This window comes from Kribbella kalugense, assembly GCF_004365875.1.
In the GTDB taxonomy this organism is placed as follows: domain Bacteria; phylum Actinomycetota; class Actinomycetes; order Propionibacteriales; family Kribbellaceae; genus Kribbella; species Kribbella kalugense.
On record NZ_SODF01000002.1, the window covers coordinates 1 to 56,803 of the forward strand.

57 protein-coding genes (1 of these 57 cut by a window edge) are annotated in these 56,803 nt (G+C 68.0%); 14 read left to right on the plus strand and 43 right to left on the minus strand.

Annotation, left to right across the window (positions count from 1 at the left end):
- Nucleotides 1-357: 357 nt before the first annotated feature.
- The 7 genes from EV650_RS17485 to EV650_RS17515 form a co-directional block, all read right to left on the minus strand.
- Nucleotides 358-549, minus strand: a complete 192-nt coding sequence (locus EV650_RS17485; RefSeq protein WP_134120129.1) for a hypothetical protein — start codon at nucleotides 547-549, stop codon at nucleotides 358-360.
- Nucleotides 550-583: 34 nt separating this feature from the next.
- Nucleotides 584-1,648, minus strand: a complete 1,065-nt coding sequence (locus EV650_RS17490; protein ID WP_202874739.1) for a cytochrome P450 family protein — start codon at nucleotides 1,646-1,648, stop codon at nucleotides 584-586.
- Complete coding sequence (gene bioD / locus EV650_RS17495; RefSeq protein WP_238174290.1) at nucleotides 1,645-2,301, minus strand: dethiobiotin synthase; 657 nt, start codon at nucleotides 2,299-2,301, stop codon at nucleotides 1,645-1,647. Before bioD ends, EV650_RS17490 begins: the two co-directional genes overlap by 4 nt.
- Complete coding sequence (locus tag EV650_RS17500; RefSeq protein WP_134120131.1) at nucleotides 2,298-3,419, minus strand: 8-amino-7-oxononanoate synthase; 1,122 nt, start codon at nucleotides 3,417-3,419, stop codon at nucleotides 2,298-2,300. Before EV650_RS17500 ends, bioD begins: the two co-directional genes overlap by 4 nt.
- Nucleotides 3,419-4,690, minus strand: coding sequence for an adenosylmethionine--8-amino-7-oxononanoate transaminase (gene bioA / locus EV650_RS17505; RefSeq protein ID WP_439648813.1), 1,272 nt, complete (start codon nucleotides 4,688-4,690; stop codon nucleotides 3,419-3,421). The genes EV650_RS17500 and bioA overlap by 1 nt, the downstream gene beginning before the upstream one ends.
- A gap of 132 nt (nucleotides 4,691-4,822) precedes the next feature.
- The gene (locus EV650_RS17510; protein WP_134120133.1) at nucleotides 4,823-5,779 is read right to left on the minus strand and encodes a zeta toxin family protein; all 957 of its coding nucleotides are present in this window, start codon (nucleotides 5,777-5,779) and stop codon (nucleotides 4,823-4,825) included.
- Nucleotides 5,780-5,781: 2 nt separating this feature from the next.
- A complete protein-coding gene (locus EV650_RS17515; RefSeq protein ID WP_166678209.1) occupies nucleotides 5,782-6,192 on the minus strand; it encodes a hypothetical protein in 411 nt (136 codons plus the stop codon).
- Nucleotides 6,193-6,306: 114 nt separating this feature from the next.
- Here EV650_RS17515 and EV650_RS17520 point away from each other — a divergent pair, with 114 nt between their 5' ends.
- Nucleotides 6,307-6,501 carry a hypothetical protein gene (locus EV650_RS17520; RefSeq protein WP_134120135.1) on the plus strand — a complete coding sequence of 65 codons (195 nt, stop codon included), beginning with the start codon at nucleotides 6,307-6,309 and terminating at the stop codon, nucleotides 6,499-6,501.
- A 106-nt stretch (nucleotides 6,502-6,607) separates the two neighbouring features.
- The gene (locus EV650_RS17525; protein ID WP_134120136.1) at nucleotides 6,608-6,796 is read left to right on the plus strand and encodes a hypothetical protein; all 189 of its coding nucleotides are present in this window, start codon (nucleotides 6,608-6,610) and stop codon (nucleotides 6,794-6,796) included.
- Between the two features lie 73 nt (nucleotides 6,797-6,869).
- On the opposite strand, the gene EV650_RS17530 is transcribed toward EV650_RS17525, so the two are convergent.
- The 5 genes from EV650_RS17530 to EV650_RS17550 all read right to left on the minus strand — a co-directional run bounded on the left by EV650_RS17530 (nucleotide 6,870) and on the right by EV650_RS17550 (nucleotide 13,024).
- Nucleotides 6,870-7,958, minus strand: coding sequence for a tRNA (adenosine(37)-N6)-dimethylallyltransferase (locus EV650_RS17530; RefSeq protein WP_134120137.1), 1,089 nt, complete (start codon nucleotides 7,956-7,958; stop codon nucleotides 6,870-6,872).
- A 19-nt stretch (nucleotides 7,959-7,977) separates the two neighbouring features.
- Nucleotides 7,978-8,166, minus strand: a complete 189-nt coding sequence (gene bsaP / locus EV650_RS17535; RefSeq protein ID WP_134120138.1) for a biotin synthase auxiliary protein BsaP — start codon at nucleotides 8,164-8,166, stop codon at nucleotides 7,978-7,980.
- Nucleotides 8,163-9,158, minus strand: coding sequence for a biotin synthase BioB (gene bioB / locus EV650_RS17540; protein ID WP_134120139.1), 996 nt, complete (start codon nucleotides 9,156-9,158; stop codon nucleotides 8,163-8,165). The genes bsaP and bioB overlap by 4 nt, the downstream gene beginning before the upstream one ends.
- Nucleotides 9,159-9,734: 576 nt before the next feature.
- Complete coding sequence (locus EV650_RS17545) at nucleotides 9,735-11,435, minus strand: GMC oxidoreductase (protein WP_134120140.1); 1,701 nt, start codon at nucleotides 11,433-11,435, stop codon at nucleotides 9,735-9,737.
- Entirely contained in the window at nucleotides 11,432-13,024 is a 1,593-nt protein-coding gene (locus EV650_RS17550; RefSeq protein WP_134120141.1) for a succinic semialdehyde dehydrogenase, read from the minus strand. Before EV650_RS17550 ends, EV650_RS17545 begins: the two co-directional genes overlap by 4 nt.
- 92 nt (nucleotides 13,025-13,116) lie before the next feature.
- Here EV650_RS17550 and EV650_RS17555 point away from each other — a divergent pair, with 92 nt between their 5' ends.
- Entirely contained in the window at nucleotides 13,117-14,568 is a 1,452-nt protein-coding gene (locus tag EV650_RS17555; protein ID WP_134120142.1) for a hypothetical protein, read from the plus strand.
- A 59-nt stretch (nucleotides 14,569-14,627) separates the two neighbouring features.
- Nucleotides 14,628-15,536 (plus strand): TIGR03086 family metal-binding protein, encoded by a 909-nt coding sequence (locus EV650_RS17560; protein ID WP_134120143.1) that lies wholly within the window; start codon nucleotides 14,628-14,630, stop codon nucleotides 15,534-15,536.
- On the opposite strand, the gene EV650_RS17565 is transcribed toward EV650_RS17560, so the two are convergent.
- Nucleotides 15,533-15,937 carry a hypothetical protein gene (locus tag EV650_RS17565; RefSeq protein ID WP_134120144.1) on the minus strand — a complete coding sequence of 135 codons (405 nt, stop codon included), beginning with the start codon at nucleotides 15,935-15,937 and terminating at the stop codon, nucleotides 15,533-15,535. The two genes, EV650_RS17560 and EV650_RS17565, sit on opposite strands and share 4 nt — an antisense overlap.
- A 19-nt stretch (nucleotides 15,938-15,956) precedes the next feature.
- The gene (locus tag EV650_RS17570; protein WP_134120145.1) at nucleotides 15,957-16,586 is read right to left on the minus strand and encodes a TetR/AcrR family transcriptional regulator; all 630 of its coding nucleotides are present in this window, start codon (nucleotides 16,584-16,586) and stop codon (nucleotides 15,957-15,959) included.
- 76 nt (nucleotides 16,587-16,662) lie between these two features.
- Between EV650_RS17570 and EV650_RS17575 the strand changes: the two genes are divergently transcribed.
- Complete coding sequence (locus EV650_RS17575; RefSeq protein WP_134120146.1) at nucleotides 16,663-16,968, plus strand: putative quinol monooxygenase; 306 nt, start codon at nucleotides 16,663-16,665, stop codon at nucleotides 16,966-16,968.
- Between the two features lie 3 nt (nucleotides 16,969-16,971).
- Here the strand turns inward: EV650_RS17575 and EV650_RS17580 are convergent, their stop codons facing one another.
- The 8 genes from EV650_RS17580 to groES form a co-directional block, all read right to left on the minus strand.
- Nucleotides 16,972-17,694, minus strand: a complete 723-nt coding sequence (locus tag EV650_RS17580) for an acyl-CoA thioester hydrolase/BAAT C-terminal domain-containing protein (protein ID WP_134120147.1) — start codon at nucleotides 17,692-17,694, stop codon at nucleotides 16,972-16,974.
- Nucleotides 17,691-18,797 (minus strand): GuaB3 family IMP dehydrogenase-related protein, encoded by a 1,107-nt coding sequence (locus EV650_RS17585; protein ID WP_134120148.1) that lies wholly within the window; start codon nucleotides 18,795-18,797, stop codon nucleotides 17,691-17,693. The genes EV650_RS17580 and EV650_RS17585 overlap by 4 nt, the downstream gene beginning before the upstream one ends.
- 29 nt (nucleotides 18,798-18,826) lie before the next feature.
- Complete coding sequence (gene guaB / locus EV650_RS17590) at nucleotides 18,827-20,338, minus strand: IMP dehydrogenase (protein WP_134120149.1); 1,512 nt, start codon at nucleotides 20,336-20,338, stop codon at nucleotides 18,827-18,829.
- A gap of 128 nt (nucleotides 20,339-20,466) precedes the next feature.
- On the minus strand, nucleotides 20,467-21,840 hold the full coding sequence (locus EV650_RS17595) for a hypothetical protein (protein WP_134120150.1): 1,374 nt from the start codon (nucleotides 21,838-21,840) through the stop codon (nucleotides 20,467-20,469).
- Entirely contained in the window at nucleotides 21,833-22,456 is a 624-nt protein-coding gene (gene shbA / locus EV650_RS17600; protein ID WP_134120151.1) for an RNA polymerase sigma factor ShbA, read from the minus strand. Before shbA ends, EV650_RS17595 begins: the two co-directional genes overlap by 8 nt.
- 111 nt (nucleotides 22,457-22,567) lie before the next feature.
- Nucleotides 22,568-23,041, minus strand: coding sequence for a GNAT family N-acetyltransferase (locus EV650_RS17605; protein WP_238174291.1), 474 nt, complete (start codon nucleotides 23,039-23,041; stop codon nucleotides 22,568-22,570).
- A gap of 80 nt (nucleotides 23,042-23,121) precedes the next feature.
- Nucleotides 23,122-24,741: a chaperonin GroEL gene (groL, locus tag EV650_RS17610; protein ID WP_134120152.1), complete on the minus strand. Its 1,620-nt coding sequence runs from the start codon at nucleotides 24,739-24,741 to the stop codon at nucleotides 23,122-23,124.
- Between the two features lie 128 nt (nucleotides 24,742-24,869).
- Nucleotides 24,870-25,166: a co-chaperone GroES gene (groES, locus tag EV650_RS17615; RefSeq protein WP_130384566.1), complete on the minus strand. Its 297-nt coding sequence runs from the start codon at nucleotides 25,164-25,166 to the stop codon at nucleotides 24,870-24,872.
- A gap of 281 nt (nucleotides 25,167-25,447) precedes the next feature.
- Between groES and EV650_RS17620 the strand changes: the two genes are divergently transcribed.
- Genes EV650_RS17620 through EV650_RS17630 form a run of 3 tightly spaced genes read left to right on the plus strand, consistent with a single transcriptional unit; the run spans nucleotide 25,448 to nucleotide 28,031 of the window.
- A complete protein-coding gene (locus EV650_RS17620; RefSeq protein ID WP_134120153.1) occupies nucleotides 25,448-26,044 on the plus strand; it encodes a peptidoglycan-binding domain-containing protein in 597 nt (198 codons plus the stop codon).
- A gap of 9 nt (nucleotides 26,045-26,053) precedes the next feature.
- Nucleotides 26,054-27,205, plus strand: coding sequence for a class I SAM-dependent methyltransferase (locus EV650_RS17625; protein ID WP_134120154.1), 1,152 nt, complete (start codon nucleotides 26,054-26,056; stop codon nucleotides 27,203-27,205).
- Nucleotides 27,206-27,230: 25 nt separating this feature from the next.
- On the plus strand, nucleotides 27,231-28,031 hold the full coding sequence (locus EV650_RS17630) for an AraC family transcriptional regulator (protein WP_134120155.1): 801 nt from the start codon (nucleotides 27,231-27,233) through the stop codon (nucleotides 28,029-28,031).
- 168 nt (nucleotides 28,032-28,199) lie between these two features.
- Here the strand turns inward: EV650_RS17630 and EV650_RS17635 are convergent, their stop codons facing one another.
- From EV650_RS17635 to EV650_RS17680, 10 genes are all read right to left on the minus strand, one after another.
- The gene (locus tag EV650_RS17635; RefSeq protein WP_134120156.1) at nucleotides 28,200-28,961 is read right to left on the minus strand and encodes a dienelactone hydrolase family protein; all 762 of its coding nucleotides are present in this window, start codon (nucleotides 28,959-28,961) and stop codon (nucleotides 28,200-28,202) included.
- Nucleotides 28,958-29,407, minus strand: a complete 450-nt coding sequence (locus EV650_RS17640; RefSeq protein WP_134120157.1) for a GNAT family N-acetyltransferase — start codon at nucleotides 29,405-29,407, stop codon at nucleotides 28,958-28,960. Before EV650_RS17640 ends, EV650_RS17635 begins: the two co-directional genes overlap by 4 nt.
- A complete protein-coding gene (gene tsaD / locus EV650_RS17645) occupies nucleotides 29,404-30,453 on the minus strand; it encodes a tRNA (adenosine(37)-N6)-threonylcarbamoyltransferase complex transferase subunit TsaD (protein ID WP_134120158.1) in 1,050 nt (349 codons plus the stop codon). Before tsaD ends, EV650_RS17640 begins: the two co-directional genes overlap by 4 nt.
- Entirely contained in the window at nucleotides 30,450-30,899 is a 450-nt protein-coding gene (locus tag EV650_RS17650) for a GNAT family N-acetyltransferase (RefSeq protein WP_134120159.1), read from the minus strand. The genes tsaD and EV650_RS17650 overlap by 4 nt, the downstream gene beginning before the upstream one ends.
- Nucleotides 30,896-31,561 (minus strand): tRNA (adenosine(37)-N6)-threonylcarbamoyltransferase complex dimerization subunit type 1 TsaB, encoded by a 666-nt coding sequence (tsaB, locus tag EV650_RS17655; RefSeq protein ID WP_134120160.1) that lies wholly within the window; start codon nucleotides 31,559-31,561, stop codon nucleotides 30,896-30,898. The genes EV650_RS17650 and tsaB overlap by 4 nt, the downstream gene beginning before the upstream one ends.
- A 1-nt stretch (nucleotide 31,562) precedes the next feature.
- Nucleotides 31,563-32,489: a tRNA (adenosine(37)-N6)-threonylcarbamoyltransferase complex ATPase subunit type 1 TsaE gene (tsaE, locus tag EV650_RS17660; protein WP_134120161.1), complete on the minus strand. Its 927-nt coding sequence runs from the start codon at nucleotides 32,487-32,489 to the stop codon at nucleotides 31,563-31,565.
- Entirely contained in the window at nucleotides 32,486-33,604 is a 1,119-nt protein-coding gene (locus tag EV650_RS17665) for an alpha/beta fold hydrolase (protein WP_134120162.1), read from the minus strand. The genes tsaE and EV650_RS17665 overlap by 4 nt, the downstream gene beginning before the upstream one ends.
- A 7-nt stretch (nucleotides 33,605-33,611) precedes the next feature.
- Nucleotides 33,612-34,757, minus strand: a complete 1,146-nt coding sequence (gene alr / locus EV650_RS17670; protein ID WP_134120163.1) for an alanine racemase — start codon at nucleotides 34,755-34,757, stop codon at nucleotides 33,612-33,614.
- Between the two features lie 15 nt (nucleotides 34,758-34,772).
- On the minus strand, nucleotides 34,773-35,414 hold the full coding sequence (locus EV650_RS17675; RefSeq protein ID WP_238174292.1) for an HAD family hydrolase: 642 nt from the start codon (nucleotides 35,412-35,414) through the stop codon (nucleotides 34,773-34,775).
- A gap of 66 nt (nucleotides 35,415-35,480) precedes the next feature.
- Nucleotides 35,481-36,770, minus strand: coding sequence for a GH12 family glycosyl hydrolase domain-containing protein (locus EV650_RS17680; RefSeq protein WP_134120165.1), 1,290 nt, complete (start codon nucleotides 36,768-36,770; stop codon nucleotides 35,481-35,483).
- A 220-nt stretch (nucleotides 36,771-36,990) separates the two neighbouring features.
- Here EV650_RS17680 and EV650_RS17685 point away from each other — a divergent pair, with 220 nt between their 5' ends.
- The gene (locus EV650_RS17685) at nucleotides 36,991-37,791 is read left to right on the plus strand and encodes an META domain-containing protein (RefSeq protein ID WP_238174293.1); all 801 of its coding nucleotides are present in this window, start codon (nucleotides 36,991-36,993) and stop codon (nucleotides 37,789-37,791) included.
- Here EV650_RS17685 and EV650_RS17690 read toward each other — a convergent pair.
- Nucleotides 37,775-40,696, minus strand: coding sequence for a PIG-L family deacetylase (locus EV650_RS17690; RefSeq protein WP_238174294.1), 2,922 nt, complete (start codon nucleotides 40,694-40,696; stop codon nucleotides 37,775-37,777). The genes EV650_RS17685 and EV650_RS17690 overlap by 17 nt on opposite strands.
- Nucleotides 40,697-41,173: 477 nt before the next feature.
- Between EV650_RS17690 and EV650_RS17695 the strand changes: the two genes are divergently transcribed.
- Nucleotides 41,174-41,632 carry a helix-turn-helix domain-containing protein gene (locus EV650_RS17695; protein WP_134120166.1) on the plus strand — a complete coding sequence of 153 codons (459 nt, stop codon included), beginning with the start codon at nucleotides 41,174-41,176 and terminating at the stop codon, nucleotides 41,630-41,632.
- A gap of 83 nt (nucleotides 41,633-41,715) precedes the next feature.
- Nucleotides 41,716-42,054, plus strand: coding sequence for a VapC50 family PIN domain-containing toxin (locus EV650_RS17700; protein WP_202874742.1), 339 nt, complete (start codon nucleotides 41,716-41,718; stop codon nucleotides 42,052-42,054).
- Between the two features lie 100 nt (nucleotides 42,055-42,154).
- Here the strand turns inward: EV650_RS17700 and EV650_RS17705 are convergent, their stop codons facing one another.
- From EV650_RS17705 to EV650_RS17720, 4 genes are read right to left on the minus strand one after another with little or no spacing between them, the layout of a single operon-like run.
- Nucleotides 42,155-43,552, minus strand: coding sequence for an NAD(P)H-hydrate dehydratase (locus tag EV650_RS17705; RefSeq protein ID WP_134120167.1), 1,398 nt, complete (start codon nucleotides 43,550-43,552; stop codon nucleotides 42,155-42,157).
- Between the two features lie 2 nt (nucleotides 43,553-43,554).
- On the minus strand, nucleotides 43,555-43,905 hold the full coding sequence (locus EV650_RS17710) for a holo-ACP synthase (RefSeq protein ID WP_134120168.1): 351 nt from the start codon (nucleotides 43,903-43,905) through the stop codon (nucleotides 43,555-43,557).
- 10 nt (nucleotides 43,906-43,915) lie between these two features.
- A complete protein-coding gene (locus EV650_RS17715; RefSeq protein ID WP_238174295.1) occupies nucleotides 43,916-44,920 on the minus strand; it encodes a LacI family DNA-binding transcriptional regulator in 1,005 nt (334 codons plus the stop codon).
- Nucleotides 44,921-44,951: 31 nt separating this feature from the next.
- Entirely contained in the window at nucleotides 44,952-46,793 is a 1,842-nt protein-coding gene (locus EV650_RS17720) for an alpha-glucuronidase (RefSeq protein ID WP_134120170.1), read from the minus strand.
- Nucleotides 46,794-46,912: 119 nt separating this feature from the next.
- On the opposite strand from EV650_RS17720, the gene coaA reads away from it, so the two are divergent.
- The gene (gene coaA / locus EV650_RS17725) at nucleotides 46,913-47,866 is read left to right on the plus strand and encodes a type I pantothenate kinase (RefSeq protein ID WP_134120171.1); all 954 of its coding nucleotides are present in this window, start codon (nucleotides 46,913-46,915) and stop codon (nucleotides 47,864-47,866) included.
- Here the strand turns inward: coaA and EV650_RS17730 are convergent.
- The 6 genes from EV650_RS17730 to EV650_RS17755 are packed head-to-tail and all read right to left on the minus strand — an operon-like array spanning nucleotide 47,847 to nucleotide 54,692.
- On the minus strand, nucleotides 47,847-49,004 hold the full coding sequence (locus tag EV650_RS17730; protein WP_134120172.1) for an MFS transporter: 1,158 nt from the start codon (nucleotides 49,002-49,004) through the stop codon (nucleotides 47,847-47,849). The genes coaA and EV650_RS17730 overlap by 20 nt on opposite strands.
- 31 nt (nucleotides 49,005-49,035) lie before the next feature.
- Nucleotides 49,036-50,316 carry an aminotransferase-like domain-containing protein gene (locus EV650_RS17735; protein ID WP_134120173.1) on the minus strand — a complete coding sequence of 427 codons (1,281 nt, stop codon included), beginning with the start codon at nucleotides 50,314-50,316 and terminating at the stop codon, nucleotides 49,036-49,038.
- Nucleotides 50,303-51,325, minus strand: a complete 1,023-nt coding sequence (locus EV650_RS17740) for an alpha-hydroxy acid oxidase (protein ID WP_134120174.1) — start codon at nucleotides 51,323-51,325, stop codon at nucleotides 50,303-50,305. Before EV650_RS17740 ends, EV650_RS17735 begins: the two co-directional genes overlap by 14 nt.
- Complete coding sequence (locus EV650_RS17745; RefSeq protein WP_134120175.1) at nucleotides 51,318-52,229, minus strand: alpha/beta hydrolase; 912 nt, start codon at nucleotides 52,227-52,229, stop codon at nucleotides 51,318-51,320. The genes EV650_RS17740 and EV650_RS17745 overlap by 8 nt, the downstream gene beginning before the upstream one ends.
- Before the next feature lie 3 nt (nucleotides 52,230-52,232).
- Nucleotides 52,233-53,408, minus strand: a complete 1,176-nt coding sequence (locus tag EV650_RS17750) for a cytochrome P450 (RefSeq protein WP_134120176.1) — start codon at nucleotides 53,406-53,408, stop codon at nucleotides 52,233-52,235.
- Nucleotides 53,409-53,411: 3 nt separating this feature from the next.
- Complete coding sequence (locus tag EV650_RS17755; protein WP_134120177.1) at nucleotides 53,412-54,692, minus strand: SGNH/GDSL hydrolase family protein; 1,281 nt, start codon at nucleotides 54,690-54,692, stop codon at nucleotides 53,412-53,414.
- A gap of 222 nt (nucleotides 54,693-54,914) precedes the next feature.
- Here EV650_RS17755 and EV650_RS17760 point away from each other — a divergent pair, with 222 nt between their 5' ends.
- Together EV650_RS17760 and EV650_RS17765 are read left to right on the plus strand one after the other, a co-directional pair.
- Entirely contained in the window at nucleotides 54,915-56,423 is a 1,509-nt protein-coding gene (locus EV650_RS17760; protein WP_134120178.1) for a class I adenylate-forming enzyme family protein, read from the plus strand.
- Nucleotides 56,420-56,803, plus strand: partial view of an MFS transporter gene (locus tag EV650_RS17765; RefSeq protein ID WP_134120179.1) — the 5' end (the start) only. Its footprint extends 834 nt past the window's final position; 384 of the gene's 1,218 nt are visible here — the first part of the coding sequence; its start codon is at nucleotides 56,420-56,422; its stop codon lies beyond the right edge, outside the window. Before EV650_RS17760 ends, EV650_RS17765 begins: the two co-directional genes overlap by 4 nt.

Genomic DNA, 56,803 nt, shown 5'->3' on the forward strand with positions numbered 1-56,803 from the left:
GTGTGTGTCAAGTGTCGAAGATCCCGCAGGGACGCCGAAGGCGCACTTGACTCACACCGCCACGACTAGCACCCTCACGCAGCCCGGAGACGCAACCACACCCCATCCGAAGGCCCCACCGAACCTCAGCACCCCCGAAGGCCCCACCGCCGCACGCCCGGCCCGAAAGCCCACCGCGGTACGCCGCACCGAACGCCGCCGCCGCACGCCCGGCCCGAAGGCCCCACCGCCGCACGCCCGGCCCGAAGGCCCCACCGCCGCACGCCCGGCCCGAAGGCCTACGCCGTACCCCGGCCCGAAGGCCACCGCCATGCCCCCGATCCGAAGGCCCCACCGCCGTACGCCGGTCCGGAGGGCTCAGCGCCGTACGCCGGGGCTTGGTGCGATCGAGACCGGGTCATTAGTCGTGTCGAGGCCCGGGAACCGGCGGCGCATGGCGGCTTCGTAGCGGGTGGCTGCGGGTGGGTCGCCGATGTACTCGGCGATCTGATGTGGGCCGAACCACAGCCGGACCCGCCGGCGCGGCGGAAAGCTCCCTGGCGCATGCACAGGTGGACGCTAGCGACGGCAGTTGTCGCCCCTGTTACTCCTCGTTACGAATCGAAGTCACCAGCAGACGCTTCGGCGCCCGGAACGAAAGCAGATCGATCATCGGCGGCCGCTCGACGAGTCGTACGCCGCCCAACAGATCGCCCGCGGCTTCGAGAGCAACTCGAGCCTCCATCCGAGCCAACCCGGCACCCAAGCACCGATGCACCCCGATCCCGAAGGCCAGATCCGCCGATCCCCCATGCCCAGACAACCCGAGGAGCACAGGCGCACCCGCCGGCAACTCCACCTCACCAACGACCGCAGGCCGAGCGGCAACACGCCGCCAAGTAGGCACCGACGACGCCTCGCGGAGCACCTCTTCGACGAGCTCAGCAGACTCAACCCGCTGGCCGAGGGACCGATGAAACAAGGTGGAGATGAGCTGAGTGGTGGTTTCCTGACCAGCGATCAGAAGGAAGTACCCGACCGCGCAGACCTCTTCATCGGTCAGCCCCAGCTCGACCAGTACCCCGAACAGGTCGTCAGCCGGCGCCTCGCGAGCAGCCGCCGTCCGCGACCGCAGCCAGCCGTAGAACTCGGCCGCGCTATAAGCCAACTCCAACTGCCGGTCCTCCCCAGGCCACCCCCAGAACAGCTCCAACGAGTCCAGACTCCACGCCTTCAACGCAGGTACGTCGACCTCCCTCAACCCGAGCAGATCGAGTACCACGAAAGCCGGCGGCTCAGCAGCCACCGCCTGAACCAAATCAACCTGCTGCCCAACTGCAAGAGCTGCAGCGGCCGACCCGACCCGCGCACTCACCAGCTCCCGCGCCAACACCTCAGCCGCAGCCACCCGAGCCGGACTAAAGAACCGCGCCACAGCAGCGCGAATCGGCCGATGCGACTCCCCCGCGTTGTTGGCCAACGTCGGCGGCAGCGCGAACCCGACCCCCGACAACACCCGCAACGCCTTCACCGACAGCGGAGTATGCGCGAGTACGGCGTTATCCGGCCGGAAAGTCTCCGGGTCCAGCAGCACCTCTCGCGCCAGAGCCGGATCATCAACGACCCAGTAGCCCAGCTCCTCGTCGTACCGGGCCGGACATCCGCTCACTCAAACCATCCCGGCACCGCCGCCGTGAACTCCGCCCGACCCCACTCCCCAACCCCGGCCGGGATCCGCCCGATCACCGGGACTCCAGTCGTCGCCGGGAGGTCCTCCAGGTTGCATCGCTCGGCCAGGTCGGGCGAAACCGGCCAGGCGCCGATCACCAGGCCCTCGACCGGCAGCCCGCGCGCCCGGAGCGCCTCCACGGTCAGCCCGGTGTGGTTCAACGTGCCGAGCCCGGCGCGAGTCACCACCACGAACCGGAACGGCGTGGTCAGGTGCTCAGCGAGATCCGCGAGATTGTTGCCGTCAGCATCGAGCCCGACCAGCAGTCCGCCGGCGCCTTCGACCAGCACTGTGTCGTAGGTCCGCGCGAACTCGTCGATCGACTTCGCGTACTCCTCAACCGACGGAAGGTCGATCCCGGCTCGCCGTGCCGCGGTAGTAGGCGCGAGCGGTTCAGGCAGCCGAACGCCTTCGTGGAGCGCGGTCAGCCCGGTGAGCCGCTCGACCTCGGCAAGATCGCCCGGCTCGTCAGGTCCCACGCCGGTCTGCGCGGGTTTGACCACGACTACGGATTCGCCCGCCCGCACAGCGAGAGCGGCAGTGGTGATCGTCTTGCCGATATCGGTGTCGGTGCCGGTGACAAGAATGATCACGAGACCTGGCCGATCGCGTCGACGATCACCGCGCACGCGCGATCGAGGTCCGCCGCGGACAACCCGGCGTTCGCGGTGAGCCGCAACCGAGAGATGCCATCGGGGACGGACGGCGGACGGAAGCTTCCGACCCGTACGCCGTTGTCCAGGCACAACTCGGCCGCCCGGACGGTCTCTCGCGGACCAGGCATCGGAACCGACACAACCGCACCGGATGACGGCGGTACCCCACAAGCAGCCGCAAGCCGGGCCGCCGCCGCGTGGACGGCTGCCGGGCGATCAGGCTCGGCCTGCAGAACCCGCAAGGCGGCGAGGGCGGCAGCGCACGCGGCCGGGTTGAGGCCGGTGTCGTAGATGAACGGCCGCGCTCGGTTGATGAGGTGATCACGCAACAATCGCGGCCCGAGCACGGCCCCGCCCTGCGATGCCATCGACTTGGACATCGTCATCGTGACGACGACATGGTCCAGACCTGCCAGCCCCGACGCATGAACCGAACCATGACCGCCACCGGTCACGCCAAGGCCGTGGGCCTCATCCACGAGGAGCAGAGCGTCGTTGTCGAGGGCAACGGCAGCTAGATCGACCAACGGCGCTTTGTCGCTGAGCACGCTGAACACCGACTCGGTCATCACCACCGCATGCGGTTCGTTGCGCTCAGCAAGTACCTTCTCGACGGCCTCGAGATCGTTGTGCGGGACAACCTCCACCCGCGACCGGGACAGGCGGCAAGCGTCCACCAGCGAGGCATGAATGTGCTCGTCGGAAACCAGCAGCGTCCCGGGTCCGCCGAGGGCGGTGACGACACCGAGGTTGGCCAGGTAGCCCGACGAGAACACCAGCGCGGATTCCTGCCCCGCATAGGCGGCCAGCTCGGATTCGAGTTCTTCGTGCAACGCCGTCGTACCCGTAACCAGGCGGGACGCTGTCGATCCGGTGCCCCACCTTTGAATAGCCTCGGCGGCCGCGGCGATGACTCGCGAGTCTGTGGACAGGCCGAGGTAATCGTTGCCAGCAAGGTCGATCAGGTCGTCGTCCGCGGCCCGCGCATGCAGCCGCCGGGTGAGACCACGTGCTTCCAATGCAGCCGCCTTCGGCGCGAGCCAGTCCTCCAGCATCAGCCGGCCTCCTCGACCGCACCCGTGATCGCCGCCGCGATCGTGGCGATGTCCTCGTCGGTGCACACGTACGGCGGCATGGTGTAAACGAGATCGCGGAACGGCCGCACCCACACCCCACGCCGCAACGCCGCCTCCGTCAGCCGCGGCAGATCCACCGGCCCACCGAGCTGTACGACGCCAACCGCGCCGAGCACCCGTACGTCCTTCACCGCCGGCAACATTCGGGCAGCATCCAGACCCGACGAGAGCCCTGCAGAAATCGCGGCTACCCGAGCAGACCAGTCCTGAGACAGCAGCAGGTCGATCGAGGCGAGCGCGACCGAACAGGCAAGTGGATTGGCCATGAACGTCGGGCCGTGCATCAACGCACCGCCCGGCCCATCAGAGACCGTCTGCGCGACTTCCGTCGTACACAGCATCGCCGCCAGCGACAGGTAGCCGCCGGTCAACGCCTTGCCGACACACAGGATGTCCGGATCGACGCCCGCGTGTTCGGAGGCGAAGAGCGTGCCGGTGCGCCCGAAGCCGGTGGCGATCTCGTCCAGGATCAGCAGGAACCCGTGGCGATCGGCGAGCTCACGCAGTACCCGCAGGCAGGCGGGACTGTACGGATACATGCCGCCGGCGCCCTGCAGCACCGGCTCGACGATGATCCCCGCGATCTCCCCGGCATGCTGGTCGGCGAGCGCCCCAACAGCATCACTCCAAGCCTGCAGCTCCGGATCGTCAGCCGGCCGGTCGAACCCGGCCGGCGGCTGGGGCCCGAACACCTGTTCCTGCAGCGCGCCGGTGAACAGCGAATGCATCCCGTTCACCGGGTCGCAGACGCTCATCGGCGCGAAGGTGTCCCCGTGGTACCCGCCCCGGACGGTCAGCATCCGGGTCCGGCCGTTGTTGCCTCGGGCAACCTGGTACTGCAGCGAGAGCTTGATCGCGACCTCGACCGAGACTGACCCCGAGTCGCAGAAGAAGACATGTTGCAGCGGTGCAGGCGTGATCTCCACCAGCCGCTCGGCCAGCCGGATCGCCGGTTCGTGGGTCAGCCCACCGAACATCACGTGACTGAAGTCGTCGACCTGGCTCTTCACCGCCGCGTCCAGCACCGGGTTCCGGTAGCCGTGGATCATGCACCACCACGACGCCATCGCGTCGATTGCCTCGACGGTCCCACCGGCGCCGTCGTCCAGCCGCAGCCGTACGCCGGACGCGCCCCGAACCATCCGCACCGGCGACGGCTCGGTCAGCGACGAGTACGGATGCCAGAGCAACTCCGCGTCCCGCTGTAGCCGCGCATCAACCGACTGTGACACCGTCCCCTGCCTTCATCCCGAGGATTCACCACGGTAATCGCTGGCCGCCGGTACCGACGGCCCGGGTGGTCAGGATGTGGGCGACGTCTCCTACTGCTGCTGCCCAGCCGTTGCGATATGCAACGTCACGGCGTCGGGATGCAACCGCGACCGCGCCATCGCGGTCACCATCTTTCCGCCCTCCACCGACTCGTCCCGAATCCACTGCACCGGCGCCGCCAGCCCGATCCGGGCGGTCTGGGAGGCGGTCTCCAGGAAGTTCCGCGACTCCACGACCGTCCAGGGACGGTCGCGCTCGTAGGTGATCGCCTCGGCGGTCCGCACCGGTCCCTGCCACTGGCCGTCGGCCGTGCGCTGATTGCCGTACAGCAGTTGCCCGTCCGGACGCAGTACGGCGACCCGGTCGGCCCACTCGCCCGCATCGATCAGCTCGGCGGCCCGCAGTACACCTGCACAGCCGGCGTCGTGGACACCCGGCGGCACCAGCCGGGCGAAACCGTAGGCCTCCAGTCCGCGCAGGTGCCGCTCGAGGACACCGAGGCGACTGAGGACCTCGGTCACCGCGAGGATCGCAACCTCGACCTGGAAGCCGGCCGCCTGGAAGCGCCGTCCCGAGTCGGCGAAGGCGTCGACGTCGAGGAACTCGGTCTCGACGATCGCGTCGTACCGCTGCTCGATCACGTAAGCCTCGGCCATCGCGTACCAGCGCTGGCCATCGGCTTCGACGCCCTGGTCGGGCGTTGGCGCTACGTCCGCGATCGGCCGGTAGAAGCGTGGATGGTACGGCTCGTAGGCGGCCGGGTTGAGGACGACGGGACAGCTCCGGCGGCGCAGGATCGCGGCAACGAGAGCGGTCATCGTGGCCTTGCCGTCGCCGGGCTGACCACCGACGAACACCACGACCGGCTGCTCCTGCCGGGTCCCGGCGAGCTGGTCGGGCACGATCAGCTCGCGGAAGATCCGAGCGCTCTCCCCCGCGTCCAGCAACTCCCGATCCAGCAACTCCCGGTCAGCGGCTTCCGCCCCGGTCCCCCACGGACTCGTCACGACTACTCCAGCGTCCCGTCGTCTTCTTCCTCGTCTTCGTCGAGGTCGTCGGCTTCATCATCAGTGTCGTCATCAGCGTCTTCGTCGTCGTCTTCGTCATCGATGATGAGGAGGTCGTCGGCTTCTTTGCGGATCCGCTTGACCGCGCGGGTGTCCAGCGGGGTGAGCTCCTGCCCGCGCGCCGCCCAGGCCTGCTGTTCGGCCCGTCGGCTCTCGGCGACATCGGGTTCGGCAGCGGCTTCGTCGGTCGTGATCGGCCGGGCGTAGAAGCCGATCGCCTGCCGCACGCCCTCCTGCGCGATCTCGTACGCCATTGCCTCAGGTGACGACCAGCTCGCCGTACCGAGGCCGGTCAGCACGTTGACGGCCATGACGTTAACCACGCCGAAACGATAGCCGACGAGCCAGGTCAATTGCTCGCGCGACCACCTCGGTGTGAACGCAGAGTGAACCCTGGTCGTGGTTAATCTTCCGATGCTTCGAAGCAGTGGGGAACCGGCCGGCGGCATCCGACGTCTGCTGGAGACATGACCGATCACGAGCCGCACAGCTCGCGTCGAGAGGAGCATCAGATGGCGTTCGGCGCCAAGGACAACAAGAGCACCGCCAAGGATCAGGGCAAGACCGAGAAGGGCGGGAAGGGCGGGAAGGGAACGACCCCGCGCGATCTGCCGATCCTGACCCCGGCCCGCCCGCCCAAGCGAGAGGGACAGGGCCGCTAGCCTGCCCCGCCATCCACCGGCAGGCGACCGGTCCGCGCTTCGGACCGCCTGCTGGAACCGACCGATCATCTGCCGCGGCTCGCGGCTTCGACAGAAGGAACCGGATATGCCGTTCAGCAAAAAGGGCAAAGACCAGAACCACGACACCAATCAGCGGGAGAGCAACCGGAACCGGCACGAGCAGGGCGCGTCCCGGAAGCAGGCCGACCAGGGCCGGTCCACCAACATCAACACTGAACGCGGCCGCAAGGCAGCTGCCGCGAAGAAGGCCGAAGGGAAGAAGAAAGGCAAGTAACTGCCGCTCGGGCACCGTGGACGGCAGCAGCGGCCGGGGCGGCCGCGGTGTGGTTTGCCCCGGCGCGCTGTTGCTAGCGGCGGCGGGAGCCGCGTTGGGGGTTGGGCCGGCCGGACTGGCCGGCGCGGCCCGGGCGACCGCCGGTGCGCTTGCCGCCGGAGTTGGCGGGCTTGCCTGCCGGGGCGCGGTCGGCCGGGGCGGCTTCGAGGGCGGACCTGACCACGTTGAAGGCATCGTTGGCGTTGCGGGCTGGGCGGACGCCGGTGAGTTTGGGGATGGCCGAGCGTTGGCGGCGGGTGTGGGTCTGGATGCGCTCGACGACGCGGGTTCGGACCTCGTCGAGGTCGGGGCCGGCCAGGTTCTCGACCGACTTGCCGCGGTCGATGGCGACGTCGAACCACTCGGTGTAGCCGTGGGTGTGGACGACCTGGTTCGGGGACTTCTGGCCGAGGCGGCGGTACTGCGTGAGTACGTCGTACCGCTCGTCGAGGCCGAGGACCTCGTCGCGGAGGCCGAGGTCGACCTGGTGGTCGTACGTCGCGGCGACGCGCTGGTCGATCTCGGTGGGCGAACGGTCGACCGAGAACACGACCTGCCGGGTGGCCGGCGCGACCGCCCGTTCCGGATCGTTGCCCATGGCACGCGCCAGTGCGTTGACGACCGCGTCGTAGTTGTTCTCGTGGATCTTCGCGGCGGCCTTCGGGTCGAGCCGGCTGAGCACCGCGTATGCGTCCTCAGCCATGCTCCGCGGGAAGTCACGGCGTACGGCGTTCCTCGCCTCGGCGACCGCGTCGACCTCCCAGCCCTCCAGCAGCGAGCGGACGTAGACACTCGTCCCGCCGACGATCACGGGGACTCCCCCGGACGCCCAGCACGCCTCCATGTGCTGCCGTGCCTCGGCGACGAACGTCTCCAGCTCCAGCTTCCGCACCGGCTCGGTGACGTCGATCATCGTGTGCGGGATCCCGCGCATCTCTTCCGGCGTCGTCTTGCTGGTGCCGATGTCCATGTACCGGTACACCTGCCGCGAGTCCGCCGAGACGACCATCGGCGGCAGGCCGAGCTCGTCCCGGATCCGCAGGCAGAGGTCGACCGACACCGCGGTCTTGCCGGCTGAGGTCGGCCCGTAGAGGGCGACAAGCAGGCGCGGTACGTCGGTCATGCGTCAACCCTAGCCGGGCTCAACCCGAGACCAGTTCACCGTGGACCGAGCAGCGGGCCGACCAGCCCAGCGGATGAACCTGGACGACCATCCTGCGCCGGCACTCGGCGCAGTACCGCGGAGGCTCCAGTTCGAGCGCCCGGCGGCAGTCCTCGTGACCGCCGTCGGTCAGCTCGCGACCGCAACGCCCGCAGTAGACCTCGGTCACAACGTCTTCTGCAGCTCTTTGACCGGCATCTTCAGCTCGGCCAGCAGGTCAAGGTCGGCAGTCGCCGGGCGGCCCAGGGTGGTCAGGTAGTTGCCGACGATGACCGCGTTGATCCCGCCGAGCAGGCCTTCCCGCGTACCCAGGTCGCCAAGGGTCAGCTCGCGGCCACCGGCGTACCGCAGGACGGTGCGCGGCATCGCCAGCCGGAACGCGGCGATGGTCCGCAGGGCGTCCTTGCCGTCCATGACCTCGAGGTCGCCGAACGGCGTTCCCGGCCGCGGGTTCAGGAAGTTCAGCGGGACCTCGTGTGGCTCGAGCTCGGCCAGCTGTGCGGCGAGCTCGGCGCGCTGCTCGAGCGACTCGCCCATCCCGACCAGACCGCCGCAGCACAGCTCCATACCGGACTCGCGCACCATCACGCAGGTCTCCCAACGCTCCTCGAAGGAGTGCGTGGTGACGACGTCGCCGAAGTACGAGCGGGCCGACTCGAGGTTGTGGTTGTACCGGTGCACGCCCCACGACTTGAGCTCGTCGACCTGCTCCTGGGTGAGCATGCCGAGCGAGCAGGCGATGTTGATCTCGACCTCGGCGTTGATCGCCTCGATGCCGGCCTTCACCTGGCTCATCAGCCGCTGGTCCGGCCCGCGGACCGCGGCGACGATGCAGAACTCGGTCGCGCCGGTCTTCGCGGTCTCCTTGGCGGCCTCGACCAGCTCGGGGATGTTCAGCCAGACCGACCGGACCGGCGAGGTGAACTGGCCGGACTGGGAGCAGAAGTGACAGTCCTCCGGGCAGCCGCCGGTCTTGAGCGAGATGATCCCCTCGACCTCGACCTCCTCGCCGCACCACTTCACCCGGACGTCGTGTGCGAGTGCGAGCAATTCCGGCAACTGGTCGTCCGGCGTGCGAAGTACCTCTGCCAATTGTTCCTGGCTCAGCCCGGTGCCCTGCTCCAGAACCTGCTCACGTGCCACGTCCAGGATTGCGCTCATGGTTCTCCTGCCTCATCAGAACGGTCGGCTCACAGTAGGACAGGTAGGTACGGCGGCACTGCGGTGGGCGTCACGTGGAACAGATCGAGCCGTGGTGCCTCACGACCACTCTCCGCACTCCCCGGGAAAGTTTCTGGACTTTTCTGGAGAACCTCGTAACCCCCCGTAGATGGGCTCGTTGATGTGTACGAAGGCGGTTACCGCAAGGAAGACCGCCACCTGATTACCAGGAGCTACAAATGCTGATCATTACGATCAGCACGCAGAGTGGTCACAAGGACACTGGCCCCCGGAAATCGGATGTAAGGTAGTCACCAAGAGCTCGGGTCGCCAGCTATGGCTGGTGACCCGATCCCAAGCGCCGGGCGCCTCACCCCGGCTTGAGTGGGTCCCTCGGGAAACGATTTGGGCGGAAACGTTCCCGAGGGACCTGCTCCCTTTTCCAGACCTTTTCACTAAGCCTCAGCAAACTTACTGCTGAGGCTTATTCATTTCCCCAGCCACTTCATTTCCCCGGCCGCGCATTCTTCCGGCGCGCTTTCGGGATGCTTTCGGGATGCGGAGATCGCGAATGCGTTACGACTCCGTCACAGACTGTTTCGGGAAGATCGGAAGCCGAAGAGCGCCAGGTGCATCGGCGGGTACGACGGGATGTGCGGGCTTCACCGGTTGCACCCGCTGGTACGCCGATCCGACCGCCGGCCGCGGGTCGTCCCCGCCCTTGTTCGGCCAGAACGACAGCGCCCGCTCGGCCTGAGCTGTGATCGTCAGCGACGGGTTGACGCCCAGGTTGGCCGAGATCGTCGACCCGTCGACGATGTGCAGGCCGTCGTACCCGTAGACGCGGTGGTACGGATCCACGACGCCCGACGACGGCGAGTCGCCGATCGCGCAGCCGCCGATGAAGTGCGCGGTCATCGGCACGTTGAACGGCTCCCCGATCGTGCCGCCCGGGGTCCCGTTCATCAGCTTCGCCATCCGCCGGACCACCTGGTTCGCGACCGGGATCCAGGACGGGTTCGGCGCGCCGTGCCCCTGCTTCGAGGTGAGCTTCCACCGGCCGAGCCGGTCCCGCTTGCCGAACGTGGTGATCGAGTTGTCCGCGGTCTGCATCACCAGCGCGATCACGGTCCGCTCGGACCAGTGCTTCAGGTCGTACAGCCGGCGGATGTTCTTCCGTTGTACGCCGAGCTCGCGCAACCAGGTCCGCCAGCGCGGCTTGTCCCCGTCGCCGTCGGTCAGCACGGTCTGCAGCAGCGACATCACGTTGCTGCCCTTGCCGTACCGGACCGGCTCGATGTGGGTGATGTCGTCGGGATGGAACGACGACGTGATCGCGACCCCGCGGCTGTAGTCGACATCCCGATCGCGAGAGATCGCGCCGAGCAACGACTCCGAGTTGGTCCGGGTCAGCACCCCGAGCCGGTCGGACAGTCGCGGCAGCTTGCCCTCGTCCCGGAGCCGGTGCAGGAGTTTCGCCGTACCCAATGCCGAGGCCGCGAAGATCACCTGCTGCGCGGTGAATCGACGGGTCAGCTTGCGGTTGGACGTACGCACGGTGTCCACGGCGTACCCACCGTCGGCCAGCGGCTCGACGGAGGTCACCGTGGTCAGCGAGTAGACCTCTGCGCCGGACTTCTCGGCCAGGTAGAGGTAGTTCTTCGTCAGCGTGTTCTTCGCGTTGTGACGGCAGCCGGTCATGCACTCGCCGCAGTCGATACACCCGGTACGACGCGGTCCGGCGCCACCGAAGTACGGGTCGTCGACCTCCACGCCCGGCTTGCCGAAGAAGACCCCGACCGGCGTCGGATGGAACGTGTCCCCCACGCCCATGTCGTCGGCGACCTGCTTCATCACCTTGTCGGCCGGCGTGAAGCCCGGGTACGTCGTGACGCCGAGCATCCGCTTCGCCTGGTCGTAGTACGGCGCCAGCTCGGACTTCCAGTCGGTGATGTGCGCCCACTGCTGGTCGGTGTAGAACGCGGGCAGCGGTTCGTAGAGCGTGTTCGCGTAGACCAGGCTGCCGCCGCCGACTCCGGCGCCGGACAGGATGATCACGTCGCGCAGCGCACTGATCCGCTGGATGCCGTACATCCCGAGCTTCGGCGCGAACAGAAACCGCTTGGTGTCCCACGAGTTCTTCGCGAACGTCGAGTCCTCGAATCGCACGCCGGCTTCGAGTACGGCGACCCGGTAGCCCTTCTCGGTCAGCCGCAACGCGCTGACGGACCCGCCGAAGCCGGATCCGACGATGACGACGTCGTAATCGAAACTCACGGCCGGCCGATCTTCTTCAGCACGCGCAGTGCGCCCGTCATCAACTCGGCGAACTTCTCGTCGGACAGGCCGTGCGATGCCGCGATCGGGATCAGCCTCTGGGTGGCGATCGCCTGCGGTTCGACGTACCGGCGGATGCCTTCGACGCCTTGCCGGCGGCCGAGGCCGGACGACCGCATGCCGCCCATCGGGGTGTCGATCGATCCGAAGGTCGCGCCGTACCCCTCGTTGACGTTGACCGTGCCGGCCATCAGCTGGGCGGCGACCGCGCGGCCGCGGCGACCGTCGCGGGACCAGACGCTCGCGTTCAGGCCGTACTCGCCTTCGTTCGCGCGCTGGATCGCCTCCGACTCGTCGGAGAACCGGTAGATCGAGACGACCGGCCCGAAGGTCTCGTTGTCGAAGCACTCCATCGCGGGCGTGACGCCGGACAATACGGTCGGCTCGTAGAACAGTGGACCGATGTCCGGTCGCGGCTTCCCACCTGCGAGCACGGTCGCGCCCTGCGAGCGGGCGTCCTCGACGTGCCGGGTGACCGTCTCCAGTTGTGCCTTCGAGATCAGCGAGCCCATGTCGACGTCCCAGCCGGTGCCCGCCGACAGCCGGATCTTCTTCACCCGGTCCACGAACGCGGTCACGAAGGCGTCGTACACCTGGTCGGCGACGTACAGCCGCTCCATCGAGACGCAGAGCTGGCCGGCGTTCGCGAAGCACGCGCGGATGGCACCCTCGGCGGCACGGTTGATGTCGGCGTCGCGCAGTACCAGCATCGGGTTCTTGCCGCCGAGCTCGAGGCTGCAGCCGATCAGCCGCTCACCGCACTGTTTCGCAACCAGCCGACCGGTCCTGGTCGAGCCGGTGAAGCAGATGTAGTCGGCGTTCTGGATCAGCGCGCCGCCGACGGTCGGGCCGTCACCGTTCACCGCGAGCCATGCGTCCCGCGGAAGACCGGCCTCGTACAGCAGCTCGATCGCGCGGAGTGCGGTCAGCGGGGTCTGGCTGTCCGGTTTGTGTACGACGGTGTTGCCGGCCAGGATCGCGGGCAGGCCGTCGGAGATCGCCATCGTCAGCGGGTAGTTCCACGGCGAGATGATGCCGACGACACCCTTCGGCACGAACCGCTCCTCGGCCCGGGTGAGCACCGGGAAGATGCCGAGCTTGCGCTGCGGCTCGAGCAGTTCCTGAGCCTTGCGACCGTAGTACCGCGCGGTCAGGGCAACATGCGCGAGCTCCTCGAAGGCCTGCTTCCGCGCCTTGCCGGACTCGCGGATGATCAGGTCGACCAGCTCGTGCCGGTGGTCGAGGACCAGGTCGTGGTACCGCAACAGGATCGCGGCGCGCTCGGCGAGCGGCACCCGACGCCAGGTCTGCTGCGTCTTCCGCGCGACCCGAACCGCCCTGATCACGTCGTCCTCGCTGGACACCGGCAGGTCCGCGATCGGCTGCCCGGTCGCCGGCGCGTACGACGTCCTGGTGCCGGCCGTCGCCCGCAGCAGCCCCGACAACCGGCGGATGACCGTCTGATCGGTCGCGTACGACGCGGTCGGATCCAGCTCAGGATCCGCAGGAATCGACGTCTGCTCACTCATCTCCCTAGGCTACCTGCCGGTAATCGACAGTGTCAGTATCAGATCGCCATTAAGCTGAGCCGCTGGAACCGGTGAAGGGGTGGAACGTCAAGATGGTGGACAGCGGGGGGCTTTGGACGCCTCCTGAGGACGAGCTCGGCGAGGCGCTGCAGACAGCCCAGGTGCTGATCGAGGAGGGCCGGGCCGACGAGGCCGGGCCGTACCAGCAGCGGGTCATCGAGCTGGCCAGGGAGCGGGCCGAAGGGCACCCGAACCACTACGAGGCCAAGCACCTGATGGCCGCGACGCAGTACGAGCTGGCCGGCTCGCTGAACGCGTCGAACCGGCACGAGGAGGCGCTGGCCGCGCTGCACGAGGCCCAACTCGGCTACACCGAGCTCCAGGACGCCGGCGTACTCGACGCCACCTCCTTCCTGGCCGACGTCCGGGCCCGGCGCGCGATGACTCAGGCCCACCGCGGTCACGGCGCCACCGCCGTACTGGAGATGGACGGCGCGGTGATCGCGTACGGCCAGCTCGTCGGCGGCGAGGAAGGCCTGAAGCACCAGCCCGACTTCGCCCGGGTGCTCGCGATGAACGCGCTCATCCTCCGCCGGTACGGCGATCCCGCGCTGGCGGTCGCCTCCGCGGACGCGGCGACCCAGCTGTTCCTGCAGCTCGCCGACCAGATCAACGAGAGCCCCCAATCGCTGTCGTACGCGCGCTATCTATGTACGGCGACCGCCGTATCGGCCGACGTACACGCGGCCGAGGGGCGACTCGACCTCGCACTCGAGGCGGACGAGATCGGGCTGACGACGGCCGACACGCTGGCCGACTCGGACTCGGTCACCGACATGCGCACGCTGGTCGCGGCCCTGACCAGGAAGGGCAAGCACCTCGGCATCATCGGCCGGATGATGGAGAGCGAGTCCTGCCTGCGGACGGCGACCGACACGGACCCCGAGACCGCGGCCCGGGTGATCGAGGAGCTGGATCGCGGGCTACCGCTCACGCTGGTCTCGGCGCTGGAGAACGCGGAGATCAAGCTCGGGCCGTTCGAGCAGTACTACCGGTTGCTGGCGTTGAGCGAGCCCGCTCCGGGGATGACTCTTGCGACCGTGTCCGGCCGCACGGACCCGGAGTCGGCCGCCGTACGCGCGACCGAGCTGGCCGAGTTGGTCAAGCCGCTGCTGATGCAGGACGCGGACTCGGCGCTGACGCTCGGGCTCGAGGCGCACTACCTGTTCGCGATCTCGTCCGAGCGTGAGTCGCACCGGATGCGGTACGAGACCAGCACGTACGTACCAATCTGGGCGCAGCTCCTGCTCGATGTCTCCGAGGCGTACTACCAGGCCGGCCGGACCGAGATCGCACTCGACCTCGGCGGTTGGTGCGCAGAGGTCGCGACCGCGTTGATCCCGTTCACCGACGACAACGAGGTGATGAAGGACCTGGCCGGCGCCTGCTACCGCCACCACGGCAACCTGCTGGCCGCGACCGGCGACCTGGCCGCCTCACACCACGCCCACGAGGCCGCCCAGCAACTCCAGCTCGGTCGGTAACCCGGAGGTAATTGACCCGCCCTCTCCGCAGGTGGACGCTGACGCTGAGAGGGGGAGTCATGGATGTGGTGGAACTGCACAACCGCACGGTGAAGGCCTTCGCGGAGCTGGTCGCCGGGGTGCGAGCCGATCAGTGGTCGGCGCCGACGCCGTGCTCGGACTGGGATGTCCGGGCGCTGGTGAACCATGTCGTCGGCGAGGAGCGCTGGGCCGTGCCGCTGATGGCCGGCAAGACGATCGCCGAGGTCGGCGACACACTCGACGGTGACCTGCTCGGGGACGATCCGGTGGCGACAGCAACGTTCGCGGCCCGCGAGGCCGACGTGGCAGCGGCCGCCGCGATCGACAAGGTGCACCTGTCGTACGGCGACGAGGATCCGCACGAGTACCTGCGCCAGCTCGCCGCGGACCATCTGATCCACGGGTGGGACCTGGCGGTGGCGATTGGCGTACCGCCGCGGATGGACGCAGCGCTCGTCGACGAGGTCGGCACCTGGTTCGCGGACCGGGAACAGATCTATCGCTCGGCCGGGATGATCGGGGAGCACCTGCAAGGGTTCACCGATCCGGCCGAGGCGTTGCTCGCCGCGTCCGGGCGCGATCCGCGCTGGAGTCCGGCGCTGTCGGTGCTGGACCGCTTCGGTACGGCGATGGACCAGGGCGACCTGGACTTGGCGATGACGTTCGTTGCCGACGACGTGGTGTTCGAGTCGACGTCACCCGCACCGGACGGTCAGCGCTTCGAAGGCGCCGCCGCGGTCCGGGCCGAGTGGGCGAAGCTGTTCGCCGAGACCACCGAGCCGCACTTCGAGACCGAGGAGACCGTGGTGCTCGGCGACCGGGCGATGGTGCGGTGGCGGTACTCGTGGCGTGAGCCGTCGGGCGACCGCGGGCACGTCCGCGGCGTCGACGTACTGCGTCTGCGCGACGGCAAGATCGCGGAGTCGCTGGCCTACGTGAAGGGCTAGAGATCCTGGGCCTCGGCGCGGAGTGCGCCGACGAAGAGGCCGGCTTCGACTTCGGTCATGCCGGTCTCGGAGACGACCAGCGCCGTCGCCTGGTGAAGGTCGCCGGCGGCCTTGAGGGCGCGGGTCCGTTCGGCCAGGTTGGTGCCGGGCCGACGAACCAGCGGCGTACCCGTAGTGGGTGCCACGTAGCGGCCGAGCCGGATGTCGTCGACCAGCTCCCTCGACTGTTTCAGGTCAAGTCCGGTGCGGTCATGGATGAGTTTGACCGCGAACACGACCTTCTTGGTGGTGATCAGGAACCGCACCTGATCCACGTCGTCCGGGGACAGTCGCTCCCTCGCCGCGGCGAGGGCAACATTGTCCGTGTCCTGGCTGCTGCTCCGTCGGCTGAACAATCCCATGCCGCAATCCTTCCAGAACTCACCAAGCCGTGCGGCCCGTGATCAAACCCGGCTTGTCAGCGGACGGCCAAGCACGCAGGGCCGCGGCTCCGATGTGTTCGAGATCCTTCCGGGCCGCTCCGTCGCGGGCCTGGGCGGACATGCCTTGGATGACGGCTCCGTAGAACGACGCGAGGGCGCGGGCGTCGGTGCGGGCGGGGATTTCTCCTGCCTTTGCGGCGGCGGCGATCTTCTTCTCGAGCGCGCGGGCGCCGACGGCACGCAACTCGCGCAGCTGGGCGGCAACGTCCGCGGATTGCGGGGAGCAGTTGGTGGCCGCGGTGATCAGCAGGCAGCCCGGCGGGCGGTCGGGCCTCGTATATGCAGCGGCCGCTTCGCGCAGCAGGCGTTCGACGGCGTCGCGGCCGACCGGTTCCTCGTCCAGGGCCTGCTGGGTGAAGGCGCCGTACGTGCGGAGGTAGCGGTCGACGGCTTCGAAGAACAGGGTGCGCTTGTCGCCGAAGGCCGCGTAGAGGCTGGGCGCGCCGATGCCGAGCTGCTCGGTGAGCAGGGCGATCGACGTGGCGTCGTACCCGTGTTCCCAGAAGACCGCGATCGCGCGCTCGAGTGCCTCCTCGCGGTCGAACGAGCGGGGACGTCCGGTTCTCATTCCTCGATTCTATAGCGATCGATCTAGATGTGGGTTACGGTACAAACCTAGCGATCACTACAGAAATGAGAAAGCCATGCTGTCGGTTGGATTCCTGATCCGGGTCGAGGCCAAACCGGACCGGGTGGCGGAGGTCGAGGCGATGCTGAAGTCGGCGGTGGACCACGTCCGCGCGGAGGGGCAGGCGGTCGTCTGGTTCGGGCTGCGGCTCGGGCCGACGACGTTCGCGATCTTCGACGCGTTCGCCGACGAGGCGGGCAGGGATGCGCACTGGGAGGCCAACGGAGCAACGCTGACCGGCCCGGCGGCCGCGGAGCTGTTCGCCGAGTCGGCCGCCATCGAGCGTGTCGACGTGGTCGCCGCCATGCTCCCGGCTGAGTGACGGTCAGCAGGCTCGGAGTACGTCGCGCCAGGCGAAGGCGCCCAGTTCTCGGTCGGCCTGATCTGAACCGCCTCGGGCCATCCGTTGCCCGCCGGACTTCGGCTGCTCGCCGGGGAACAGCGGTCGATGACCTGCTGCCGCGACCGTCACGGTCCGCGTCGGAAGGTCGTCCCGGGTCTCCGCGATCTCCTCGGCGAAGTCCACCGACGGCCACACCTGGTCGTCGCCACCCGCGATCAGCAGCAGCTCGCCCGCGAACCGCTCGGCGGGGATGCGAGCCGCCTCAGCGTTGGCGCCGTACGTGCGCAGGCTCTGCCGGTACCACCCGGTGAAGCTCGGCGGGTCGTCGTCGGGCTGCCAGCTCGGGTCGAACGGCACGAACGGGAGCGGCTCGCCCTTCCAGGTCCAGGCGGACGTCTGCCGACCGCCGTGGTTCCACGGCCAGACGTACGCGCTCGGCGAGATCGCGATGACCGCGTCGATCCGCGGGTCGACGGTCCCGAGCAGGAGCGCGGCCTCGGCGCCGCGCGAGACGCCCATCACCACCAGGCGATCGTTGCACGCGGCGAGTTCGTCGAGCGGGAACGACTCCAGCGGGATCTCGCTGATCGTCTCGTCGAACCACTTCGGCGCGACTACGTCGTACCCTTCGGCCTCGAGGATCCGGACCCGGTCCAAGTCCGGCGTACCGCTGGATCCATGCAGGAGCAGTACGCCGGTTGTCACCCGACGACGACCTCGACCCGCTGGAATTCCTTGAGCTCGGTGTAGCCGGTGGTCGCCATCGCCCGCTTGAGCGCGCCGACCAGGTTCATCGTGCCGTCCGGGACCCAGGACGGGCCGAACAGGATCTGCTCCATCGTGCCGGTCACGCCGACCTCGACCCGCTCGCCGCGGGGCAGGTCCTGGTGCCACGCCTCGGCGCCCCAGTGGTACCCGCCGCCCGGGGCGTCACTTGCCCGAGCCAGCGGCGAACCGACCATCACAGCATCGGCGCCACAAGCGACCGCCTTGGCGACATCGCCAGACCGGCCAACCGAGCCGTCCGCGATCACGTGCACGTACCGGCCGCCGGACTCGTCCATGTAGTCCCGCCGCGCCGCCGCCACATCGGCAACCGCTGACGCCATCGGCACCGCGACGCCGAGCACCTTGCGGGTGGTGTGCGCCGCGCCCCCGCCGAAGCCGACGAGCACGCCGGCCGCCCCGGTCCGCATCAGGTGCAACGCGGCCTGGTGGGTCGCGCAGCCGCCGACGATCACCGGTACGTCGAGGTCGTAGATGAACTGCTTCAGGTTGAGCGGCTCCGCCTGGCCGGACACGTGCTCGGCCGACACCGTCGTACCGCGGATGACGAACAGGTCGACACCCGCGTCCACGACGTGCTTGGCGAACTGCTTGGTCCGCTGCGGCGACAGCGCGCCGGCCACGGTCACGCCGGACGCGCGGATCTCCTGCACCCGCTGGGAGAGCAGCTCGGGCTTGATCGGCGCCGAGTAGATCTCCTGCAGCCGGTGCGTGGCCTGCGTCTGATCGAGGCTGGTGATCTCCTCGAGCAGACTGGTCGGGTCCTCGTACCGGGTCCAGAGACCCTCGAGGTTGAGCACGCCGAGACCGCCGGCCTTGCCGATCGCGATCGCTGTGGCCGGCGACATCACCGAATCCATCGGCGCGGCCAGGATCGGCAGCTCGAACCGGTACGCGTCGATCTGCCAGGCAACCGAGACCTCCTCAGGATCCCGCGTCCGCCGCGACGGCACGATCGCAATGTCGTCGAACGCATACGCCTGCCGACCCCGCTTCGCGCGGCCGATCTCGATCTCGGTCATCTGGTGTTCCTAACGGGTTGCAGGCGGGGTCAGCGGCCCGAGTAGTTCGGGGCTTCGACCGTCATCTGGATGTCGTGGGGGTGGGACTCCTGGAGGCCGGCGGAGGTGATGCGGACGAAGCGGCCCTTGTCCTGGAGCTCGGGGACGGTGCGGGCGCCGGTGTACCACATCGACTGCCGCAGGCCGCCGATCAGCTGGTGCGCGACGGCCGACAGCGGGCCACGGTACGGGACCTGTCCCTCGACGCCCTCGGCGATCAGCTTCTCGTCGGAGCCGCCGTCGTGCTGGAAGTAGCGGTCCTTGGAGTACGACTTGCGCAGCCCACCGGACTGCATCGCGCCGAGCGAACCCATCCCGCGGTACGCCTTGAACTGCTTGCCGTTGATGAACACCAGGTCGCCCGGCGACTCTTCACAGCCGGCCAGCAGCGAGCCCAGCATGACCGTGTCCGCGCCGGCCACAAGTGCCTTCGCGATGTCACCGGAGTACTGCAGGCCGCCGTCGCCGATGACCGGAACCCCGGCCGGCTTGCACGCCAGCGAGGCCTCGTAGATCGCGGTGACCTGCGGTACGCCGACGCCGGACACGACTCGCGTCGTACAGATCGAGCCCGGGCCGACGCCGACCTTCACGCCGTCCGCACCGGCCTCGACCAGCGCCTGCGCGCCGACCCGGGTCGCGACGTTGCCGCCGACGACGTCCACGCCGCGGGTGGCCGGGTCGGACTTGAGCTTGCGGATGATCTCCAGCTGCGCCTGGGAGTGACCGTGAGCGGTGTCCACCACGAGCACGTCGACACCGGCCTCGACCAGGGACATCGCCCGCTTGTACGCCTCACCGAAGAAGCCGATCGCGGCACCGACCATCAGCCGGCCGCTGCCGTCCTTGGTGGACAGCGGGAACTTGTCCCGCTTGACGAAGTCCTTCAGCGTGATCAGGCCGGTCAGCTTGCCGGCCTCGTCGACCAGCGGCAGCTTCTCGACCTTGTGCTTGCTCAGCAGCGCCATCGCGTCGTCGGCCGAGATGCCCTGCCGGCCGGTGATCAGCGGCTGCCTGGTCATCACCTCGCGCACCGGGCGGGACATGTCGTTCTCGAACCGCATGTCGCGGTTCGTCACGATGCCGACCAGGACGCCGGCGTTGTCGACCACGGGGACACCGGAGATCCGGTACTGCGCGCACAGCGAGTCGGCCTCGCCGATGCTGGCATCCGGGCCGATGGTGATCGGCTGCGCGATCATGCCGGACTCGGAGCGCTTGACCAGGTCGACCTGCTGGGCCTGGTCCTCGATCGAGAGGTTGCGGTGCAGGACGCCGAGGCCGCCCTGACGGGCCATCGCGATCGCCATCCGGGCCTCGGTGACGGTGTCCATCGCGCTGGACAGCAGCGGGATGTTCACCCAGACGTTGCGGCTGACCTGGGACCGGGTGTTGGCCTCAGAGGGGATGACGTCTGACTCGTTGGGCTGCAGCAGTACGTCGTCGAAGGTGAGGCCGAGGGCGGCGAACTTGTCGGGAACTCCAGCGGGTGTGATGTCCATGGGTAAAACAAGCACCTTTGTACGGCGAGAACGGAACCCCATGGTATCCGCGCGGCCGCCAGGCCCCGAATCCGCCGTCCACAGCAGCGCCCGCCGCGGTTTCGCGGCGGGCGGGCTGGTGGTGCGGGTTACTTGATGGGCGTGTTGACGATGCCGAGGATCGTCAGGACGGCGGCGTCGGTGGTCGAGCCGTGCGTCCGGGCGATCGCGGCGTGCTTGCCCTCGGGGTACTGACCGCTGGAGTGCTTGCCCTTCGGGTAGGCCTTCTTGACCGAACCCGAGGTGACCTTCCCACTTGAGTGCTTGGCGGCCTTCTTGACTGCTTTCTTGGCTGTCGGCGGCTTGGCCGCCTGCGACTCGCCGAAGAACAGCTTGGCGCTCTCGACCGTCACCGGCTCGCCGGTCGGGGTCGGCAGCACCGGCAGGAGCTGGTTGATCAGGTCACTGACCGGGTTGTCCCCGTCACCCGGAACCTGAGTCTTCTGGTCATCGCCCGCAGTACTGCTGTCACCCGGAGTGGTCGTGTCGCCTGGCCCCGCGGTGTCGCCGGAACCCGTGCCGTCCGAACCCGTGCCGTCGGTCTGACCGGTCGGAGTCGTCGTCGGCGTGGACGTCGGGTCGCCGGTGGTGTCGCCCGTACCGGTCTCGACGTTCGGCGGCGTCGTCGTGGAGGTCCCGTCCGTCGGATCCGTCGTCGTGGTGCCGGTCGGGTCAGGCGTGTCCGGCGGCGGCGTAGGCGTCGGGGTGTCCGGCGGTGTGGTCGGCTGGACCGTCGTGTCCGTGCCGTCGCCGTTGGTGTCGGTCGGCGGGTCGGTCTTGTCGTCGGCCGGCTTGGTGGGGTCGACCACCGTCTTGCCCGGATCCTCCGTCTTCACCTGAACCGGGATCGTCGGCCTGTCGAGCTCCGCCAGTGCCTTGTCCTCCACCACCGGCTTGGCCAGTGGCGGCCGCAAGTCGTCCTTCGCCGCAGCCGGATCCTCAGTGGTGACACCGCCCTTGCCGTCGGCCTGGGCGGCGTGCTGGGCCTGGATCGTCTCCTTGTAGTTCTTGCCGACCTTGACGATCTTGGTCCGGTCCATGACCGGCAGGCCGTCCAGGTCCTCCTTCGGGAAGCTGGTCTGCGGACGGACCGCGTCGACCATCTTCTCGATGACCTTCTCGTACGGCGACAGCGGATCACCGTTCACCGCCGCGGCCACACCCGATACCGACAACGCGGCTACCGCAGCTACCCCGAGCGCCAGACCGCGGGTCGCCAGCTTGCGGGCGAACGGGTCGGTGATCGGGTTGAGCGCGGCGCAACGCGCCAGGAAGCTCTCCGGATCGTCGATGGTCTCTACCGGGAGCTCGTCCTCGACCTCCACTGCCAGCCGTAGATCGGCCAGCAGTTGGACTGCCGAGTCGTACTCGCCCGCCGCACGGGCGGACTCCCCACCGGCGGCGAGCAGATCGAGCAGCGCGTCATCAGCCTCGATCGCGTCCAAGTCGAAACGGTCAGCCATGATGCCCCTCCCCTGCTCTTCCTCGTTCCAGCTGTGCTTCATGCCCCACAAACCCCCTGAGCGTGTTCAACGCCCGATGCTGTGCGACCCTCACCGCCCCCGGTGTCATCCCCAGTGCCCGGCCGGTCTCCTCGGCTGACATCCCCGCTACCACCCGGAGCCGCAGGATCTCCCGCAGCTTCTCCGGCAGTTTGTCCAGCAACCCCATGATGTGCTGAACCTCCGAATGCCGGACCGCGTGCTCCTCCGGCGTCGGTGACTCGTCCGCGCCGTCCGGCAGGTCCGGCGTCGAAACGTCGGCCACCGCGAACGCACGCTGGGCATCGGCGACCTTGCGGGCCGCGATGCCGTAGACGAAAGCCTCGAAAGGCCTCCCCTCGTCCCGGTACCGGCCCAGCGCGCCGAATACCGCGACACAAACCTCTTGTGCGACGTCGTCGACCATGTCGGCGCCGCCGGGATAGGTCCACAAGCGGGACCGTACGTATCGGTGCGCCACAGCGCGCACCCTGGTGAGCAGGTCGTTGAGAGCTGTTCGGTCCCCGTCGCCGGCCAATGCGGCTAGATCCCTGAGCTCGACCCGGTCGTGGGTGTCAGGTACTCGTACCTCGGTCACCCCTCGCCCCCTCGTGTCAGACCGGCCAGCCTGCAAGATAGTACGGCGCTCAACTCTCCTTGCCTAGTGGCAATTCGTGATCCCTTCCGGCCGGTTGATCACGATCTGTCACTACTGGCCCGTAGTACTGACCGGTCCGGAAGGAGCCGCGAAGTGAATCAGCTCGGAGGCCTGGTCCCCACCCCATTCGATCGGGCTCCGGCCGGTTTCCAGCCAGCCCGCCCGGCGATACAGATGTACGGCGGCACCGCGGTTGTCGACCACGTCGAGTGAGAGCTTCCGCCCGAGTTCGGCGGCCGTCGTGACGCAGTGGTCGAGCAGCCGGCGGCCGATGCCCTGACGGGTCGCCTGGGGGTCCACGAAGAGCCGCTCCACCTCGACAGCGTCACCGGCGCTCGTCAGTACGACGTGGCCGACGACCTGCCCATCGCTCTCCGCGACCCAATAGCCCACGGCCTTCGCAGGCGTCAGCCACGACTCTGGGTCGGCCGGCCAGTTGATGGGATAGCCGGCCGTCTCGTACACAGCGCGGAGGAGGTGGACGGAGGTGTCCAGGTCAGTGTCGGCACGTTCTCTGATCAGCACAGGCCAATCAGAACAGAGCACCGCCCGGCAGCTGACTGCCGGGCGGTGCTCTGTGTGTGCTGTCGAACTACTGCCTGAGGTCAGTGACCGTGGCCGTGGCCGTGGCCGGCCGCCGCGGGCTCTTCTTCCTCGGGCTTGTCGACCACCAGCGTCTCGGTGGTCAGCAGCAGCGCGGCGATCGAGCCGGCGTTGGCCAGCGCGGACCGGGTCACCTTGACCGGGTCCAGCACGCCCTGGGCCAGCAGGTCGCCGTACTCGCCGGTGGCGGCGTTGAAGCCGCTACCGACCTCAAGCTCCGCAACCTTGGCGGTCACGACGTAGCCCTCGTAGCCGCCGTTCTCGGCGATCCAGCGCAGCGGCTCGACGATCGCCTTGCGGACGATCCGGACGCCGGCGAGCTCGTCGCCGTCCAGGTCCAGGCCCTTGTCGAGCACGGAGGCCGCGTGCACGAGAGCGGAGCCGCCACCGGCGACGATGCCCTCTTCGATCGCGGCCCGGGTCGCGGACACCGCGTCCTCGATCCGGTGCTTCTTCTCCTTCAGCTCGACCTCGGTGGCCGCGCCGACCTTGATCACGCAGACGCCGCCGGCCAGCTTGGCCAGCCGCTCCTGCAGCTTCTCGCGGTCCCAGTCGGAGTCGGTGCGCTCGATCTCGGACTTGATCTGGTTGACCCGGCCCTCGATGTCGTCGGCCTTGCCGGCGCCCTCGACGACGGTCGTGTTGTCCTTGGTGACCACGATGCGGCGCGCCGTACCGAGCACCTCCAGACCGACCTGGTCGAGCTTGAGGCCGACCTCCGGAGCCACCACCTGCGCGCCGGTGAGCGCGGCCAGGTCCTCCAGCATCGCCTTGCGGCGGTCACCGAAGCCCGGCGCCTTGACGGCGACCGAGGTGAAGTTGCCGCGGATCTTGTTCACGACGAGGGTGGACAGGGCCTCGGCCTCGACGTCCTCGGCGATGATCAGCAGCGTCTTGCCGGACTGCACGACCTTCTCCAGCAGCGGCAGCAGGTCCGCGATCGCGGAGATCTTGCCCTGGTGGATCAGGATGTACGGGTCCTCCAGCACCGCTTCGCCGGCCTCGGCGTCGGTGATGAAGTACGGCGAGATGAAGCCCTTGTCGAACTGCATGCCCTCGGTGAACTCGAGCTCGGTCCCGAAGGTGTTCGACTCCTCGACGGTGATCACACCGTCCTTGCCGACCTTGTCGAACGCGTCCGCGATCAGCGCGCCGATCTCGGCGTCGCGGGCGGAGATGGTGGCGACGTGGGCCATGTCGCCCTTGTCGTCGACCGGCCGCGCGGTCTCGACCAGCTTGGCCGACACGGCCTCGACGGCCGCCTCGATGCCGCGCTTGAGGCCCATCGGGTTGACGCCGGCGGCGACCGCCCGCAGGCCCTCGTGCACCAGCGCCTGCGCCAGCACCGTCGCGGTGGTGGTGCCGTCACCGGCGATGTCGTTGGTCTTGGTGGCGACCTCCTTGGCCAGCTGCGCACCAAGGTTCTCGAACGGGTCGTCCAGCTCGACCTCACGGGCGACGGTGACACCGTCGTTGGTGATGGTCGGGGCACCCCACTTCTTGTCCAGCACGACGTAGCGGCCCTTCGGCCCCAGCGTCACCTTCACCGTGTTCGCGAGCTTGTCGACGCCGCGCTCAAGCGCGCGCCGCGCGTTCTCGTCGAACTCGAGGATCTTCGGCATGAAAAATCCAGTCCCTCTCTGAAATCTCTAATCGTTGCAGGCACGAGCACATCGCTGATCCATACCGACTCCGCCCCGGCGCCAGAGTCGGCACCAGGGCGGTGTCAGTCAGGAACAGCGAGCGGTCGTCACTTGCTGACGACTGCGAGGATGTCGCGGGCGCCCAGGATCAGGTAGTCCTGGCCGTCGTACTTGACCTCGGTGCCGCCGTACTTGGAGTAGATGACCTTGTCGCCGACGGCGACGTCCAGCGGGACGCGGTTGCCGTTGTCGTCGATCCGGCCCGGGCCGACAGCGAGGATCTCGCCCTCCTGCGGCTTCTCCTTGGCGGTGTCCGGGATCACCAGGCCGGACTTCGTGGTCTGCTCGGCTTCGAGCGGCGCGACGAGGACCCGGTCCTCGAGCGGCTTGATCGTGACCGACACTTGCTGACCTCCACGGTCGATTTGCTTGTCTGCAGTTCATGGTGGTCGCGCTCCCCTGCCGTCGCGGGGGTCAGAGGCCGGACCGTTGGCACACTCACACAGAGAGTGCCAACACCGAATCTAGGCCGCGATTAGCACTCGGTCAACTCGAGTGCCAAACGATTCTCAGCCTGAGACGCTCCGGACGGCAGTGACCGGCCGGGCACGGATCGTGGTCAAACGCTGGGCCGAACGGGGTCGGCCGTGGGACCGTTGCGTCAGTACGGGTCGGAGGAGGAGCCATGGCGTTCAAATTGCCGGCACTGCCCAAGCTGTCCGGCCGGACGATCGCAGTGCTGGCCGCGGTCGGCGCGGTGGCCGTCGGAGCCGTCGCCGCCAACGCCTCGAAGCAGGAGTCGCCAGCCGCCGGCGCACCCCCGGCCGCACCTGCTCCCAAGGCGCCGGCCGACCAGACCGCGTCCCACGACGCGACGGCCGCCGAGATGAAGGCAGCCGCCGCCCTGCCGCAGTGCCGGTCGGCCCGACTCGTACCGGTGAACCGCAGCTGGGGCATCCCGATGCCGTCGATCTACGCCAGCACCAGCACCACCTGCAACCTCATGTACGGCGACGATCCGTACCGCGGCTCCAATCGGTACGGCGAACCCGACACCGCCATCCAGGTCCTCCAGCGCAACCTGAACTTCTGCTACGCCACCAAGCTCGCCGTCGACGGCATCTACGGCAGCAACACCCGGGCGGCGGTCAAGCTGGTCCAGCGCAAGCATCACCTGGTCATTGACGGCATCTACGGCCCGAAGACTCGTTCCGCGATGAACTGGCGCCTCTACTCGATGGCAACCAGAAGCTGGAGCAGGAGCTGTTCCAGTCCCCTCTAGAGTTGCCGAGTGACAGTCACCGCGTTGCTCGACGGACCGGGCGCCGAAGTACTCGCGGCTGCCTGTGCTGACTATCACCCCGGTCGTGAGCTCCAACTCGTCGAAAAGCTCAGACGCCGGTACGACGCAACGCTTGTCACGACTGCGGTCACGCAGGCCGCACTGCGCCACCGAGCGGTCACCAAGTTCGGACCGGATGCCAGCCGGATGTTCTTCACGCCGGACGGGCTGGAGCAGTCCACCCGGACCACGGTGAGCACGCACCGAGCCGCACGCATCGCAGCCGCGCCGATCGGCACGATGGTCGATCTCGGCTGCGGCATCGGGGGCGACCTGATCGTCATGGCCCGCGCCGGCCTACGCGTCACCGGCGTCGAGCGCGACCCGGAGACGGCGGCCGCGGCACGTGCGAACCTGGCGGCGTTCGGTCTGCCGGGCGAGGTGCTGGTCGGCGATGCGGAGACCACCGACCTCACGCCGTACGACATGGTGTTCGCCGACCCGGCTCGGCGGGCGGATGGGCGACGGGTGTTCGACCACAACGCGTACTCGCCGCCCTGGTCGTTCGTACTGGAGGTGCTGAAGCGGACCGCGTGCGTGAAGGTGGCGCCCGGCATCCCGCATGACGCGATCCCCGACGGTGTGGAAGCGGAGTGGATCAGCGACGCCGGCGAGGTGAAGGAGGCTGCGTTGTGGTCCGGTGAGCTGTCCACAGGCGGCTCCCGGCGAGCCACGCTCCTGCCCAGCGGCGTCACCGTCACCGATGCACCGGACGCGGACACCGGTCCGGTCGGTCAGTACATCTACGAGCCCGATGGCGCAGTCGTGCGGGCCGGTCTGGTCACCGCGGTGGCCGCAGCGGTAGATGGCTGGCTTCTGGATCACCGGATCGCTTACGTCACTGCAGCGAAGTACGTCCCGACTCCGCTGGCTTCGGCGTACGAAGTGCTAGAAGAGCTTCCCTACAAGGAGAAAGCGCTGCGCTCGTGGGTCCGCACTCAGGGCATTGGGACGCTGGAGATCAAGAAGCGTGGCGTCGACCTCGATCCGGCCCAGCTGCGGAAGAAGCTCTCGCCGAAGGGCTCGGCGTCGGCGACGCTGATCATCACCCGGATCGGCCGCGACGCGGTGGCGTACTCCTGTCGTCGGATCACGTCCTGACCGCTCACGGGTAGAATCACAAGCTGTGCCCGTTGACCGCCAGCCTCTCCGCTCGGAACTCTTCCCGTCTGCGGGCGCGCATTACTGGGCATCCGGCGGCCTCAGCTCGGAGCACACCCACGACGAGGGGCACCTCGTGTACGCCGCACGGGGCGTGCTGGCCGTCCACACCGACCACGGCACCTCGATCGTTCCTGCCAACCGCCTCGCGTGGACCCCGGCCGGAGTCATGCACCAGCACCGCGCCCACGGCGAGACCGACATGCGGATCGTGTTCCTGTCGGCCTCACTGGCGCGCCTGGTCCCGGATCGTCCCGCCGTGTTCCTGGCGTCCGGCCTCGCCCGTGAAGTCGTCCTCGCTCTCACCAGCCCGCGCGATGACGACAGTGCCGCCCGCGCTCGCCTGCAGCGCGTCCTCGTCGACGAACTACATGAAGCCGCCGAGCAGCCGCTGCAACTGCCCGAGCCACGCGACGACCGGCTGCGAACGATCGCTCAGCTGCTCCACGAGAACCCGGCGGACAACACCTCACTGGCCGAGCTGGGCCGTACGGCGGGCGCCGGTGCTCGCACCCTTAGCCGGCTGTTCCACGACGAGCTCGGCATGACGTTCTACGAGTGGCGGACGCAGCTTCGGATCTACCACGCCCTCGTTCTACTAGCCGATGGCCACGACACGACGTACGTCGCGCACGCGTGCGGATGGGCGAACCCGAGCGGCTTCATCGCGGCCTTCACCGCGATCGTCGGAACCACTCCCGGTCGGCACTTGCGCTCGACGCATATTCGAACATATGATCGATCTCGCGAGCGGGTCTCCGGGTGACTCGCCGGCGGGCGAGGTGCTGCGTCCGCTGCTGCGCTCCCCCGGAGGCCCGCCACTAAGTTTTACTGTTCGTTCGACGGGGGCCGACCGTGATTCATCTGAGTACAGGAGTCTGGCAGTCAAACCGGTTGGCCGCTGACCGTTCGCCTGGGGAGCAAGCGGTGCGCACTACCCCCGGGCCTTTGCCACCTTGACCACCTGGAAGCGTTCCGTGACCGGGAGACGCAGGCGAGCCAGCGCGATCGACGCGACCGCGGCAGCCAGCGAAGACCTCCGCCCATACTGCGGAAGCGACTCGGTGCCGGCATCAATTGCGGGCGTGGAGTCCGACCGCGTGAGGGCGCTGGCTGTGAAGGTGGCGACCAGAGTGTTCCAGTCGGTGGCGCGGTGCAGCATGGGATGGGTCTCGTCCGTGAGCGCGTAGACGGTGACCGGGGTGCCGGCAGCGCGAAGGCGGTTGGCATACGCGGTGGTGGCGCGCGGGTCGGTGATGGTGTCGTCGGTCCCATGCGCGAACGTGACGGGCGCGCGGAGTTTGGTCAGCGGCTCGCCCTCCGGAAGCCAGGGAGCCAACGCCAGTACGCCGGCCACTCGGGGATGATCGCCCGCGGCAACCACTGCACGACCGCCCATCGAGTGACCGATCAGGACGACGCGGCGGATCACCGGCGGGAGTTCGTCAAGCACTGCACGCAGATCCACAGCAGGATCAGCCTCGGCGTTCCAGCCGCGGTACCGGTAGCGCATCAGACCGACCGCTGCGGTCGGTACGGCGTCCCGAGCGGCCGCCGCGAACGGCCACATGCGGAGGATGGGAGGGCGCCACAGCTCGGCGCTTTCCCGCGACTCCTCCATCCCGCCATGCGCCAGCAGGACCAGGTCGCTCGCCCCGGCCGGATTCCAGACCAGGTCCACCCCCGGCGAGGTCATGATCGGCCGTAGATGTCCGCGGGGCTCTTGCTGATGACCATCATCCGGCTCGGATCCGCCGGTTCGCTGAAGCCGTAAGACCGGTAGAGCTCATGCGCGTCCGCAGTCGCCAGCATGAAGCGTCGTACACCCTTCAAGTCCGGGTGATCGATCAGCGTCGACACCACGAACCGGCCCAGCCCGTGTCCCCGGGATTCCTCCAACACAAAGACATCCGCGAGCCAGGCGAAGGTCGCCCGGTCCGTGACCATCCGGGCAAAAGCGACCATCGACCCGTCGGCCGCATACACCCCGAGGTTCAGCGAACCCGCGATCGACTGGGCCACGACCTCCCGCGGAATCCCCGGCGCCCAGTACGACGTACTCAGGAAGCCGTGCACCACGTCGACATCGATGCGAGCCGCGTCGTCGTCCGCCTCGAACCCGTCCGGGCCAGTCCATCTCACTTGTTCAGTACCTCCGTGATCGGCATCGATGAATCGGCCGGCAGATCCAGCGGCGACGGCGCCCGACCGGCCCGCACGAGCTCCGAACCAAGCGCAGCAACCATCGCGCCGTTGTCCGTGCAGAGCCCAGGCCGCGGCACCCGTACGGCGATCCCCGCCGCAGTGCACCGCTCTTCCGCCATCGCCCGGAGCCGCGAGTTCGCCGCGACCCCGCCACCGATCAGCAGATGCTCGAACCCGCGATCCTTACAAGCGTCGATCGCCTTACGCGTGAGCACATCGCAAACCGCCTCCTGGAAGGCAGCCGCGACATGGTTCACCGGCACGTCCTCTCCGTCCCGGCGACGAGCCTCGACCCAGCGCGCGACCGCGGTCTTCAAACCAGAGAACGAGAAGTCGAACCGGTGCCGCTCCAGATCCCGCTGCGAGGTCAGCCCCCGCGGGAACTTCACGTACAGCCGGTCCCCGCCGTCACGCGCCGCCTTGTCGATATACGGCCCACCGGGGAACGGCAGCCCGAGCACCCGCGCGACCTTGTCGAACGCCTCGCCCGCCGCGTCGTCGATCGTGCTTCCCATCGGCACCACGCCGTCGGTGATGTCCTCGACCGACAGCAGCGACGAGTGCCCACCGGACACCAGCATCGCGACGCAGCCCTTCGGCAGATCACCGTGCTCCAGTGTGTCCACCGCGACATGAGCAGCCAGGTGATTCACGCCGTACAACGGCTTGTCGAGCGACAGCGCCAAACCCTTGGCCGCGGCAACGCCGACCAGCAACGCGCCGGCCAGACCAGGCCCGCTGGTCACCGCGACGGCGTCGACGTCGGTCGGTTTGATCCCGGCCGTCTCGCAAGCCCGGCGGATCGTCGGGACCATCGCCTCGAGGTGCGCCCGGCTGGCCACCTCGGGTACGACGCCGCCGAACCGCGCATGCTCCTCGACGCTGGATGCGATCGCGTCGGCGAGCAGCGTCTGCCCGCGGACGATCCCGACACCGGTCTCGTCGCACGACGTCTCGATCCCCAGAATCAGGGGCTCGTTCATTGTTCCTCCCGCCACCGCATGATCACCGCGTCCTCGCCGCCACCGTAGTACCCACGCCGCCGGCTGATCTGTTCGAAACCGAAACCCCGGTACAGCCCGACCGCCGATTCGTTGCTCGCAGCAACTTCTAGTAAGACCGTCCGGCCGGCGCACCGGGCCAGCGCCGCCGTCATCAACTGCCCGCCGATCCCGGTACCGCGCTCGGCCGGCGTCACCGCGATCCGCAGTACCTCGACCACGTCGAGCGCAACGGATGGCACCAGCAGTACGACGTACCCGACCACCGAACCCTCGTCGGCAACGAGGATCACGCGATCCTCAGCCAGCCGGTCGAACTCGTCTGTCCACGCGACCGTACTCCAGGCTTGAGACCCGAAGGACAGCGAGTCGAGCGCGACCAGCGCCGGCAGATCGTCGGTGACGGCAGCCCGAATGGCAGGTCTCACTTGGGCAGCACGCTCTTCGGCCCGCCGGACATTGTCACGTCCGGACGCCGCAGGTACAGCGGATCCGGTACGACGACCTCGAGCGTCCCGGTCGCCACTCCCTCAGCCAGCACCTCGGCCGACGGATACTCGGCGACGTCGTCGGTCGGCACTCCCAAGACCTCGCCATAAAGCACCGCACCCCGGCCGATCACCGGAAGACCGGACAGCACGTGCGCGACCTCGGCCGGCTTGTCGACCGCAGGTCCTTCCAGCCGTCGACGGCTGCCGTCCGCGGCCGGACCGTCGTACAGCGCCCAGTAGATCTCCTTGCGCCGCGCGTCCGTCGCGACCGCGACCGGCAACGACAGCGTCGACTGCCGCGCCAGGATGTCCAGGCTGCAGACCCCGGCGACCTCGATCCCCAGCACCTCGCCCATCGTCCGCGCCGTCACCAGCCCGACCCGCAATCCGGTGAACGGACCAGGCCCAACGCCGACGGCGATACGAGTCAGGTCGCGCGGCGTGATCTCCGCTGAAGCAAGCGCGGATGCGATCGCCGGCGCGAGCAACTCTCCGTGCCGCAAGGCGTCCACAGTTGTCGACGAGGCAACGATCTCGCCGGCCGGCGTAGCCAGTGCGACCGTGACGGCCGCGCTCGAGGTGTCAAAGGCAAGCAACATGTCAGCTCTTCTCCAGTACGGACACTCGAACGCCGGACGCGGCCCAGCGCGGACCCACCGGTGTGATCCGCAGCGCCCGGGTCTCGTCGGTGTCGTCGTCGCCACGGGTCACCACGACGTCCAGCCGGTCCGGCGCCAGCGCCTCGGCCAGCCCATGACCCCACTCGACCACCGTCACCGCCTCCTCGAGGCTCGCGTCCAGGTCAAGATCGTCGAGCTCGGCGAACCCACCGAGCCGATAAGCATCCACGTGCACCAGCGCCGGACCACTCGCCAGCGACGGATGCACCCGCGAGATCACGAACGTCGGCGACGTGATCGCACCGCGCACCTTCAACCCGGCCCCGAGGCCCTGTGTGAACGTGGTCTTCCCGGCACCGAGATCACCGGACAGCACGAGTACGTCGCCCGCCCGCAACTGCCCGGCCAGCTCCGCGCCGATCGCCTGCATGTCGTCCGCCGTCGGCACCGTCAACTCGACCGGCATTGCCTTGGCGTAGATCAGGTTGTGGTCCTGCTGCTCAACAACGGAGTACCCACGGCGTCGCCAGAACTCGACGGTGTCGGGCAGCTCGACCCGCGCGATCAGCTGGACCCGGCTCAGTCCCCGCTGTACTGCGACCTCCTCCGCGCACCCGACCATCGCGGACGCGACGCCGTGCCCCTGATGACGCGGATCGACCGAGACGCGGCGCAGGTTGAGTACGTCGCCGATCACCTCGAACAGCACGGCCCCGGCAGGTACGCCGTTGCTGCGAACCAGCAGCCCGCCGTGCTCAGCGATCGCGGCCGCCACCGTCGTCGCGTTCTCGGACAACGCGGTCGACGGCGGGTCGAGCACCCGCCGAGCGGAGAACGCATGATGAATGACCGCCACGATCTCGTCCACGTGGTCAGAGGTCGCGTCGACAACATGCAAGTCGGTCATGTGTGTCCCAAGGATTGTTCGGCTCGCTCGATCATGCCAAGGAGGGCCGCGGTGAATTCACGGTGGTGCTCGATCAGGCCGAGGTGGCCACAGTTCTTCACCTCGACCAGCTCGGCGCCGGGCACTCGGCGGACGATCTCCTCGGCGTGGGTGAACGGGGTCAGCTGATCCTTGTCGCCACCGACGACCACGCATTCGACCTTCTGCAACGGCTCGAGCGCATCGAACTTGTCGTGCTGCGAGAAGATCGGGTAGAACTCCGCGATCACCTCGATCGGAGTAGCCGCGATCATCTCGTTGACGAACTCGGTGAACGCCGGCGGCACCTCGGAGCCGAACGAGTACTTCCGGGTCAGCAGGTAGCTGATGTCCGAGCCGGCCTTCCGGCTGCGCTCGACCACGTCCGGGATCCGCGCCAGCGCGGCGACCGTCGGCGTCGCGAGAGACCGTGCGAGCATGCCGAGTTTCCCCGGGAACACGATCGGTACGCCGTCCAGCCCGCCCGCGCTGGTCGAGCACAGGCCGACGCCGATCACCCGGTCACCGAACAGCTCCGGGTGCTGCTCGGCCAGCGCCATGATCGTCATACCGCCCATCGAGTGACCGATCAGGATGACCGGACCGGTCGGCGCGAACCGCTCGATGATCCCGTACAGGTCCTTGCCGAGCTGGTCGATGCTGACGTGATCCTTCGGCGACCGCCCGGACCGTCCGTGCGAGCGGTGGTCGTAGAACACCATCGTGCCGATGCCGGCCAGGTCGCGGCGCTCGAAGTGCCAGGCGTCCATGTTCAGCCCGTAGCCGTGGGCGAAGATCACTGTCAGGTCCTCGGGCGGCAACGGCAGCTTGCGGCTGAACCGCCGCTTCGGCGGAGGCTCGGGTCGCCGCGACCGCTTCAGCTCATCGACCTCGACGTACAGCTCGACGCCGTCGTCGGCGGTGAAGATGTACGGCGTACCGCGCTGCGAGCCGAACGGCTCGGCCTCGAGTTGCTTGCGCTGACCCGATCGCCGGCCGATCACCTGCCGCTCGACCGCGACCCCGGCCGCGGCACCTGCGGCCAGCACACCGACCGCGGCTCCGATCAGACCGGCGGTCCGCCCTGCTTTGGACACGACCGGTCTACCTTTCGCTATCTACGTACCTGCGCGGGATCCGAGGGCCCAGGCGGGTGACGATCTCGTAGTTGATGGTGCCGGCCGCGTCGGCCCAGTCGTCCGCCGTCGGCTCACCGGAAGTACCCGGGCCGAACAGCACGACCTCATCCCCCGCGGCGGCCTGGTCGTCCTCGAGGTTGACCACGCACTGGTCCATGCAGATCCGGCCGACGACGGTACGACGCTTGCCGCCGGACTGGACCGGTGCTCCGTTCGAGGCGTGCCTCGGCAGACCATCGCCGTACCCGAGCGGGATCAGACCCAGCGTCGACGGCCGTGGCGCGGTCCAGGTCAGGCCGTACGAAACGCCCGCACCGGTCGGCACTCGCTTCACCATCGCGAGCCGCGCCCGCAGCGTCATCGCAGGGATCAGCCCGAGTTCGGACGACGGCAACGCATGCCCGAACGGCGACAAGCCGTACGTCGCCACGCCCGGACGGACCAGGTTGAAATGGGTCTCGGGTAACGCCAGCGTCGCCCCGGAGTTGGCCAGGTGCTTGAACTCGGCATCGATCCCGAACGACTCCGCAACCTCGATCGCCTCGGTGAACGTCGCCAACTGCGACTCGTTCACCGGACTCTTCGGCTCGTCGGACGACGCCAGATGCGACCAGATGCCCTTGATCTCGATCCGCCCGGACGCCTGCTCACGGACCGCGGCCCGGATCAACGCCGGCCATTCCTCCGGTACGGCGCCACCGCGCGACATCCCGGTGTCGATCTTGAGATGCACTCGCGCGGGACGGTCCGTCACGCCGGCGGCCAGCTCGTCGATCTCCCACGGCGCACCCGCGGACAGGTCGATCCCGGCCGCGATCGCGTCGGTCAGCGGCTCACCGGGCGTGGTCAGCCAGCAGAAGATCGGTCCGGTGTCACCGGCTTCGCGCAGAGCGAGTGCTTCCTCGAGCACCGCGGCGCCGATCCAGCCGGCTCCGGCCTCGCGGGCAGCGCGGGCGACCTGGACCATTCCGTGCCCGTACCCGTCGGCCTTGACCACAGTCATCACCTGGGCACCCTCGGCACGGCCACGCAGCGTGGCCACGTTGTGGCGGATCGCCGCTAGATCGACGACCGCCTCCGCGCGGACCGGGTGTGACTGAGGAGTAGACATGGTCCGTCCAGTGTCTCAGGCGCGATCGATGAGGTCCGCCAGGGCCGCCATGTCGTCGAAAACCGTGTTGGCATCGGAAAGTTTCGCCGGGTCGGTCATCCCGGCGTACCCGAAGACCTTCATCCCGGCCGCGACCGCCGCGGCGACACCGAGCGGGCTGTCCTCGATCACCAGACAACCGGCCGGTTTCACGCCCATCGAACCCGCCGCGTGCAGGAACAGATCGGGTGCGGGTTTGCCGTGAGCAACGTCCTCCGCGCTGAAGATCCGGCCCTCGAACCGGTCCAGGAATCCGACCGCGGTCAACGCCGTACGAATCCGCTGATGGGTGCCGGATGAGGCCAGGCAGTACGTGATGCCGCGGGCGTCCAGGTGGTCGAGGACAGCCTCGACACCCTTGATCGGCTGGAGGTGGGCGAACCCATCGAAGAGCTGTTGGTGGTACCGGTCCTCGAGGTCAGCCGGCAACGGCCGCCCGAGCTCTGCCTCAGTCTTCTGCCGCATCGAGGCCATCGAGCCGCCCATGAAGTCCCGCACGGCCTCCTCGAAGGTGTACGGCAGTCCGGCCTCGGTGAGCAGCCCGGCCAAGATGGTGTTGGCCAGCCGCTCGGAGTCCACCAGCACACCGTCGTTGTCGAAGATCACGAGTTCGATCACGTGAGAAACCCTAAGCGGCCACCGCATCGATGCGGTGGCCGCCGGGGTACGCGAGAGCGATCTGGGTCAGTTCTCCTGGATGGAGAAGTCGGTGAAGTTGAAGCGCTGCTTGGTGTTGCCGGTGGAGACGACCTCGACGCCGTAGTCGACCTGCCAGGTGGTCGCCTTCGGGGCCCAGCCGCGGGTGCTCATGTCGTTGAAGAAGCTGGCCAGCGGCATCGTGCCGGACTTCTGCGTCACCTGGGACACGTACGCGGTGTAGCCGTTCTCGTGCCACACGTCGTAGGTGAAGCCACCGAACGTCACGGTGCCCTTCTTATCGCCGGCCGGGGTCTGGCCCTTGTTGTCGGTCCAGATCATCAGCTCGTTGTTCAGGTCGTCACCGACCCAGATGTCGAACGCGACGTCGTACACACAGGCGGGGCAGTTGGCCGGCGTGCTCGCCGCGAACTTGGCCGACTGGATCTTCGACAGCGCGACGTTGTTGTAGTCCTTGTGCACGTTCGGGTACGCCTGGACGCCGTTGTCGCCCGGCTTCGGCTGGGTCACGTCGAGGAACCAGTTGTTGTAGTTGCAGGCGCTCAGCGTGTACGTGCCGTTGTCGTTGTTCCACATGTTGTTGTGGACGTAGTACGCACCGAAGTCCCGGCCGTCGCCCTGGTTGTCCGTCGACGTGGTGACGAACGACGGGTTGGTGCAGGTCGCGCTCGGGCTGCCGGTCGACGTGGGCGTCGTCGTGGTCGGCGGGGTCGTCGTGGTCGGCGGCTTGGTCGGCGTCGTCGTGGTGTGCGTCGGCGTCGCGGTCGGAGTCGTCGTGGTCGGCGGCTTCGTCGGGGTCGCCGTCGTGGTCGGCGTGACGGTCGGCTTCGGCGTGGTCGGAGTCGTCGTGGTCGGCGGCTTCGTCGGGGTCGCCGTCGTGGTCGGCGTGACGGTCGGCTTCGGCGTGGTCGGCTGCGACGCGACGGCCGTGAAGTCGTAGTGGACCGTGTAGGTCAGCTTGGTGCCGGCCCGGTACTTCTTGCCGTCGTAACGCAGTGCGCGCAGACGGTAGCTCTTGTCGGTGGTGCGGGTCGGGTCCACCGACACCATCGCCGGACCAGAGGCGGTCGCGGTGATCGCGACCGGCTTCTGGCCGAATCCGTGCAGGACCGTGCAGCCAGAGGACGCGTCCAGGACGCACGTCTCGACGCGTCCGACGCTGGGAAGTGCGGTAACCGTGCTGTCCGCGGCGGCCGCGGTCGAAACCGGCGAGTCCTTGGACGCGTGCACGACGATCGGTACGGCGACCAGACCGGCGAGCGCGAGAAAGACCGCTGGAATGACCACGCGGCTCCGGGCAGTTCGGATGGGGGGCATGCGAAGAGTTCCTTAGTGTGCTCGACGGACCGCCCTGCTGCCCCAGAACTCCAGTGCGGCCCTCAACTGTTCGATCGATTCCCCAGAGGGCCGGTTCCCCGGCCATGTCATGCGCTTCGCTCTCGCGTACGGCGGTGACGTTATCGAACCGTGATCAAGCCTGCCAACCCCCGGGACCAACTTAACGCAACGCGAACGTACCGCACGGCGTCCTCAGAGTGTGAGCAAACAGATGATCGCCCTCGCCGGAGCCAGTCTGCTGCTGTTCTCAGTTGCCGCCTGCGGCCACGACGCCGCGCCCGGGGCCGGGACTGCGACCGAGGCCACGCTGATCGGTAAGACGTTCCTGTCCAACGCTGTCACCGAGAACGGGAAGCCGAAGCAGCTCGCGCCGGGTACGCGGGTGCGGCTGCAGTTCACCGACGACGGAAAACTGGTCGCCGACGCCGGCTGCAACTCGATGCAGGCCAAGGTGTCAACGAACGACAGCAAACTCACGCTGGACAAGCAAATCACGCAGACCCTGATGGGCTGCCTCGGTCAACTGCAGTCGCAGGACGGCTGGCTGAGCGGCGTGCTCCGGGCCACGCCGAGCTGGAAGCTGGACGGCAGCAAGCTCGACCTCACCGCGGGCAGTACGACGATCTCACTGACCGACAAGAAGGTCGTCGAGCCCGATCTGTCCATCGACGGCACCAAGTGGGCGCTGTCCTCGGTGATCACCGGCCAGGCCGCGTCACACACGGCCGGTTCCGAGAAGGCGTGGCTGACGCTGAGCGGCGAACGCGTCACCGGCTCGACCGGTTGCAACGACTTCCAGGGCACGGTCGCGCGATCGACCGGCAAGCTCACGTTCGGTGAGCTTGCCACCACCCGCCGGGCCTGCGCCGGCGAGCCCGCGAAGCTGGAATCCCAACTGCTGAAGGGACTGAAGGGCGACGTGACCTACCAGGTCGACGGCTCGACCCTGAAGCTACGCTCCTCCTCCGGCGACGGTCTGGACTTCACCGCCCAACGTTGATGTCGAAGGCCTGCACCTCGTTCTTCGTCGTTTCGTAGGACACGAGCAGGTGGCCGTGGTCCTTCAGCTGCGTGCGTTGGGCCGCGGTCAGCGGGATCGTCCAGTGCTGGACCCCGCGGGTGATCGCTTGGGTGGCCTGCTTGACCAGGTGACCGCTCATGTCCGGCGACCACGGTGGCGTGGCGCCGTCGGTGATGGCACACGGTGTGAACCCGTAGTCCGGTGCCGGGTCCGTCGTACAGGACGTCGTCCAGACCGGGATCGCGGCCAACTGGCCGCTCGTCAGGAAGGCACGAGCCGTGCCGGATCCCTTCGACGAGGTGACCAGGTCGACCCCAGTCGGTCGGACGTGGCTGGACAGGATCTTCAGGTCGTCGGTCGGGACGCGCCCGGAGATCGGTACGCCGTTCCGCGCTGACTGGGCGATGGTCTGCGGCGACAGGGCGCCGTTCAGGTTCGGGTTCGAGACGTCCGGCGGCCCGGCCACGGTCGGGCGATCCGCGGGCGGGGCGTAGCCGGGCAGGGTGGCGAGTCCCCAGCGGTACGGGTCGGACTGCACGGACCCGAGCGCCGACCAAGCGAGTCGCGTGCTCATGTCGATGTGCCGCAACGTCGTCGTACCGGGTGCTGAGGTGTCGTCGTTGTCGTACGGCGTGATGTTCAGACCGAGCCGGGACGGGTCGACGGCGGCCGGGAGGTCGGCCATCGGGATCTTCACCTCGAGGTCATAACCGCCACCGGCGTACGCGTGCGGCACCGTGGTCTCGTTGCTCCCGACCCACTGTGCGGTCGAGGCGACCTGGACGCCGGGCGCGTTGCCGGTGTCGAGCGCGCCGCTGGAGTAGCCCTGGTGGTTGTCCGCGTCGCGTTCCCAGCACGGGCCGCCGCTCTGGCTGAACGGGAAGATGCCGAGCTTGAACGTGTTCGCGGTGTCCATCAGCGCTTCGGACGAGTTGCCGCGCGGGTCGAGCAGGATCTCGACCGAGTCGGCTTGCCAGTGACCGACACATTCGGCCGGCGTCACGGCGTACGACTGGTAGTCGTCGCGGACGTGGACGAAGAAGTACAGCGCGTCGTTCGACCAGCTGACCTTCGCCGTACTGCCTTCTCCTGTTGACGAAACGCCACAGTCGTCCACGCCGGTGCAGGTTGTCGCGCCCTGCCAGATCCGGCCGAGGTCGAGCGTCGGGCCCGGGTACTCACCCGGATCCGCCTTGCCGTCGACGACCGGAGTCGCCTGCGGAATGACCGTCGTCGGGACCAGCGTAAGCGTCAGCGTTTCACTACCGGTCGCGGTGCGGATCGGGATGTTCACGTTCTGCTGGGCGGGCAGGGTCGTATCGGTGTTGGTGAGCTTGAACGTGACGGTCACGTCCGCGCCGGGTGCGACGTCGTACGGCTTGGACGCCGCGTCGAGGGTGAAGTCGGCCGGGACGTCGAGTGAGACCGCTCCGGTCTGTTGCTTCGTCGACCAGTTGTGCACGACAACGGGTACGTCGATGGTCTGGCCGATGCCCATCGACTGGATCGCCTGCGACCGGCCGAGACGGTCAGCCTGCGGCGCGGTGTTCTGCAGCCACTCGTCGTACTCCTGCCAGTTGCCCCAGCGCTGGAAGCGTCCCTCGGCGGCGGCGACGATGCGTACGACGTTGTCCGTGTAGCCGGACGCGTGCTTGGTCGTGTAGAGCGCCGAGACCTTCGCGTTCTGGTCGACCGTTGCGTTGGCGGCCGGGGTGACGTTGAAGGTGATGTCGGCGCTCGATCCGGACTTCACCGACTTCGGTCCATCGGTGGTCCAACCCGCCGGAACGGTCAGCGCTACGTTGCCTTTGGCAAGCTTTCCGCGCAGGTGCAGGGTCGCCTGGAAGGGCTCGCCGGCGACGTTGTAGAACCGGGAGAAGGTGAGGTACTCGAGCGTTCCCAGCGGCAGTCCGCCGGGGTCGGGTTTGGTCGCACCGAACAGGATCGCGTCGTCACGACCGGCCGATGGATTGCTGTTCGGCTGGAACGGTACGAACGATTCCGTCATCCCGAACCGTGGACAGGCCGGGACCGAAACCCCCTTGTACATAACGCGACTCTGCGTCGGGTACGCCGACCGGCCCTCATCCGAGACCTGCTGCCAGATCTTCGGCGTACCAGTGGTCTGCCCTTGCGAGTTCCCCGCCGGCCACTTGTACGGCGAGTTGTAGCCGGTCCACACGCCCGCGACGGTGTCGACGCCGGTAGGCGTGAACCCGGTGGTGCAGTTCGCGGCCGTCGTCGTACCTCCGGTGCCCGTCGTACTGCCGCCGGAGAAGACCTTCTTCACCTGCCAGGTGCTGAGCGCGTGCGGCCCCTTCAGCTGCTCGGGGAACATGGTCGGATCGGCGGCCGCGATGACACCTTCCCAGATCAGCCGTCCGGCCTGCTGGTGGTTGCCGTGCCCGGCGGCCAGCGTCGGCGTGAACCCGATGTAGACCTCGGGCTGCGTCTCGCGGATCACCCGCGTGACCCGGCGTAGCGTCTCCTGCTCGTCCCAGAAGTACTGCGTCAGCGGCGCGCTCTGGTTGTAGAAGAAGTCGACCCGGTCGAGGTTGTAGATGTCGACCGTGCCGGACCGGTAGTGCGCGACCCGGTCCTCGTTCTCCCGGCGCAGGCCGAGGTCGGGACCGAGCTCGTTGCCGGCCGCGTTCCCGCCACCCTCACCGCGGGTCACCATGATCACGCCGCACTTGGTGCCGTACAGCTGATGCCAGACCCCACACGGCCCGATGAAACTCGTGTCGTCGTCGGGATGGGCCCACTCCCCCATCACGTCGATCTTCGTTTGTCGATCAGCTACGTACGGCTTCGTCGTCGCCACCGCCGGTATCGGCAAGACAGCGAGCAGGACAAGGACCATGAACCCCACGAATCGCTTCACGTGCACACTCCAAAGGCGGCGGAGGCAGCAGCATCCCCAGTCCTACGTCCGAGAAGGTAGACCGCGCAACAGGAATCGCGCGCCTGCGGTCAGCCCCCGCGTGCTCCGCAGCCGCTACTTCGTCGCTCCGCTCCTCAACGCGCCCACTACGCCCGCTCCCACCCACCCCCCGGCTGCCGCCGGTGCATCCCTTCCGGCTGTCGCCGGACCTTCGGCTGGCGCCGGGCCTTCCGGCTGTCGCCGGGACCTGCGGGCTGTCGCCCTCCCCCTGCGCGCTGGCGCGCGTGCGACTGCGTCGGCGAGGCGCCTGCTCGTAGATAGCTGAATGGATCGAGCCGTTCACCCACGACCGACCTCTGCCCCGACGGAACTCGTGCTCGGCAAACCCTCATCGACGTGTTGCGTTTGCTTCGTTTATTGCGGATACTGCGGTTATGGATCGTTGATGAGTGCCGGCGGTCTATAGGAGGAGCAACTATGAGTCCCGCAGATCATGCCCCGGTACGCCCGGACGCCACCGAGGTCGAGGCGGCCGGCGTTGCGATGCGCCGTGTCAAGAAATACCTGTCCACCCACGCTGATGAGCGCGATATCCGGGTGGTGGTTGGTGGGGATCCAGACGACACTCTGTCTCTGCCGCGAGGTGCTGTGGAGCTTCTCGCGCGGATTCTTGCGCACATGGCCGCCGGCCAAGGTGTGTCGGTGGTCCCTGCCCACGCCGAGCTCACGACTCAGCAGGCGGCCGATCTGCTGAACGTCTCCAGGCCCTACCTCATCGGCCTGCTGGATGCAGGCGAGATCGAGTACCGGAAGGTGGGGAAGCATCGCCGCGTGCGCGCAGCCTCCCTGATGGATTACAAGCGCAAGGACGACCACGAACGCCGCGAAATCGCCGACGAACTGACAGAGCTCAACCAGGACATGGGTCTGTACTGACGTGCCATTCATCGTCGTCTACGACGCCAACGTTCTCTATCCGAACAGCCTGCGCGACCTACTCATCCGAGTCGCACAGGCCGGTGCGCGTCACCGGTTATGAGCCGCTGATCGAGGTGCTCGACCTGCCTGACGCCAACGACCGACATGTACTCGCCGCCGCGATCAAAGCCAACGCGCAAGTGATCGTTACGGAGAACACGAAGGACTTCCCGTCTGCGAAGTTGGCGTCCTGGAATGTCGAGGCGAAGAGCGCGGACGACTTCGTCCTCGACCTGATCGACCTGAATCAGCAGGCGGTCTATGCACAGGTCCAGCGCATGGCCGACGCGTGGAGGAACCCGCCTGGCACCGTCGAGGACGTTCTCGACTCCCTTGAGCACATCGGCCTGATCGGAACCGCCGCAGCCCTACGAGCCTGATCCCGAAGACGGGCCCGGATGCTCTGATCGGGCGTACCAGCTTCGCCACAGCTGGCGCGACTGATTCTGCGGACGCTTGGTGGGTCTGCGTGCCTGTCGGTCAGCCGCGCAGCAAGTAGCGCGTGGCTTCCGGTAGAGCGGCCGCGACAGACATCGCGGTGATTGGGCCTGAGGAGGAGGCTAGGTTGGCGGCCGCCGCGTGCAGGTATGCACCGACGCTGCCCGCATCCAGGGGCGACAATCCGCCGGCTAGGAGAGAGCCGCAGAGGCCGGCTAGGACGTCGCCGGCTCCTGCGGTGGCTAGCCAGGGGGTGGCGTTCAGGTTCACCCGGACCTGGCCGTCCGGACTGGCGATCACCGTCGTCGCACCTTTGAGCAGGATGGTCACGTCGAACCGCTCGGCCGCGAGCCGCGCGTACTTCAACCGCTCGGCTTCTACGGTCGCGCGATCGACGTCCAGCAGTCGGGCGAGCTCACCAGCGTGCGGAGTTGCGAGTACGTCGACGTGGTCGCCGGCGTCGTCCAAGGCCTTCAGGCCGTCGGCGTCGAGGACTACGGGCTCCTCGGCGTCGAGGAGTTCGCGGATGAGGGGGATGTCCAGCTCGTCGCCCAAGCCCGAGCCGATCGCCCACGCCTGCACGCGGCCGTTGCCGGCGACGATCTCGGGATGGGCGGCGCGGACCGCTTCGGCGACGGTGTCTGGGCCGACGTACCGGACCATGCCGACCGGTCCGCCAAGGGCACCGGAGGCGGCGATGACGGCGGCGCCGGGGTACTGCGTGGAGCCGACCATCAGACCGAGTACGCCGCGGGAGTACTTGTCGGACTCGCCATGCGGGACTGGGTAGAGGTTGCGGATGTCCGCGGCTTGGAGGGACTCGACCGCGGCGGGTGGGAGGTCCAGGCCGATGTCGACGAGGTGGACCGGGCCGCAGGCGGTCGCGGCGGGGTCGATGAAGTGGCAGATCTTGTGGGTGCCGAACGTGACGGTGAGGGCCGCGTTGACGTGCGGCTCGGGCGTCTCGCCGGTGTCGACGTCGACGCCGGACGGGGTGTCCACGGCGACGATCGGTACGTCGTACTGCTCGGCGAGCTGGACTGCCGCCAGAGCGTCGGGGCGGAGGCCGGGGCGGCCGCCGATGCCGACGATCCCATCGACGACCAGGTCGGCGGTCGGGATGTCATCAGTGGATCCCACCCGTCCGCCAGATGTCTTCAATGCCTGGAGACCGAGTTCGTGGACCTTGGATGAGAGCAGTACGGCGGTCACCTGCGCGCCACGCCGGGCGAGGCGGGCACCGGCGTACAGGGCGTCGCCGCCGTTGTCGCCGGATCCGATCAGCAGGACCACGCGGGCGCCGTACGTGCTGCCGAGGAAGTTGCTGATGGCAACCGCCAGGCCGGTCGCGGCGCGCTGCATCAGCGTGCCTTCGGGCAGGCGTGCCATCAGGTCGGCCTCGGCGGCGCGGACCTGTTCGACGGTGTGCGCGCGACGCATGGTCAGCCCTCCAGGATCACCACGGCCGAGGCGATGCCCGCGTCGTGGCTGAGCGACAGGTGCAGGTTCTGGACCCCGAGCCGGGACGCCTGCGCCGCCACGGTCCCGCTGATCTCCAGCCAGGGCCGGCCGGTCTCGTCGGTCTGTACTTCGGCGTCGTGCCAGTGCATACCCGCGGGGGCGCCGAGCGCCTTCGCCAGCGCCTCTTTGGCGGCGAAGCGGGCCGCCAGCGAGGCCGGCGGTTTGACCGCCTCCAACGGCGTGAACACCCGCTCCCGCAAACTCGGTGTCCGTTCCAGCGTGCGCATGAACCGATCCACGTCGACCACATCGATACCCACGCCGACGATCATGCGGGCCAGCCTAACCCTGAGGTCCGACGGTGGATTGGCGGACTCGGATTTCGACAGCGAGGTCCAGCCGGAGCGCGGCGGGAGTCTGGCCGCGGGCGAGGTCGAGGACGACGCGGGTGGCCAGCTCGGCCATCCGGTGCAGGGGCTGGTGGATGGTGGTCAGGGCCGGCGTGACCCATTCCGCCAGCGGCAGGTCGTCGTACCCGATCACCGAGAGGTCGCGCGGGATGTCCAGACCGAGTTCGCGCGCGGCCTGGTAGACACCGAGGGCCTGCATGTCGCTACCGGCGAAGATCGCGGTCGGGCGGTCCGGCAGGTTCAGGAGGGCGAGCGCCTCGCGGTAACCGCCTCCGACCTCGAAGTCGCCGTACCGGATCAGCCCGGGATCGACCTCGATGCCGGTCGACCGCAACGCGTCGGTGTAGCCGTCCACCCGCTGGCGCGAGCAGAGCGTGTCGACCGGTCCGCCGATCATCCCGATCCGGGTGTGCCCGAGGGTCCGCAGATGCGCCGTCGCCATCCGCCCGCCGTTCCAGTTCGCCGAGCCGATCGACGGTACGTCGTCACCCACGTCCCCGACCGGATCGACCACCACGAACGGGATCCGCCGCGCCTCCAGCTGCGCCCGCTGATCGGCGTCCAGGTCGGAGAACACCATGATCACACCGAGCGGACGCCGGTTCAGCACCGACTCGATCCACTCCTGCCGCGGCCGCAGCGCCCCACCGCACTCGGACAGCACCAGCTCGACACCTTCGGCACGGGCGACCTCTTCGACCCCGCGGATCAGCTCCATCGCCCACTCGCCGCCGAGCTGGTTGAAGACCAGGTCGATCATCGGACTGGCCGACGTCCCCGAGCCGCGCCGCCGGTACCCGTGCTGCTGGATCAGGCTCTCGATCCGGGCCCGGGTCTCCTCGGCCACGTCCGCGCGCCCGTTCAGCACCTTGGAGACGGTCGGCGCCGACACCCCGGCCTGCTCCGCAATTTTCGCAATGGTCGGCCGCTCACCCACGACGCCTCCAGGCTCGAAACTTTCGGCCAGACTACCGATGAATCGTCCGGCCGTGTGCATCCGGTACGCCGCTGAGCCGGTAGAAGAACGTGTTCACCTGGTCGCGCCACTCGCGCGCGTTCGCCAGTTGCGCCTCGAACCGGTCGGTGATGTTCTCCCGCACGACCGGCTCGAACCGCTCGGAGATGACTCGCCACCGCGCGACCATCGCCTCCACCTCGGCGTACCCCTGGAAGTGCGTGTCGTAGATGTGTTGCAGCACTGTGCTGCCGTTCTGCAACACGTGGTCATAGGCAACGTGATGGAAGAAGAGCAGCAGCTCGTCAGGACAGGTGTTGACGTCCTCGTACATGCCGGCGAGCGGCTCCGGATACTGCCCGGTGAACCCGGATCCGGTCTTCACGGTCCGGTCCACACCGACGCCGTACCGATCCGCGAAGTGGTACGTCCCCCAGGCCGAGTACTCGTACCCGTTGACGCTCGGACCGTAGTGCGTCGTCGGCATCACCATGTAGCCAACGCCCAGCGGCGCCGTGTAGCGCTCGTACGTCCGCCACGACCCGGACATGATCGTGACCAGCTCACTCCTGGTCCGGTCGTCCATCGCGAACGTCGCCGCCACCCACTCGTGCAGCAGGCTGACCGGGTCGGCGGCCGGATCCCAAGCCAACCGACCGAATGCGTAGAGGTTGCTCTGGGCAAGTTTGTGACCGGTCCAGTTGGGGTCGTCACCAACGTTGGACACGGCAACGATCGCACCGATGCGGTCGGCAACAGTTGCCCCGCCGCCACCGGACGTGTCGAACTGCAGGATCTCCCGCCACCACGGCCCGAGATAGCACAGGTCCTTCTGCTGGCCGGAGTACTCCTGCGTCACCTGCAACTCGAGCGCGAACGCGGTCTCCTGCAACTCCCCGAGCAACGGCGACATCGCCTCCCGGACCTGGAAGTCCAACGGCCCGTGCTTGACCTGCAGTACGACGTTCTCCTCGAACCGCCCGTCCAGCGGGATGAACTGGTCGTACGCCGCACGCGCCCGGTCCGTCAGCCGATGCCTCCAGTCATGACCCTGCTCGCCGCCGGAACCCCGCCAGAACAAGGTCCCGCCGTACGGCGCCAGTGCGCGAGCAAGCAGATTCGCACTCTCGGCATGCGGCGGCCGACCCGTCCGCACGACGAGCCCGCCGAAGTCCGGTACGGCGTCGTACACGCGGCCGACCATGGTCGACCACCAGCGGGCGACCCGCTCGTCCGACGGGTCGTCGGTGAACTCGACCACCAGGCTGACCGCGATCCCGTACTCGCGGAACACCGAAGCCAGCCGCGCCACATCCGGCAGCTCGGCGTTCGCGAAGGAGACCGCGTTGATCCCGATCGACGCCAGCAACCGCGCGTACGCACGGACCCTGGTCAGATCGGGCACCACACCGCCGTCGCGCAAGAATATCGATCCACCCGAGTAGCCGCGCTCGACCGAGCCGGACAGCTGATCGGTGTGATCCAGCATCCGGATCGGCACGGCCGGCTGCTCGACGACGGTGAAGTCACCGCTCATCCACTCGAAGTACCGGAGCACGTAGAAGTAGCCGTACAGCAGTCCGTGACCGCCCTCCGCCGCGACGACAAGATCGTTGCCGCGTCGCACCACTACGAACCCCTCGACCCCGAGTCCGTGCTCGGGTACGGCGGCCTCGACCTCACGCCACAAAGGGGTTTCGCGCACCCGCGTCAAGGTGCACACGGCAACTTGTACGTCGGTACGGACGCGGCGGATCTGCCGGAGCTCCGCGCGGATCGTCTGGGCGAGCGCTCCCGAGGCATGCACGGTCACCTCGGGCAGCTGCTGGGTACCGAGCCAGGCGTGATCGGTCATCGGGCGATGATTTTCGCACACCAGCCGGTCACCGAAACTTTCGAACGTGGTCCAGTTGAGACGAAGGCCACGTCGGCCCGGTGTGGGTGCATTCCGCGCCGGTGGGAAGAATGGGCCACATGCTGCAGCCGTCACGGGAGGTGACTCCCTACACCGAGCTCGACCGGGCCACCTGGGCGCAACTGGCCGAGAGCACGGTCTCCCCGCTGACGGCGGACGAGGTCGAGCGGCTGCGCGGTCTCGGTGACGAGATCGACATGGACGAGGTCCGCGAGGTGTACCTGCCGCTGTCGCGGATCCTCTCGCTGTACGTCCGGCACGCCCGCGCCCTGCACGCGGACACCGAGAGCTTCCTCGGCAAACCGGCCGCGACCCGCACCCCGTTCGTGATCGGCATCGGCGGATCGGTTGCCGTCGGCAAGTCCACCACCGCCCGCCTGCTGCGCGAGTTGCTGGCCCGCTGGCCCGAGCATCCTCGAGTCGCGCTCGTCACCACCGACGGCTTCCTCTGGCCGAACGCCGAGCTCGAACGCCGGAATCTCATGCAACGCAAGGGTTTCCCGGAGTCCTACGACCGCAAGTCGCTACTGCGTTTCGTGGTCGAAGTGAAGTCCGGCATGGACGCGGTCGAGGCGCCGGTCTACTCCCACCTCCACTACGACCGGATGACCGACGTACGGACGACTGTCGAGCAGCCCGACATCCTGCTGCTGGAGGGCCTGAACGTCCTGCAACCGGCGCCCCGGCACGCGGACGGCAAGAGCGGCCTCGCGGTCAGCGATTTCTTCGACTTCTCCGTGTACGTCGATGCCGCCGCCGACGACGTCCGCTCCTGGTACGTGGCCCGCTTCCTCAAGCTGTGGGAGACGGCCTTCCGCAACCCGGAGTCGTACTTCGTCCGGTACGGCGAGCTGAGCCGCGACGAGGCGATCAAGAAGGCCGAGTCGCTCTGGGACGGCATCAACGGCCCGAACCTGCGCGAAAACATCCTCCCCACCCGCTCCCGCGCGACCCTGGTCCTCCGCAAGGGCCCGGACCACGCCGTCCGCTGGGTCAGGTTAAGGAAGCTCTGACCGCAGGTACGACGGCCAGCGCGACGACCGCGGCGGTCAGGGCGAAGGCGATCGGGAACCCGGTGCCGCCGACGATCGCACCGAAGACGAGCGCGCCGGCTCCCCAACCGCCGTCGTACGCGAGGTTCCACAGGGCGCTGACCTGGCCGTAGCGGGAGCGGTCGACGCGGTTGTACATCAGGGTGAGAGTGAGGTTCTGCGCGGCACCGAAGCCGATGCCGAAGCAGGCCGAGCCGAGCAGGATGGCGAGCGGGCTAGGCAGGAACACGAGCGAACCGGCGCCGACCGCAGCGAGGATGAGAGCTGGTGCGAGCAGCTTCGCGGGACCCATGCGATCGGCGTAGCGACCGGCCAGCCAGCGCGCAGCCGGTGCCGCGATCGCCTGCAGTAGAAGGGCTGTCGCGACGAGCGAGTGCTTGTCACCGGCAACGGCCAGCGGCAGGAAGGTGACGCTGATGCCAGCGGCAACAGTCACGGCGGCGAAGACCAGAGTCGGCATCAGCAGGCCGCTCTTCCGCACTCCACCGAGCACCTTGACGTGCTGTTCCTCGGTGCTGACCTGGTCCGGCAGACCGGCCAGGGCGATGAGTCCGGCGAGTGAAGCGACGGCTGCGAGGACGAACAGTGCGCCGAAGCCGATCACGTTGGTCAGGTAGACGCCGAGCGGCAGACCGATGACCGCGGGTACGCCGACTGCCACGCCGTACACGCCTAGCGCCTCGCCGCGGCGGGTCGACGGGGTGAGGTCGGCGACCAGCGCGACCGCGCCGACGACCAGGATCGCGAGGCCGGCTCCGCGGACGATGCAGACCGCGAGCACGACTGGCAGCGAAGCGGAGGCGAGCAGGACCAGCGAGGGTGCGCCGAGGAGGACCAGGCCGAGTCCGAGGACGACCCGGTAGCCCCAGCGGGCCAGCATCCGGGGCACGAGCAGCTCGACGGCGACGGCAGAGAACATCATCGCGGCGGTGGACAGCCCGGCGCCAACTCCGCCCGAGCCGTTCGCGGCCAGGTACAGCGGGACGACCGAGGTCAGCAGATACATGCTGAGCCCGGACCCGAACACCATCGCCAGCAGCCGTCCGAACCGGCCGGTCAGCAGGGGTTCGGTTGTCGCAATCTCGCAGATGGTGGTCATGTGAACCACGGTAGGAACGAACCGGTATCGGCTACAGATCCAGTTCCGGACCGCCCGAGGGGACCAGTTGGTCGACGATGAGGGCCGTCAGCCGATTCAGGGCAGCGTCGATCTGGGCCAGGGTGACCGCGCTGCACGACAGCCGGAGCGCATGGATCGGCGCGTCGCCGTCGTAGAAGTGACTCATCGGCGTCCACAGCACGCCGTACTCGTGCGCCGACTTCTCCAGCAGTACGTCGTCAACCGGGAACGGCACGGTGACGACGACGAAGAAGCCGCCGGCCGGGACGGTCCAGCTGATCTCACCATGAGGAAAGCGGGCCGCGAGCCCGTCCGTGATCGCTCGCAGATTGGCGGCGTACACCTCCCGCTCGCGACGGTTCGCCGCGACCAGGCTGTAGTCGTTGGCGAGCAGTTTGCCGCCGATCATCGCCTGCGCGACCGGCGAGGTGTTGACGGTCAGCATGCTCTTCAACTTGGACAGTTCATCGGCGAGCAGGCCGGTGGTGCCGACGGTCTGATCAGCGACGACGTACCCGACCCGCGCACCGGGCAGTCCGGTCTTGGCGAACGAGCCGAGGTAGACGACCCGCCGTTCGGTGTCGAGTGCCTTCAGCGTCGGCCGGCGGTCGTGCCCGTCGGCGGGGAACAGCCCGTACGGATTGTCCTCGATCAGCAGGATGTCCTCCGCGGCCGCGATCTCCAGCAGCCGGCGTCTGCCGTCGAGGTCCATGCTCAGCCCGGACGGATTCGCGAAGTCCGGCATCACGTAGCACGCCCGCGGCCGCAACCCATCCGCGCGCACGGCCTTCACCACCGCGACCAGATCGTCGTCCTCCCCCACGGGTACGACGGGAAGGTCGACCAAGCGGGCCGCGCCGGTGATGCCGACGTACGTCGGGGAGATCGCGAGCAGCACGTCCGCCGGACCGGCACGAAGGGCACGCAGTGTGAGGACCATCGCCTCCTGGCAGCCGACCGTGACCACGATCGCCTCCGGGTCGACGTGGATGTCCTCGTCGACCGCGAGGTTGCGTGCGACCAGGTCCTGGATGATGCCCTTGGTGCGGCCGTACTGGAAGATCGTTCGCCGGACCGCGGGTTCGTCGTACCCCTGGTCTCGGAGGTACTGCGCGAACAGGTCGAGGTAGCGGTGCAGGTCCTCGAGGGCGAAGAACTCCTCGGTCGGTCGTCCGGCGGCGAGCGAGATCGCGTCCGGGTAGTGATGCGACACCTCGTTGAGGAAGTTCATCGAGTTCAGCGCCCGGTCGGTGAGCGAGCCATGTAAGTCGGTCAGCTCAAGGTCGGCCATGGCTCAACTCCCGTGCCCCCGCGAGGTCCGCGCACCCCGCCAACTGCATCGCGTCCCGCAACTCCTGCTTGAGCAACTCCAGCGCCTCATCCACAGCTTCCACAGCCAGTGCCCACAGCAACGGTCTCCCGACGAGTACGCCGGAAGCACCCAAGGCAATCGCCTTCAGCACATCGAGCCCACTCCGTACGCCGCTGTCGAGTAGCACCACGCACTCTTTGCCGACGGCATCGACAACCGGGCCGAGGGCATCGATCGACGCCAACACGCCGTCCAGCTGCCGCCCGCCGTGGTTGGACACCACCACCCCATCCGCGCCGGCCTCGACCGCCCGACGAGCGTCCCGCGGATCCAGAATCCCCTTCACCACAAGGGGAATCGGACACCTTTCACGCAGCCACTCGAGGTCGTCCCAAGACACGGCCGGCTCGAACGCGGCAGCCGTGTGCGCCCGGACCTCTGTCACTTTGTCGACAAGGTTCTCCGGACCGACGTCCGGCGGCAGCGCGAACGAGTTGCGCAGATCCCGCAGCCGCCGCCCCATGATCGGTACGTCAACGGTCACCACCACCGCACCACAGCCGGCCTCGACGGCTCTCTCCATCAGACCGATGACGCGGTCCTTCAACCAGTAGAGCTGGAACCACGACGGCGCGACCGCGGCGATCTTCTCCAACGGCACACTGCTCAGCGTGCTGATGACATAGGGGATCCCCGCCGCAGCGGCCGCCTGCGCGAGCAACAACTCTCCCTCGGGATGCAGCAACCGCTGATAGGCCATCGGCGCGACCGCCACCGGCAGCTCCCAGCGCTCGCCGAGCAGCCGGCAGGAGGTGTCGGGTTCGGAGATCCCCGCCAGCACGCGCGGGGTGAGAGTCACCCCGTCGAAGGCCGCCCGGTTGCGGCGCAGCGTGAGCTCCGAGCCGCTGCCCCCGGCAACGAAGTCGTAGACGTCTGAGGGCAGGACGGACTCGGCCAGCGCCTCGTAGTCGGCCAGCGACTCAACCATCCTTGAAGATCCCGCTCAACCAGGTCGACGCCTCACCCATCGCCTGCTTGCCGCCGTCGAGGATCCCCGACATGGCGAAGAATCCGTGCACCATCCCGTCGTACCGGCTGAGCGTGGTCGGCACACCGGCGGCATGCAGCTTCTCGGCGTAGAACTCGCCTTCGTCCCGCAACGGGTCGTACTCCGCGGTGATCACCAGCGCGGGCGGCAGGTTCGCGTGGGACGGCGCGAGCAGCGGCGAGGCGAGTGGGTTCTGTCCGTCGGCGGGGTCGGTGAGGTAGTGCTCCCAGTACCAGCCGACCGAGGTGTTGTTGAAGAGGTACGGGTCGTTGCCCTTGCGCATCGAGATGGTGTCGGAGCCGTACAACGTATTCGGGTACACGAGCAACTGTCCGGCCAGCGCCGGACCGTTGTCGCGGGCAAGCAACGTCACCGCTGCCGCAAGGTTGCCGCCGGCACTGTCGCCGCCAACCACAAGCCTCGCCGGGTCCAGGTGCTTGGCGATCCACTGGGTTGCGTTGTGGCAATCGTGGACGGCGGTCGGGAACGGATGCTCCGGCGCCAGTCGGTACCCCACGGTGATCACCTGGCACGGTACGGCGTTCGCCAGCTTGCGACTGATCCCGTCCGCCGTATCGATGCTGCCGAGCGTCCACCCACCGCCGAAGAAGTAGACCAACGTCGGCAGCGGACCCTGCAGGTCCGGTCGATAGATCCGCAGCGGCAACCCGGCATCGGTCGTGACGTCCTCGACGTGATGTACCTGCTCGACCACACCACCGGCGGCCCGGATCGAGGCCAGGTCGGCTGCCCGCGCCTCGGCCAGGGTCTGGGTGTAGAGCTGCGGTACGTCGTTCGCCTCGCGCTCGGAGCGCATCGCCTCGACCTGCGGGTCCAACGGCATGGTTCACCCCAATCGGATCGGCATGGACTGATGTCCACGCAGCAGCAGGCTGTGACTGCGAACCGGCTCCCCCGCCAGCTTGAGCTGCGGGAAGCGCTGGAACAACTGGCTGAACGCGGCCCGCCCTTCCATCCGCGCCAGCCCGGCACCGACGCAGTAGAACGGACCCGCGCCGAACGACAAGTGCTGCAGATCTTGGCGATCCGGGTCGAACGTGTCGGCATCCGGATGCTTGGCCGGATCCCGGTTCGCCGCACCCGGCAGGATGAGCACCAGACTGCCCGCGGTGATCGTCTCGCCCGCCAATTCGACGTCGACCGACGCCTTCCGGCTGATCAGCTGCACCGAACTCTGATGCCGCAGCACCTCCTCGACGTAGTCCGCCGCTCGGCTAGGGTCCGGCGTCCCAGCGTCGAGCAGCAACTCGAGACCGTTGGTGAGCAAGTTCATCGTGGTCACGAAGCTGGCGTTGACCAGCACGAGCAGGTTGTCGATCAGCTCCTGCTCGGCGAGCTCCGAGTCCACCAGCGAACTGACCAGATCGTCGGTCGGCCGGACTCTACGGTCGGCCAGCATCCGGGCGTAGTAGTCGTTCAACTCATCGGCCGCTTGGTTCGCCGCAGCCAGTCGCTCAGGAGCCTTGCCGCCGAGGTCAAGGTAGTCGTCAATGGCTTTCGTCCGGTCCCGGAACCAGCCGAGGTCGGACCGCGGGATGCCCAGGAACGTACCGATCACGGTGATCGGCAGGCGGTAGGCGAAGTCCACGAAGTCGATCACCTGACCGTCCGCGCCGGCCTTGCCCAGATCTTCGAGCAGCTCGGCGGTCAGGGCCTCGACGACCGGTTCGAAACCGGTCAGCCGGCGCGGCGTCAGTACCGCCTGGAACACCTTGCGCATCCGCAGATGGTCCGGCTCGTTCCGGAACATCATCGATCCGCCGAGCCGGCGAAGTACCGCGTCCTTCGGGTCCGGGTCCGCCGTCAACAGCCGATGGAACCGGGTGTCCTTGAGCGCGTCCTGTGCCGCGTCGTACCCGTTCACGACGACGGCGTACGGCGAACTCCCGGGTTCGAGCCGGCAGACCGGGCCGATCCGATGCAGCTCCGCGAAGAGCGGCATCGGATCGCGGCGACCGTCCTCGGACCCGAGCGCGACCAGGATCTCGTTGGCGGTCCGCACCGGTCAGCGCACCAGGTTGAGCGGAACCGAGGCGGCCATCGCCTGGTAGCCGGTGTCGTTCGGGTGGATGTGGTCGCCGGAATCCCAGTCCGCGCGGAGCTTCGACGGCGCTGCCGGGTCCCGCAGTACCTTGTCGAAGTCGAGGACTCCGTCGAACTCGTGGCTGCTCCGCAGGTAGCTGTTGACCGTCTGCCGCGTTGCCTCCTTGGCCGGCGTCCAGCTGTCGGTGCCCGAGAGCCCTTCGAATGGCGTGATCGTGGTGACCAGGCTGCGGATACCGCGTTCCTTGGCCTGCGCGTTGACCTGACGCAGGGCACCGATGATCTCGGCGGCGGAGTCGTCGGACATCCAGATGTCGTTGATGCCGAGCTCGGTGATGACTGTGCGTACACCGGTCTGCGCGAACACGTCCTCGTTCAAGCGGGCCAACGAGTTCACGCCGACCTCGCCGAAGCCGGGGAACGCGCCGTTGTCGGACGGCTCGGTGCCCTCGTGGTTGAGCCGGCTGCCGGCCAGGCCGGCGTTCAGCACGCTCGGGAACGCCTTGTGACCGGACGATGCGGCCAGCCGCTCGGCGAGCTGATCGGGCCAGCGGTTGTTGGCGTTCGGTGTGCTGTTGGTGCCGTCGCTGATCGAGTCGCCGAGGACGACGATCGAGCCGGCCGAGTCGTCGGTCTGTACGTCGACACCGGACAGGAAGAACCAGCAGCACCGCCGGGTCGTCGGGTAGTTCACGCCCGTCGGGTCGCTGACCCGGTTGCCCGTACCGACGAAGTTGTCCTGGATCGACGAGCCGTGGAACGTCGTCGGGCCGGTGTTGTCCTGGAAGTAGATGCTGACGACCAGGTCATCGAGGGTGCCGAGCCGGAGGTTCACCGGGTCGCTCAGCAGTTCGCTGCCCTTGACCATCGGCGCGCTGCCGGAGCCGTTGAACGTCAACGTGCGCAGGGTTGCCGGGTCGATGTCGGACAGCTCGGGCGTCGACTTGTTGGGCTTGGCAACAGTTGCCGCGGCCACCGTGACGGTCTTCTCGCCGTAGATGTTCGACAGCCGGATCCGGATCTTGTTGCCGCCGACAGTCGGACGAACCACCAGCCGGACGCTCTGGTCGGTCAGGCCGGCATTCGTCGACCCGGTCGCGTCGCCGTGGGTGACCGCGGTCGCCCAGGTGCCGACCCATTGGGCGTCGCTGTGGTCGCCGTAGGTCGAGCCGGCCAGGCTCGATCCGGCGAGGGTGAGAGCCGCGGTGACCGCGACCGCGCGCCAACTGCTGGAAATGGACATTGACGGACCTCCAGGCGGAATGGATGCGGACGGAACGTAATACGCAACCAGGAATCCGGTCAATGAATCAGAAAGCATTTCCGCAGATACCCGTCCAGCGGTTAGCGGAGTGGTTCCGGGGCCGAATCGCACGGGTATTCCTTCACACCGCGCGCGGCGCCGATCGAGTAGAGTCACAAGGGACGGCTGGGGGTGGCCGGGAGCCGAGGGGACGCTGACCAAATGCCGCCAGAATTTGCCCTGCCCGAGAACAGTAGCAATTACGCGGTTCAGGCCCTGAGGCGGTTCCAGGAATACTCCGGACGCCCCGCGCTGGCCCGCGGTAATCGGTCCGCGACGTACGGTGAATTAATCGCCGACGTATTGCGTTTCGCCGCTGCTTTCCGCGATGCCGGCGTGCGTCCGGGCGGCAAGGTTCTGGTGATGGCGGCGAACTGCTTCGACGCGCCCGCACTCCAGCTCGCCCTGCATCTGCACGGTTGTCGCGTGCTGTGGAGCGCGCCGATCACGTCCCGCCGCGAGATCGATCGCTTCGCGGCCCTGGCCGATGCGGATGCCTTCGTGTACGACGACGGCGCGCTCGGTGAGGAGCTGGCCGCGTCGCTTGCGCCCATGCCCGCTTACCGGATCGCGGATCTCGATGCACAGACGCCGTACCAGATCTTGGAGACGCCGGCGCCGGACTCGGTGCTGCAGACGAGCGGTACGACGGGCGATCCGAAGCTCGTCCACCACACGCAGGCGTTCTACAAGCAGATCCTCGACCTGGCCGCCGTCTTCGTCGCGCAGGATCTTCCACTGCTGCGGCACTACTCGGGATCGCCGCTGTGGTTGGCGAGTGGGCAGATCACCACGTTCTTCAACCTGTTCACCGGCGGTGTGCTGTTCCTCACCGACACGTGGTCGCCGGACGAGTTCTACCGGATCGTGCCGGCCGAGCGGATCACGTCGACGTACGTGACGCCGCCGATGCTCTATGAATTGCTTGATCATCCCGGTGGGGCGGGGGTCGATTGCAGCAGCCTGTTCATGCTGAACGTCGGCGCGGGTCCGGCGACGCCGACGCGGTTACTACAGGGGATCGAGCGGTTCGGTCCGGTACTGCGGATCGTCTATGGGCTGAGCGAGTGCGTCGTGGTGACAGCCCAGCCTGGGTTGACGAAGAACGCACGGCTGGCGTCGGCCGGGACGCCGTACGGCGATGTCGTTGTAGAGATCCGGGACGACGACGGGAAGGTGCTGCCGGCCGGGGACACCGGCGAGGTGTGGGTCCAGAGCAAACTGGTGTTTGCCGAGTACGTCGGCATGCCTGAGCTGACTGCGGAGACCTTGGTCGACGGCTGGCTCCGTACTCGCGATGTCGGCTACGTGGATGACGACGGCTTCTTGTTCCTGGTCGATCGCGTGCACGACATGATCGTCACCACCCGCAGGAACTGGGCGATCTTCTGCCGACCGATCGAGGACGTGCTCGGCAGCCATCCTGCTGTCCGCACCGCCGCCGTCATCGGCGTACCCGATCCGGTTGTCGGCGAGGCCGTACACGCCTTCGTCGTCACGCGATCGCCGGTCACTGCTCTCGAACTTCAGGATCTCGTGACCGCGACGTTGAACGAGATGTGGACGCCGGCCGCGATCGACTTCGTCGACGAACTGCCGCTCACGCAGATTGCGAAGGTGGACAAGGTAGCCCTGCGCAAGCTCTACGCCGAACTGCATCCCCAGCCATGACGGCCAGGCGCGGACTCGTCATCCTGTTCGTAGCGGACGTCCTGTCGGCCGTCGGCAGCCGGATCACCATGGTCGCGATCCCATGGCTGGTGCTGGTGACCACGGGCAGCGCGGCGCGGATGGGCGTAGTGGCTGCGGTCGAGCTGGTGCCGTACATCATCGCGAGCATCATGGCCGGCCCGATCATCGACACCCTCGGCCCACGCCGTACGTCGATCATCGCGAACCTCGCGAGCGCCGTCGCGGTGGCGGCGATCGCAGCCACCACGAGCCTCGGTTTCGCCGCGCTCCTCGTCCTCGTCGCCGTCGCGGGCGCGCTCCGCGGTGCGGCGGACCGTGCGAAGGATTTGTTGGTACGTCCAATGGCCGAGGCAGCCAAA

Coding starts and splice junctions, on each gene's coding strand:
- EV650_RS17500 (WP_134120131.1), bottom strand. CDS start 3,419: ATGCTGGAGGACTGGCTCGCGCCGAAGGCGGCTGCATTGGAAGCACGT.
- EV650_RS17520 (WP_134120135.1), top strand. CDS start 6,307: ATGACCGATCACGAGCCGCACAGCTCGCGTCGAGAGGAGCATCAGATG.
- EV650_RS17525 (WP_134120136.1), top strand. CDS start 6,608: ATGCCGTTCAGCAAAAAGGGCAAAGACCAGAACCACGACACCAATCAG.
- EV650_RS17530 (WP_134120137.1), bottom strand. CDS start 7,958: ATGACCGACGTACCGCGCCTGCTTGTCGCCCTCTACGGGCCGACCTCA.
- bioB (WP_134120139.1), bottom strand. CDS start 9,158: ATGAGCGCAATCCTGGACGTGGCACGTGAGCAGGTTCTGGAGCAGGGC.
- EV650_RS17550 (WP_134120141.1), bottom strand. CDS start 13,024: ATGAGTGAGCAGACGTCGATTCCTGCGGATCCTGAGCTGGATCCGACC.
- EV650_RS17555 (WP_134120142.1), top strand. CDS start 13,117: ATGGTGGACAGCGGGGGGCTTTGGACGCCTCCTGAGGACGAGCTCGGC.
- EV650_RS17560 (WP_134120143.1), top strand. CDS start 14,628: ATGGATGTGGTGGAACTGCACAACCGCACGGTGAAGGCCTTCGCGGAG.
- EV650_RS17565 (WP_134120144.1), bottom strand. CDS start 15,937: ATGGGATTGTTCAGCCGACGGAGCAGCAGCCAGGACACGGACAATGTT.
- EV650_RS17570 (WP_134120145.1), bottom strand. CDS start 16,586: ATGAGAACCGGACGTCCCCGCTCGTTCGACCGCGAGGAGGCACTCGAG.
- EV650_RS17575 (WP_134120146.1), top strand. CDS start 16,663: ATGCTGTCGGTTGGATTCCTGATCCGGGTCGAGGCCAAACCGGACCGG.
- EV650_RS17585 (WP_134120148.1), bottom strand. CDS start 18,797: ATGACCGAGATCGAGATCGGCCGCGCGAAGCGGGGTCGGCAGGCGTAT.
- guaB (WP_134120149.1), bottom strand. CDS start 20,338: ATGGACATCACACCCGCTGGAGTTCCCGACAAGTTCGCCGCCCTCGGC.
- EV650_RS17595 (WP_134120150.1), bottom strand. CDS start 21,840: ATGGCTGACCGTTTCGACTTGGACGCGATCGAGGCTGATGACGCGCTG.
- groL (WP_134120152.1), bottom strand. CDS start 24,741: ATGCCGAAGATCCTCGAGTTCGACGAGAACGCGCGGCGCGCGCTTGAG.
- EV650_RS17620 (WP_134120153.1), top strand. CDS start 25,448: ATGGCGTTCAAATTGCCGGCACTGCCCAAGCTGTCCGGCCGGACGATC.
- EV650_RS17635 (WP_134120156.1), bottom strand. CDS start 28,961: ATGACCTCGCCGGGGGTGGACCTGGTCTGGAATCCGGCCGGGGCGAGC.
- tsaD (WP_134120158.1), bottom strand. CDS start 30,453: ATGAACGAGCCCCTGATTCTGGGGATCGAGACGTCGTGCGACGAGACC.
- tsaB (WP_134120160.1), bottom strand. CDS start 31,561: ATGTTGCTTGCCTTTGACACCTCGAGCGCGGCCGTCACGGTCGCACTG.
- tsaE (WP_134120161.1), bottom strand. CDS start 32,489: ATGACCGACTTGCATGTTGTCGACGCGACCTCTGACCACGTGGACGAG.
- alr (WP_134120163.1), bottom strand. CDS start 34,757: ATGTCTACTCCTCAGTCACACCCGGTCCGCGCGGAGGCGGTCGTCGAT.
- EV650_RS17680 (WP_134120165.1), bottom strand. CDS start 36,770: ATGCCCCCCATCCGAACTGCCCGGAGCCGCGTGGTCATTCCAGCGGTC.
- EV650_RS17695 (WP_134120166.1), top strand. CDS start 41,174: ATGAGTCCCGCAGATCATGCCCCGGTACGCCCGGACGCCACCGAGGTC.
- EV650_RS17705 (WP_134120167.1), bottom strand. CDS start 43,552: ATGCGTCGCGCGCACACCGTCGAACAGGTCCGCGCCGCCGAGGCCGAC.
- EV650_RS17710 (WP_134120168.1), bottom strand. CDS start 43,905: ATGATCGTCGGCGTGGGTATCGATGTGGTCGACGTGGATCGGTTCATG.
- EV650_RS17720 (WP_134120170.1), bottom strand. CDS start 46,793: ATGACCGATCACGCCTGGCTCGGTACCCAGCAGCTGCCCGAGGTGACC.
- coaA (WP_134120171.1), top strand. CDS start 46,913: ATGCTGCAGCCGTCACGGGAGGTGACTCCCTACACCGAGCTCGACCGG.
- EV650_RS17730 (WP_134120172.1), bottom strand. CDS start 49,004: ATGACCACCATCTGCGAGATTGCGACAACCGAACCCCTGCTGACCGGC.
- EV650_RS17735 (WP_134120173.1), bottom strand. CDS start 50,316: ATGGCCGACCTTGAGCTGACCGACTTACATGGCTCGCTCACCGACCGG.
- EV650_RS17740 (WP_134120174.1), bottom strand. CDS start 51,325: ATGGTTGAGTCGCTGGCCGACTACGAGGCGCTGGCCGAGTCCGTCCTG.
- EV650_RS17745 (WP_134120175.1), bottom strand. CDS start 52,229: ATGCCGTTGGACCCGCAGGTCGAGGCGATGCGCTCCGAGCGCGAGGCG.
- EV650_RS17755 (WP_134120177.1), bottom strand. CDS start 54,692: ATGTCCATTTCCAGCAGTTGGCGCGCGGTCGCGGTCACCGCGGCTCTC.
- EV650_RS17760 (WP_134120178.1), top strand. CDS start 54,915: ATGCCGCCAGAATTTGCCCTGCCCGAGAACAGTAGCAATTACGCGGTT.